Origin of the sequence: Luteimonas soli, assembly GCF_042648865.1 — a bacterium.
Classification (GTDB): Bacteria; Pseudomonadota; Gammaproteobacteria; order Xanthomonadales; family Xanthomonadaceae; genus Luteimonas; species Luteimonas soli.
The window spans coordinates 513820-556101 of sequence record NZ_JBHRYA010000001.1 but is presented as its reverse complement, the minus strand read 5'-3'; the positions used below and the strand labels follow the sequence as shown (position 1 = coordinate 556101).

Sequence of the window (42282 nt, the reverse complement as noted above, 5' to 3'; positions counted from 1 at the left end):
ATCCCGCCGGCTCCGCGGACCCGACGCGAAGCGTCGGGCGCGAAGGCGGGGTGTGCTTTCTTTGCGCCAGGTTTCTTTGCACAAGCAAAGAAAGGTGGCTCGCGCCGTCACGGCGCGAAAGCTCTTGACGTTGATGTCGGCGGACAGAGCGCGTCGGGGACGTAGCCCCGACCTACGGCGGATTCTGCGACGCGGGGTGAAGAGCGCGTCGGGGGCGTAGCCCCGACCTACGGCCAACCCTGCAAGCATGACGCAATATCGTCTGCCCTTGCCCGGCAACAGCAACCCACGCCCGCCCCTGCCGCGGTAGGATCGTCGGATGAACGATGCCAACGGGGAAACGCCCGAACTCCTCTACCAGGGCGAATGGCTGCGCATGGTCAAGCGCGGCCAGTGGGAATCCTGCGAACGCACCCACGGCAAGGATGGCCTGGCGGTGCTCGTCATCGCGGTGACCCCCGACGACCACGTGCTGTTCGTCGAACAGTACCGCGTACCGCTGGGCGCGAAGACGATCGAGATGCCGGCCGGGCTGGTCGGCGACGACGACGCCAACGACACCCTGGGAAGCGCCGCCCGCCGCGAACTGATCGAGGAAACCGGCTGGGACGCCGCCCGCATCGACGTGCTGCTGGTCGGCCCCACCACCGCCGGCATGAGCAACGAACGCATCGCCTTCGCCCGCGCCCGCGACCTGACCCGGGTCGGCGACGGCGGCGGCGTCGCCGACGAGCGCATCACCGTCCACAGCATCCCGCGCGCGCAGGCGCCAGCCTGGCTGATGCAGAAATACGCCGAGGGTTTCGAGCTCGACCTCAAGCTCTGGGCCGGGCTGTGGATGATCGAACACAACCCCGACGGTTCGCCGGCGGGTTGAAGGGACCTACGGGAACAACCTGTGGGAGCGGCTTCAGCCGCGAGTTTTTGAAGCCCTGGCCAGAAGCAAGAGCAAATCCCCCATACCCCCTCAACAAGGGGGGCAAAAGCGAAAAGCTTTTCCCCGGCCCCGGAAAGCCCGCGGCTGAAGCAGCCCCGCAGGGATCGGGGACCGAGTGCGCGCCTCAGGCGAAGGCGTCTGTCGCGCGCACCAGCGCGTCGGTGTTCTCCGGCTCGAACGCGGAGTGGCCGGACGCCGGCGAGATCGCCAGTTCCGCCTTCGGCCAGGCCTTGTGCAGGTCCCAGGCGTTCTGGATCGGGCAGACCACGTCGTAGCGGCCGTGGACGATGATGCCGGGGATGTCGGCGATCTTGCCCGCGTCGCGCAGCAGCTGGTCGTCGACTTCGAAGAAGCCGCCGTTGACGAAGTAGTGGTTCTCGATCCGCGCGAAGGCCAGCGCGAAGCGTGCGTCGGCGTGGCTGTCGGCGAAATCCGGGTCGATGTGGAGGAAGCTGGTCGCGCCTTCCCACACGCTCCACGCGCGCGCCGCGGCGAGCCGCGTGGCTTCGTCGTCGCTGGTCAGGCGGCGGTGGAAGGCGGAGATCAGGTCGTGGCGTTCGACCGGCGGGATCGCCTTGATGTAGTGCTCCCAGGCGTCGGGGAACAGGCGCGAGGCGCCTTCCTGGTAGAACCACTCCAGCTCCCAGCGCCGCAGCATGAAGATGCCGCGCAGCACCAGCTCGGTGACGCGCTTCGGGTGCGTTTCCGCGTAGGCCAGCGCCAGGGTCGAACCCCAGGAACCGCCGAACACCTGCCACTTCTCGATCCCGAGCTTGACCCGCAGCCTCTCGATGTCCTCCACCAGGTCCCAGGTGGTGTTGTCGACGAGGTCGGCGTGCGGCGTGGAGCGGCCGGCGCCGCGCTGGTCGAACAGCACGATGCGGTACTTCGCCGGGTCGTGGAAGCGCCGCATCTTGGCGCTGCAGCCGCCGCCCGGGCCGCCGTGCAGCAGTACCACCGGCTTCCCCTCGGGATTGCCGCACTGCTCGTAGTGGAGCGTGTGGCGGTTGTCGACTTCGAGCTTGCCGGTGTCGAAGGGTTCGATCTCGGGATAAAGCGTGCGCATGTGGTGGCTCGTGGAAATCGGCGGATATCGCAAAGAGTCTAGCGTAGGTCGGGGCTACGCCCCCGACGCCCGGAAGATCAAGAGGCGTCGGGGACGTAGCCGCGACCTACGGTTTTCGGCCGAGCGTGACGCGGTCGCGCTGCTCGAGGTCACGCTCGGTGGTTACGTCGACGAAGCCCGCGGACTCGAACAGCGCACGCACCGCCGCACCCTGCTCCCAGCCGTGTTCGACCAGCAGCCAGCCGCCGTTGCGCAGGTGCGCGGGCGCGTCGGCGGTGATGCGGCGGATCGCATCCAGGCCGTCGATGCCCGATGCCAGCGCGCCGCGCGGCTCGAAGCGCAGGTCGCCCCGGGCCAGGTGCGCGTCGCCGTCGGCGATGTAGGGCGGGTTGCTGGCGATCAGGTCGAAGCGCTCGCCGGCCAGCGGCGCGAGCCAGTCGCCGTGGCGGAATTCGACGTTGCCGATGCCCAGCGCCGCGGCGTTGCCGCGCGCCACCGCCAGCGCCGGTTCGCTGGCGTCGGTGGCGACCACGCACGCGTCGGGGCGCTCGCTCGCGATCGCCAGTGCGATCGCGCCGCTGCCGGTGCCCAGGTCGGCCGCGCGCGCCGGCGACGGTTGCGGGATCCGCTGCAACGCCAGTTCGACCAGCATCTCGGTCTCCGGCCGCGGGATCAGCGTGTCTGCGGTGACGGCGAGGTCGAAGCGCCAGAAGCCGCGGGTGCCGAGCAGGTAGGCCACCGGCTCTCCGGCGGCGCGCCGCTGCACCAGTGCGGCAAAGGCCTGCGCGGAGGCGTCATCGGCGTCATCGCCGGCGTGCGCGTACAGCCATGACCGCGTCCGGTCCAGCACGTGGGCGAGCAGCAGTTCGGCATCGACAGCTTCGCCACCGGCGTCGTTCAGATGCGCGCGGGCATCGCGCAACAGGGCTTCGATACGGGCCATCGGGACTCCGGCAAGGATCGGCATCGTAAGCGCTGCAGTCCGTTGATGTTGCACGCACTCCGATAGCTGAAATCTATCAATAGAATTGATATAATCGATTTTACATATTGATAGGCAATGCCTAATCTATGCGTCGACGCCGGCGAACGCCGGTCTTTCCTGCCATCAACCCGAGGAACCCCATGTCCGTCATCAATACCGAAATCAAGCCGTTCCGCGCCACCGCCTACCAGAACGGCGAATTCATCGAAGTCACCGACGCCGACCTGAAGGGCAAGTGGTCCGTGGTGGTGTTCTATCCGGCCGACTTCACCTTCGTCTGCCCGACCGAGCTTGAGGACCTGGCCGTGAACTACGACGAGTTCAAGAAGCTCGGAGTCGAGATCTACTCCGTGTCCACCGACACCCATTTCTCGCACAAGGCCTGGCACGACACCTCGGACGCGATCGGCAAGATCAAGTACCCGATGATCGGCGACCCGACCCATGAGATCTCCAGCAACTTCGAGATCCTGCGCCCGACCGGCCTGGCCGACCGCGGCACCTTCATCGTCGACCCGCAGGGCGTGATCCAGGCCATCGAAATCACCGCCGAGGGCATCGGCCGCGACGCGCTGGAACTGCTGCGCAAGGTCAAGGCCGCCCAGTACGTGGCCGCGCATCCGGGCGAGGTCTGCCCGGCCAAGTGGAAGGAAGGCGAGAAGACCCTGAAGCCGTCGCTGGACCTGGTCGGCAAGATCTAAGCCCCACCCCGTTCCCATCCCCGCACGAGCGGGGGTGGGGATGGACCGGAGCCCGTGTCGCTGCGGCGCGGTTTGCGGTCCATCCCCACGCCGGCGGCGACCTGCCCCGCGCAGGACGCCCGCCCCGCGTTTGCCTTGCATCCGGAGAATCGAAGCCATGCTCGACGACGATCTGAAGACCCAACTTGCCGCCTACCTCGAGCGCCTGCAGCGCCCGATCGCGCTGGTCGCTTCGGTCGACGACGGCGACAAGTCGCGCGAACTGCTGGAACTGCTCGAAGACATCCGCGCGCTGTCCGGCAAGGTCAGCGTCGAGGTGCGCCGCGACGACGACCAGCGCAAACCCTCGTTCGCGGTCACCGCCCCCGGCCACGACATCGACCTGCGCTTCGCCGGCCTGCCGATGGGCCACGAGTTCACCTCGCTGGTGCTGGCCCTGCTGCAGGTCGGTGGGCATCCGTCCAAGGCCGCGCCGGAGCTGCTGGAACAGGTCCGCGCGCTCGAAGGCGAATACCGCTTCGAAACCTATTTCTCGCTGTCGTGCCAGAACTGCCCGGACGTGGTCCAGGCGCTGAACCTGGCCGCCGTGCTTAACCCGAACATCCACCACGTCGCCATCGACGGCGCCCTGTTCCAGGACGAGGTCGAGGCGCGCGAGGTCATGTCGGTGCCGTCGGTGTTCCTCAACGGCGAACCGTTCGACCAGGGCCGGATGAGCCTGGAGCAGATCGTGGCGAAGCTCGACACCGGCGCTGCCGCACGCGAGGCCGAGGCCATCGGCGCGAAGGACGCGTTCGACGTGCTGGTGGTCGGCGGCGGCCCGGCCGGCGCCGCGGCCGCGATCTACGCGGCGCGCAAGGGCATCCGCACCGGCGTGGTCGCCGAGCGCTTCGGTGGGCAGGTGCTGGACACGATGTCGATCGAGAACTTCGTCTCGGTGCAGGACACCGACGGCCCGAGGCTGGCCGCGCAGATGGAGCAGCACGTGCGCCAGTACGAGGTCGACATCATGAACCTGCAGCGCGCGCAGCGGCTTGAGCAGGACGCCGACGGCATCACCACGGTGAGGCTGGAAAGCGGCGCGTCGCTGCGTGCGCGCTCGGTGGTGCTGTCCACCGGCGCACGCTGGCGGCAGATGGGCGTGCCCGGCGAGGACCAGTACCGCAACAAGGGCGTGGCCTACTGCCCGCACTGCGACGGCCCGCTGTTCAAGGGCAAGCGCGTGGCGGTGATCGGCGGCGGCAACTCGGGCGTCGAGGCCGCGATCGACCTGGCCGGCCTGGTCGCCCACGTCACCCTGATCGAATTCGACGACCGCCTGCGCGCCGACGAAGTGCTGCAGCGCAAGCTGCGCAGCCTCGACAATGTCGACATCATCACCTCCGGACAGACCATCGAGGTGCACGGCGACGGCAGCCGGGTCAACGCGCTGTCGTACCGCGACCGCGTCGGCGGCGATGTCCACCGCGTCGAACTGGAGGGCGTGTTCGTGCAGATCGGCCTGTTGCCCAACACCGAGTGGCTCAAGGGCACGCTGGAGCTTTCGCCGCGCGGCGAGATCGAGGTCGACCACGCCGGCCGCACCTCGCTGCCGGGCGTGTTCGCGGCCGGCGACGCGACCACCACGCCGTACAAGCAGATCGTGGCCGCGATGGGCGATGGCGCCAAGGCCTCGCTGAGCGCGTTCGACCACCTGATCCGGACCAGCAGCCCGGCGAAGCAGCCAGAGCCCGAGGTCGAAGCCGCCTGACGCCGGCACGGGCGCGAAGCGGAGGAACCCCATGAACCTGCGTGACCTCAAGTACTTCGTCGCCCTAGCCGAGCACCTGCACTTCGGCCGCGCGGCGGCCGCGTGCTTCGTCAGCCAGCCCACGCTGTCCACCCAGGTCCGCAAGCTGGAGGAGGAACTGGGCGTGGCCCTGGTCGAACGCGCGCCGCGCAAGGTGATGCTGACCGCCGCCGGGCGCGACGTTGCCGCGCGCGCGCGACGCGTCGTCGCCGACGTCGAGCAGATGCGCGAAGCCGCGCGCCGCAGCCAGGACCCGGAGGCGGGCACGGTCAGGCTCGGCATCTTCCCCACGCTCGGCCCCTACCTGCTGCCGCACGTGGTGCCCGGCATCCGCGCGCGCTTCCCGCAGCTGGAACTGCTGCTGGTGGAGGAAAAGAGCGACGTGCTGCTCGAACGCCTGCACGAAGGCCGCCTCGACGCCGCGCTGCTGGCACTGCCGGTCAACGACGACCAGCTGCACGTGGAGTTCCTGTTCGAGGAACCGTTCGTTCTCGCGGTGCCGGAAATGCACGCGCTGGCGCAGCGCGAGTCGCTGTCGCTGCGCGACCTGGCCGACGAACGCCTGCTGCTGCTCGCCGACGGCCACTGCATGCGCGAACAGGCCCTCGACGTGTGCCACCTGTCCGGCGCCAGCGAGAAGGCCGAGTTCCAGGCCACGAGCCTGGAAACGCTGCGGCAGATGGTGGCGGCCGACGTCGGCGTGACCCTGCTGCCGACGCTGGCGGTGAAGCCGCCGGTGGCGCGTTCGGACAACATCCGCCTGGTCCGCTTCCGCGACCCGCCGCCGAGCCGCCGGATCGCGATGGTGTGGCGCAGGAGTTCGGCGATGACGGGCTTCCTGGAACAGCTGTCGGACGTGCTCCGCCAGCTGCCGCACGACCTGCTGGTACCGGCCGCGGATGCCGGCAATTCCGGCAGCCTGCACGCGTACGTCCCCGGAGCCTCGGGCGTGTGAACCTGCGACTGGCCGCCGTGCTGCTGGCGCTGTGTGCGATCGGCTGGTGGTACTCGCCGGTGTCGCCGCGCGTGCCGAAGCCGCCGGCGCCTGCCGCCGGCGCCACGGCCGGCTGTCCGATGCCCTCGCGCGCGGAGGCCGGGGGCGCGCCCCTGCAAAGCAAGCCGCCGCGCTCGCTGCCCGCGTTCGCGCTGGAAGCGGCGACGCTGCAGCCGCTGGCCGGCTTCAGCATCGACGCGCGGGTGCTGTCGCGCGAAGACTATTCGACGGGCCGGGAAGCCGACCTGTCCCCCACCGACCTGGCGCTGGGCTGGCAGGAAATGGCCGACGATGCGGTGCTGTCGCGACTGGACATCTCGCAGTCCGGACGCTGGTACCGGTATCGCTGGCAGGGCGAACCACCGCTGGCGCCCGCGGGCATCACCCGCAGCAGCGCCAACATGCACATGATCCCCTCCGACGCCGAGGTGGCACGCGCGCTGCGCAACGTGCGCGCCGGCGACCGCGTGCGCATCGAAGGCTGGCTGGTCGAAGCCACCGCGCCGGACGGCTGGCGCTGGCGCAGTTCGCTCACCCGCGAGGACACCGGCAACGGCGCCTGCGAGTTGGTCTACGTGTGCGCGATCGAGGTCGGCGTGGGGTTATGAGCTCGCCGTAGGTCGGGGCTACGCCCCCGACGGCTTTCCGCGGCGGCAGATCGCGCGCGCCGGAGTCGGCTCGCGAGCCGAAGATCAAGAGCCGTCGGGGACGCGGTCCCGACCCGCGGCATCAGACCGGTTGTTCCGGCAGCCGCGAGCGGCCTTTCAGGCTGGCCAGGAAAATCCCGGCCAGGCTCAGCGCCAGCCCGATCCATTCGCGCGGCTCGGTGGGGCGGCCGAACAACCACACGTCCAGCACGAACGCCACCACCGGCTGCAGCAACAGCAGCAGGCCGACCAGGGCCACGCGCAGCTGCGCCATCGCGCGCGAGATCAGCACCCAGCTCAGGCAGTGGCCGAAGCCGGCAAGCGCGAGCAATACCACCAGCGACTTGAGCGACGGGATCGCGAACGACGAACCCTCCGCCAGCCCCGCGCCGCCGAGGAACACAGCGGTGACCAGCGCCGCGATCCCGAGCACCTGCGCCACCGGCGCCGGAGCCGTGCGGTCGACGTGCGCCTCGTGCTGCGAGCGGCGCAGGGCGAGGTTGTAGGCGGCGTAGCACACGCCGGTGCCGAGCCCGAGCCACACGCCCCATCGGTACTGTGGCGGCAGCTGCGCCCAGTTCGAACCGAGCATCAGCCACAGCCCGGCGAAGGCCAGCAGCAGCCCGGCCAGGAAGCGCGGGCCGACGCGCTCGCGGAACAGCAGCACCCCGGCCAACGCCATGAAGAACACCTGCGCGTTGCCCAGCAGCGTGGCCAGGCCCGGGCCGACCAGCAGGATGCTGCGATGCCACAGCCACAGGTCGGCGGCGAAGAACGCGCCGGTGGCGATGATCCAGCCCCAGGTGCGCGGCGCCAGCGCGCGCCAGCCGCCCGAGGCCAGTACCCAGCCCAGCAGCATCACGCCGGCGAAGGCCATGCGCCAGAACGCCGAAACCGTCGGCGGCGTGCCGGCCAGTTCGACCATGATGCCGTTGGTACCGATGATCGCCGCGCCCGCCAGCATCCAGGCCAGGGCCTTCGGTTCGCTCCGCGAATGGGTCATCGATACGCCTGCATGGCCTCGCCGGTACGGCGACGGCACATGGTAATGATTCCGGTGGGAGCAGTTGCCGTGCAGCGGCCCTGGGAGGTTGCCCGCGCGCGGCCCGGCCGCGCTCAGCTGAATACGGCCGGCGCCACGTGCACGCGGTTGCGGCCGCCGCGCTTGGCCGCGTACAGCGCCTTGTCGGCGCGGTCGATGGTGTCGCGCGGGTCCTCGTCGCGCAGCCGGGTGGCCACGCCGACGCTTACCGTCAGCCCCAGCACCTGGTCCTCCCACTCCAGGGCGAGCCGTTCGATGTCCCCGCGCAGCTGTTCGCCGACCATCCGCGCCGCCGCGCCGCCGCGCGCGGGCAGCACGGCGATGAACTCCTCGCCGCCATAGCGCCCCAGCAGGTCGTCGTCGCCAAGCGCCGCGCGCAGCCCCTGGGCCACGACCCGCAGGCAGTGGTCGCCGCAGGCGTGACCATATTTGTCGTTGATTGCCTTGAAATGGTCCATGTCGACGAACAGCACCGAAATCGGCCGCCCGTCGCGCTCGGCCTCGCCGAAGCTGCGCACCAGCCACTGGTCGATGGTGCGGCGGTTGAACGTGCCGGTGAGGGCATCGAGCTCGGCCGACCGCCGCAGCTGGATCGCGGTCAGCGCCTGGTCGACGTGGACCAGTGCCAGGCGGACGAACTCGCCGGCCAGCGCCAGCTCGTCGGTGGTGAAGCCTTCGCCACCGGCGCGTTCAAGCAGCAGCACGCCCCAGGCCGGCGCGCGGATCGGCAGCGGGACCAGCGCCTCCATCGCCACCCCGCCGCCATCGCCCACGGTGACCGGCTGCTGCAGCGGGATCCCGTTCGCGGCGTGGCGCTTGAGCGACAGCTCGCGCTTGCCCACCAGCGCCTCGGCACCGGCCCTGCCCACGGCCGGCACCGCCACCTGCACGTCCTGGCCGTGGTAGCCGCGCGCCAGCACCACTGCCTTTTCGGCGCGCACCAGCGGCACCAGGAATTCGAGCAGCTGGTGGAAGGCGGTCCACTCGATGTCGCCTTCGCTGCAGCTGCGCAGCTTCGACTGCAGCGTGGCGTTGAGGTCGGAGCGCGCGGCTTCGCGCTGCATCCGGCGCTCCGAATCCAGCCGCGCCAGCTGGTCGCGGTCGCGCTGGTCGCGGTAGTCGCTGATGCGGTTGATCACGCCTACCGCGAGGATCGCCATCGCCCCGGCCAGCGCGAGCTGGTCGCCCGAGCGCAGCCATGGGAAGTTGTCCAGGTAGCCATGCAGCATCAACCGCCGGGCCACGCTGGCAGCGATGGTCAGCACCGCGAGGGTCGCCAGCGGCCACCCCATCGGGATGCGGCGGCGGGCAGCGTCGAACACCAGCCACAGGCAGGCCAGCGCGGCGACGCCCCGCGCCACCATCGCCAGCGACTGCAGCCAGCGCGCCAGCGGCTGCAGGTCGAGCAGGCACACCGCGGCCAGTGCGGCCATCACGATGCAGGCGATGTCGATGGCGCGCGCCGTTGCCGGATGCGCCCGCCGCGTGCCCGCGTAGCGCAGCAGCAGCTGCGGCAGCGAGGCACAGAGCAGGAACTGCAGCGCCAGCAGGCCCTGCACGCCCCAGCCGGCGAGCCAGCGCAGCCCCTGCACCTGGTACAGATGGCCGTTGACGGCCGAGAACGTCAGCAAGGTGAGCGTGGCGCAGCCGAACAGGGTCATGAACAACCGGTCGCGCGCGGCCGAGAACAGGGCCAGCGCCAGCAGCGCCAGGGTGAACAGGCTGGCGTAGATCGTCGCGCTGATCGCCACGCCCTGGCGCTCCACGCGCCAGGCCTCGGCATTGCCGATCACGCGCGGCCGCAGCACCACCGGCATCCCGCCGGCGGCGCGGATTTCGAGGTCGACCTCGCCCTGCCAGTCGTAGGGCAGCGCGAACACGTATCCGGTCGGCAGCGGCCCGTCGTCCGGATCGGGACGGAAGAATCCGTGCTCGACGCTGTGCCATTCCTCGCGGGCGAGCTGTAGCCGTTCGACCGGCTTTCGTTCGACCCAGACCACCCACGGATCGCTGCGCTGCGTGCGTGCCGGCAGCGTGAAGTGCATTCGCGCCACCGTGTCGCCCGGGCCGCCGTCGACCAGCAGCGCCTGCCCGTCGGCACTGATCGACGGCGCCGTCCCGCGCTGGTCGAGCGTCGCCTGCAGTTGCGCCGGGATCAGTTCGGCATTCGGCATGCCGCCGGCGATGGCGCTGGCGACCAGGGCCAGCAGGATCAGCAGGCAGCCGGCGACCAGCCACTCGTGACGCGAGGAATGGCGCAGCGCGCGCATGCTCACCGGCGGGCTCCGGCCTGCGCAGGGCCATGCGCACGCCGCGCCGTCGCCGCCAGCGGCAACTGCGGTCGCGTCGTTTCCAACCCCCGCCCCCCGTATTCCATACCCTGGCGCACGCAACTTGCGTGCCAGCTCGGCCAGCGCTCCGGGGCGGGGGCGATCGATGGACGCCCATTCAGCCCGGCCCGCAACACGTTCACCGGCCGATGGGCTCGGCTAAACTGTTGTTTTTCCCGGCACCCCCGCACATGAGCCACAGCACTGCCCCCGCCGCGGGCCCGAATGCGGACACCCCCGCGCCGCCCGCCGAAAAGCAGGATTTCATCCGCCAGATCGTCCGCCAGGACCTGGCCAGCGGGAAGCATTCCGCCATCCGCACCCGTTTCCCGCCCGAGCCGAACGGCTACCTGCACATCGGCCACGCCAAGGCCATCTGCCTGGACTTCGGCATCGCCGCCGAGTTCGCCGGCCTGTGCAACCTGCGCTTCGACGACACCAACCCGGCCAAGGAAGACCCCGAGTTCGTGCAGGCGATCCAGGACGACGTGCGCTGGCTGGGCTTCGACTGGGCGACGCTGCGCCACGCGTCTGACTACTTCGAAGTGTTCTACCTCGGCGCGGAAAAGCTGATCCGCCAAGGCGACGCGTACGTGTGCGACTTGAGCCCGGAGCAGATCCGCGAGTACCGCGGCACCCTGACCGAGCCGGGCCGCGACTCGCCCTGGCGCAACCGCAGCGTGGAGGAAAACCTCGACCTGTTCCGGCGCATGCGTGCCGGCGAGTTCCCCGACGCCTCGCATACGCTGCGCGCGAAGATCGACATGGCCAGCGGCAACATGAACCTGCGCGACCCGGCGCTGTACCGGATCAAGAAGGTCGCCCACCAGAACACCGGCGATGCCTGGCCGATCTACCCGATGTACGACTACGCGCACTCGCTGGGCGACGCGATCGAAGGCATCACCCACTCGCTGTGCACGCTGGAGTTCGAAGACCACCGGCCGCTGTACGACTGGTGCGTGGACCGCGTCGACCTGGCGCACACGCCGGAGCTGCTTGCGCCGCTGCTCGACAAGGGCCTGCCGAACGAGGCCGCCAAGCCGCGCCAGATCGAGTTCTCGCGCCTGAACATCAACTACACGGTGATGAGCAAGCGCAAGCTCACCCAGTTGGTGGGCGAAGGCCTGGTCGACGGCTGGGACGACCCGCGCATGTACACCCTGCAGGGCCTGCGCCGACGCGGCTACACGCCGGCGTCGCTGCGGCTGCTGGTCGACCGCGTCGGCATCAGCAAGCAGAACTCGGTGATCGACTTCTCGGTGCTCGAGGGCTGCCTGCGCGACGACCTCGACGCGCACGCGCCGCGGCGCATGGCGGTGGTCGAGCCGCTGAAGATGGTGCTCACCAACCTGCCCGAAGGCCACGCCGAGACGCTGTCCTTCCCCAACCATCCGAAGGACGAATCGCTCGGCACGCGCGAAGTGCCGTTCTCTCGCGAGCTGTGGATCGAGCGCGGTGACTTCGCCGAAGTCCCGCCCAAGGGCTGGAAGCGGCTGGTTCCGGGAGGCGAGGTGCGCCTGCGCGGCGCCGGCATCGTGCGCTGCGACGAAGTGGTCAAGGACGCCGATGGCAACCTCCTCGAACTGCGCGGCACGCTCGACCCCCACTCGCGACCGGGCATGGAAGGCGCCAACCGCAAGATCAAGGGCACGATCCACTGGGTCGACGCGACCCGCGCGGTGCCGGCGGAGATCCGCCTCTACGACCGCCTGTTCTCGGTCGCCAACCCCGACGACGAGAGCGAAGGCAAGACCTACCGCGACCACATCAACCCGGATTCACGCACGGTGGTGCAGGGTTACGTCGAGCCCGCGGCTGCGCAGGCAACGCCGGAGATGCGATTCCAGTTCGAGCGCACCGGATATTTTGTCGCCGACCGCCGCGACCATCGCACGGACGCGCCCGTGTTCAACCGCGCCGTGACCCTGCGCGACACCTGGATGCAGAAGGGAGACTGACCATGCCCAAGCTCCTCCAAGCCATCGCCCTTTGCCTGTGCGCCGCGCTCGCCGCGTGCGCGGCGCCGGCCACCAACGGCGGTGCGGCTCCGCAGGACCCGGCCGCCAAGGCGCCACCGTCGATGTCGCGCCCGCTGCCGCCAAACCGCGTGCGCGAGGCGCCGGTGATCGACTACAGCTGCAAGGCCGACAGCGATTGCGCGGTCAAGAACGTCGGCAACTGCTGCGGCGCGATGCCCGCCTGCGTCAACAAGGACAGCCCGGCCGACCCGGCCGCGGTGCAGTCGCAGTGCGCGAAGGACGGCCGCGCGGGCGTGTGTGGATTCCGCGAGATCGAAAGCTGCTCGTGCAATGCCGGGCGCTGCGAGCCAGCGGAAGCCTTCATGCCGCAGCAGTCGCGACCGCAGTCGAAGGTTGAACTCTGATGCTTTACGCACAGGTCCATCTCACCCTGCCGGCATGGGTGCACGACGCCGTCGATGCCACGCGCACCTGCGCCACCGACGAGGAAAAGGTGGCGCTGGCAATCGAACTGTCGCGCCGCAACCTCGAGGCCGGCACCGGCGGCCCCTTCGGCGCGGTTGTGTTCAACGCCGACGACCGCATCGTCGCGGCCGGCGTCAACGTGGTGCTGCCGCAGAACACCTCGCTCGGGCACGCCGAGACCATGGCCTACATGCTGGCCCAGCAGCGCCTGCAGCGCGCGCGCCTCAACCGCGACGATGCCGGCGAACCCGACGGCCACTACACCCTGGCCACGTCCGCGCAGCCGTGCTGCCAGTGCTACGGGGCCACGATCTGGGCCGGCATCGATCGCCTGCTGATCGGCGCCCGCGCGCAGGACGTGATGGAGCTGACCGAATTCGACGAAGGCCCGCTGCCGGCGGACTGGGTCGGCGAACTGGACAAGCGCGGCATCGAAGTCGTGCGCGACGTCCATCGCGAGGATGCGCGAGCGGTGCTGCGCGCCTATGGCGAACAGGGCGGCCGGCGCTATTGACCGCCACCGCCCGCCGTTGCCCACGTAGGAGCGGCGGAAGCCGCGGGCCTTTGATCTTTGGGGTGCGTCGAAAAGCTCGCGGCTTCCGCCGCTCCTGCGTGAGAGCCATCCAATGACCGGACTGCTCTGTTACTGCCGCGCCGGCTTCGAGCCGGAACTTGCTGCGGAACTGACCGCGCGCGCCGCCGAGGCCGGTTTTGCCGGCTATGCGCGCACCGAGCGAAGCAGCGGCTTCGTCGTGTTCGCCTGCGACGAGGCCAACGCGCTGTCGCGTGCGCTGTCGTGGCGCGGGCTGGTGTTCGCGCGGCAGAAGCTGCGCGTGATCGCGGAACTGCGCGGGCTGGATCCGAAGGACAGGATCGGGCCGATGCTGGCTGCGCTGGGAGTGGTCAACGACGCGGGAGTGGCGGGTCGAGACCCGCCCTGCGGGGCATACGGATCGCTGTTCGTCGAACATCCCGACAGCGATGCCGGAAAGCCGTTGGCGGGGCTGGCACGCGCCTTCGGCAATGCGCTGCGTCCGGCATTGCGCAAGACCGGGCTGCTCACGAAGCATGACGACCCCTCGCTGCCACGCCTGCACGTGTGCTTCGTCGACGGCGACCACGCCTTCGTCGCCATCGCCGATCCCGCCGACAGCGCGCCATGGCCACTGGGCATCCCGCGCCTGCGCCTGCATCCCGACGCGCCCTCGCGTTCGGCGCTGAAACTCGACGAAGCCTTGCTCACCCTGCTCGACGACGGCGAACGTGCGCGCCTGCTGCGCAACGGCATGCACGCCGCCGACCTCGGCGCAGCCCCCGGTGGCTGGACCTGGGTACTCACCCGCCACGGCCTGCGCGTGAGCGCGATCGACAACGGCCCGCTGCGCCAGCACGTGCTCGATACCGGCCTGGTCGAACACCTGCGCGCCGACGGCTTTCACTGGCAGCCACCGCGGGCGCTGGACTGGATGGTCTGCGACATGGTCGAGCAGCCGCGCCGCGTGGCCGAGCGCATGGCCACCTGGCTGCGCGAAGGCTGGTGCCGGCAAGCGATCTTCAACCTCAAGCTGCCGATGAAGAAGCGCTGGGACGAGACCCGCCTGTGCCTGGACCTGGTCGCCGAACAGGCCGGGCGTCCGCTCGCGATCCGCGCCCGGCAGCTGTACCACGACCGCGAAGAGATCACGGTCTTCGCCGCCGCGGCCGCCTGAGCGACCGTTCAGCGGCTGTTTCGCGCGGTTGACGCCGGATTCATTGCCCTGGTCCTAGCGTGGCCGGGTCATCCAAGCCGGAGCTCGACATGAAGCGCTTTCCCACTCCTTCCCTGCTGGCCGTCGCACTGATCGGCGCGTTCGCCGCGGGTGGCGCCTGGGCGCAGACAGCCGTAGAGCTGGGCCCTGCCAAGGCCGCCACCAAGGACGCCTCCCGCACCGCGGCGGCCGAAGCCGACGTGGCACGCGCCCAGGCGCAGGCGGCCCGCAGCGCGGCCGAACAGGCGGCTGCGAGCAAGCGCGGCGGTGCGCTGACCAGCGACGGCGCGGCGAACGCCGAATACCAGGCCTACGTGGCCGACCAGTCCTCGAAGCAGGCAGAGCAAGCCGCGCTCGACGCAACCCGTGCCGCCAACCAGGCCGGGGCTGCACGCTCGGCAGCGACGGGCGGGACCCGCCAGGCCGGACATGCGACGTTCCAGGCCCGCCAGGCGGCCAACGCGGCCGGCGACGCCAGCGCGCAGGCCACGCGGGCCGCCACCGAAGCCGCGCTCGCCGCGCGTGCGGCGCAGGACGCCGTCACCGCGCCGCCGGCGCCGCCACCGCCGGCGCGCGTCGCGCCAACCGGCCCGACCGAACCGCTGGTCACCTTCACCTCCAGCCCGTCCAACTCGATCGTCGGCGACTACAAGGTCGACTTCGCCGCGATGGACGGCAATGGCAACGGCAGCATCAGCCGCAGCGAAGCGAGGTCGAACGCCACGCTGAGCGCCGAGTTCGACGCCGTCGACAACAACCACGACGGCAAGCTCGACCGGCAGGAACTGGAAGGCTGGATGTAGTCCACCACCGACCGACGAAAGCAGAAGCCCCGCGAAAGCGGGGCTTTTTTTCCACGGGCCCCAGGAAACCCTGCAGGAGCGGCGGAAGCCGCGTGCCCTTGTTCGTTGGGCAAGACTACCGAGGCCGGCTTCCCCTAAAGCCCGGCCGCCCGCCTCCACAACACTTCGGCCAGCGGCGGCATCCGCCCGGCAAGTCCCAGCAGTGGCCCGCGCAGCAGGGTCCGGTGCATGCCATCGCTGGAGAACAAGCGGTTGATGCCATCGTAGGCGTGCGCGGCAAGCGCGTTCTCGCTGCGGCGCACGCGCGCCCAGCGCGCCAGCCGCGGCGGCGAGGCCCAGTCGGCGCGACGACGCAGTGCATCGGCGACCGCATCGCGCAGCGCGGCCACGTCGCGCAGCCCGAGATTCACGCCTTGCCCGGCCAGCGGATGCACCACGTGCGCGGCGTCGCCGACCACCAACACGCGTCCGTGTACGTGCGATTGCGCCAGTTGCAGGCGCAGCGGGAACGCAGCCCGCTTCGACACCGCGCGCATCGGCCCGAGGCGCCCGTCGAAGGCACGCGTGAGCTCGCGCGCGAACGCCTCGTCGTCCAGCGCCAGCACTTGTGCCGCACGCGCGTCGGGCAGCGTCCAGACGATGGAACTGCGTCCGTCCGCGAATGGCAGCACCGCCAGCGGCCCGCTCGGCAGGAAACGCTGCCACGCGGTGTCCTCGTGCGGCTGCCCGGTTTCGATGTACGCCACCACGCCACGCTGGCCGTAGTCGTGGCGGCTGACCTCCCCGCCGGCGAGCCGGCGCAGGGTGGATTCGGCGCCGTCGGCAGCGACCGCCACACGCGCATCGACGCGGCTGCCATCGTCCAGGCGCAGGCGCACGCCGTCGTCGTCCTGCTCCAGCGCTTCGACCCGCGCAGGCGCGCGCACGTCCACGCCGGCGCGCGACAGCGCCGACCACAGGCGGTCGACCAGCAGCCCGTTCTCGACGATCCAGCCCAGCTCGCCGCGGCCGAACGCATCGGCGTCGAACGCCAGTTCGCCGCCGCCAGCCGCATCCCACACGCGCATGCGCCGGTACGGTTGCGCGCGTGCGTCGAGCACCTCTCGCCAGACGCCGAAGCCGTCCAGCAACGCGGCGTTGTCCGGCGCGAAGGCAAACACGCGCAGGTCCGGATGCGACGGCGACCAGTGCGCCGGCTCGGCCGCCTCGACCAGGCTCACGTCGAGATCGAGCCCGGCCAGCGCCAGCGCGCAGGCCGCGCCGACCACGCCGCCGCCAACCACCACCACGTCGCTGCGCGCGCCGCGGCTCACGAGGCCTTCCTGCACAGCGCCGGCACCTCGCCGCGATAGCCCATCGCGCCGCCGACCAGCAGCGATTGCGCCGAGGGCACGCGGTCCAGCGCGAACAGTCCTAGGCTGCGCAGCGGGCGCAGCAGCGGCGCGTCGTTGGCGGTCAGCCGCGCCAGGCCGTCGCTCATCGCCAGCGTCCTGCCGCGGTCCTCTTCGCGGCGCCGTGCATGGTCGGCAAGCAGGCCGGGGGTGCCGGGATCGCCGCCGCCCGTTTCGATCAATTCGGCCAGCGTCAACGCGTCGCGCAGGCCGAGGTTGAAGCCCTGCGCGCCGATCGGATGCAGGGTCTGCGCGGCGTTGCCGACCAGCACCGCGCGCGGCGCGATGGTCTGCCTGGCCACCGTGCCGATGGCCGGATAGACGCTGCGCGCACCGACCGAAAGGAAACGGCCAACGCGCCAGCCGAATGCGTGCTGCACGCGCTCGAGAAACGCTGCGTCGTCGAGCCCCTGCACGGCGTCCGCCTCGTCGCGGGCAACGCCATGTACGAGGCCGAAGTGGCGGTCGCCGCGCGGCAGCAGCGCGGTCGGGCCGTGGTCGCCCAGGCGCTCGTAGGCGGTGCCGTCGGGTGCGCGCGCCGCGCGCAGGCGGGCGACGAACAGGGTCTGCAGGTAGTCGTGGCTGTCGGCCTCGATGCCCAGCGCCGCGCGCACGCCGCTGCGGGTGCCGTCGGCGGCGACCAGCAGCCGCGTGCGCAAGTCGCGTTCGCCATCATCGTCGGAGATGCGGACGATGCGGGCTTCGGCATCGCCCTCGCCCAGGCCGACGAAGCGCGCGGGGCGGTATCGGGTCAGGTGCGACAACTCGCCCAGCCGCGCTTCGAGCGCCTGCCCGAAGTCACGCGCCACCACCACCCGGCCGAACGCCTCGCGCCCGTAGTCCGCCGCGACCAGGCTGGCGCGGCCGAAATCGCCGCGGCGGCTGACGTGGATGCGGGTGATGGCGCCGATCGGCGCATGCAGCTTCGACATCACGCCCAGCGCGTCCAGTGCGTTGACCGTGGCGTCGGCGAAGCTCAGGTTGCGCTCGTCGAACACCGCCGGCAGCGACCCCGGCGGCGTCGCCTCGACCAGCCCGACGTCGAGGCCGAGCCGGTCCAGCGCAATCGCCAGGCTGGCCCCGACCAGGCCACCGCCGACGATCACCACGTCATGTCCTGCCTTCATGGCGCCATGATAGAGCGTGTCATCGGCCTTGAAGTGCTCACGGGCGCCAGTGCGGCCGCGAGGCAAGGCGCGGGCCGCCGCCAGGGCCGACCGCCCTGGCAGGGACTGCAACGCGGCATGGTGCCGCACTGGCGCATGGGGAAGTGCTTCAAGGCCGATGACACGCTCAAACCCTGCCGCGGCCAGTTCGCTAGAATGGCCGCTGTCCGCATGCCATGCCCGGAGCCGCCCGCCCCATGAACACCAACCTGCAACGCGTCATCGTCCTGTCCCTGCTCGTACTGCTGATGGCGGCGACGCGCACGCATGTCTTCACCCACTTCACACCGGTGCCGGATGCGTCGTGGGCGGTGTTCTTCATCGGTGGCTTCTACCTGCGCAACTGGTCGCGCTGGGCGTTCGGGCTGCTGATGGTGCTGGCGGTGGGGATCGACTGGGCCGTGATCACCGGCCAGGGCATGAGTTTCTGGAGCCACTATTGCGTGTCACCGGGCTACTGGTTCCTGGTCCCGGCGCACCTGGCGATGTGGATGGGCGGCCTGTGGCTGCGCCGCAATTACACCGGCGCCAGCATCCCGGCGCTCGGCCGGCTGGCCGCTGCCATGGTCGTGGCCACCGCGCTGTGCCACCTGTTCGCGCAGGGCGGCTTCTACTGGCTCAGCGATAGCGTCGCCGAACCGACCGTCGCCGGCTGGGCGAAGAACTATGGCGACTGGTTCATGCCCTACCTGCGCGCCACCGCGATGTTCGTCGCGATCGCCGCCATTGCACAGGTGGTCAGCGAACAGGTGGCTGCGCATGCCCATCCGGCCGCGCGCGACCAGAAGAAGCACTGACCGCCTGCCGTGGGTAACCGCCTGTCGAAGATCTACACCCGCACCGGCGATGACGGCAGCACCGGGCTGGGCGACGGCAGCCGGGTGGCGAAGGATTCGGCGCGCGTAACCGCCTATGGCACCGTCGACGAAGCCAACTCCACCATCGGCCTGCTGCTGGCCGCGGACGTGCCGGACGACATCCGCGGGCTGCTGACCACCGTCCAGCACCAGCTGTTCGACCTGGGCGGCGAGCTGTGCATCCCCGGGCACGCGGCGATCGAGGATGCGGACATCGACCGCCTCGAGCAGCACCTGGACCACTACAACGAAGCGCTGCCGCCGCTGAAGGAATTCATCCTGCCCGGCGGCGGCGACGCCGCGGCGCGCTGCCACATCGCGCGCACCGTGGTGCGGCGCGCCGAACGCGAAACCGTCGCCCTGTCGCGCCAGGAGACGGTACGGCCGCAGCCGATCCGCTACCTCAACCGCCTGTCCGACCTGCTGTTCGTGCTCGCGCGCGTGCTCGCCCGCTCCAGTGGCCACGGGGAAGTGATCTGGCAGCACGAGCGCCGCAAGTCCTGAGCACGGGTGGCCGGACCTGGACATGAGCCCGCCGGTCTTCACCCATTCCGCCTGCCTCGGGCACGACACCGGTGCCGGCCATTTCGAGCGACCGCAGCGGCTGGGCGCGGTGATCGATGCACTGCGCGCAGGCATCGACGGCATCGACTGGCGCGAAGCCCCGCGCGCGACGCGCGGACAGCTTCTGCGCGTGCACGATGCCTCACTGCTTGAGGCGGTGCTCGAACAGCGCTCGGAACAACCAGTCGACCTGGATCCGGACACCGTGCTGTCGCCGCAGTCGGCCGAAGCGGCACTGCGCGCGGCCGGCGCGGGCGTGGCGGCCGTCGATGCGGTGATGGCCGGCGAGGCCCGCGCCGCGTTCTGCGCAGTCCGCCCACCCGGGCACCACGCCACCACGCACGCTGCCATGGGCTTCTGCCTGTTCAACAACGTCGCCGTCGCCGCGGCCCATGCGCTTGAGCGCCACGGGCTGTCGCGGGTGGCGATCGCCGATTTCGACGTGCACCACGGCAACGGCACCCAGGCGATCTTCGACGACGAACCGCGCGTGCAGTACCTGAGTTCGCACCAGATGCCGCTGTACCCGGACACAGGCCACCGGCACGAACGCGGCGCCGGCAACATCTTCAATGCCCCGCTTCCACCAGGCACCGGCAGCCGCGGCTTCCGGGCCGCCTGGGAAGACCGCCTGCTGCCGGCGATCGACGCGTTCCGGCCGCAGCTGCTGCTGGTCTCCGCCGGCTTCGATGCGCACTGGCGCGATCCGCTGGCGCAGCTGCAGCTCGCTGCCGACGATTACACCTGGCTCACCGGCGAACTGCGCCGGCTGGCAAGCGCACATGCGCAGGGACGCCTTGTGTCGACGCTCGAAGGCGGTTACGACCTGGACGCGCTGCGCGAATGCAGCCTTGCCCACGTGCAGGCGCTGGCCGGCCCGGCCGGCTGAGGCACGATGCTCAGCGCGCCCGTGAAGCGGCCGCCTCGAAAATCCTTTGCCCGTTCCGGAACACGTAGCGCACCTGCGTCCACGCTTCAGGGTCGCGCGCCGGGTCGCCTTCGAGCACCACCAGGTCGGCAACCATGCCGCTCTCGACCCGGCCGCGCCCGTCGCCGCCGGGCAACCGGCTCGCTGGCGCCGTGGTCAGCGCGGCGAGGATCTGGTCGAACGACAGGCCCGCGCGCCGCAGCAGTGCGAACTCGAGCGCGGGATCGTAGTCCTCGATGTAACCCACGTCGGTGCCGAACCAGATCTCGCCGCCCAGCCGCTGGTAGTCGCCGACCTCGCGCACGATGGCGGCAAGCTTCGGCTCCGGGTTGACGCTGAACAGCTTCAGCGTGGGCACCATGACCATGCCACGCTCACGCATCCGCTGCAGGTGCGAGGGCTTGAAGCCGTCCAGTTCCTCGACCGAGTGCGCCAGCACGTCGACGCCGGATTCCAGCGCCACTTCCAGCCCGCGCACGTCGGACGGATGGGTGAACACCAGCGCGCCGTGGCGATGTGCTTCCTCGACCGCCGCGGTCGCGATTTCGACCGGCATCGGCTTGGCGGCGCCGCCCCGCTCCACCCACGAACCGGTGAACAGCTTCACCACGTCGCCGTCGCCGGCAAGGTTCGCGCGCACGATCGCGGCCGCCTCGGCAGGCGTGGACGGCCGCGACAGCAGCGGCAGGAGTTCAGGCGGCAGCGCGTCGCGGACGTAGTAAGGCACGCCATCGGGCGGATACAGCGGCGACATGGCCATGAGGATGCGCGGCCCGGCGATTTCCCCGGATTCGATCCGCGCACGCAGCGGACCGGTGTCGCGGGGATCGGAGCCGGTATCGACGACGCTGGTGAACCCGTAGCGGACCAGCATCTCCTGCAGTTGCGACTGCAGGCGCGGGGCCGGCAGGCCGGCGGCGCCCGCCCACTTGGGCTCGGTGAAATGCACGTGGCTGTTCCAGAAACCGGCCAGCACCACGCCACCGCCGGCATCGATCACCGTGGCGTCTTCACCTGCGACGACTTCCGCCGCAGGTCCCACCGCGACGATCCGGTCGTCGCGAACCAGCACCGCCGCATTGTCGATCGGTGCCACGCCGGGCGCCGGGTAGACCTTGGCGCCGGTGATCAGCAACTCGGCCGCGGCGGCCGTCGACGCCATGCACAGCCAGAGCAGAACCGCGCAGAGTCCAGACGCATGATGCATGGGACGTTTCCCCGGCCAGGAAGTGGCATCGAATGCTACGGAGCGGGTCGCCGCGGGGCAAACGGGCGACGGACGACGGACGGCCGCCGCGCTCTTCCGGAGAAGCCGGGACGATGCGGCCGCATCACCGCACACTCGCCTGCCTGCACGCCGTTCTGGCGACGCGTTCAGCTTGGGTTCCATGATCCAGCGCTTTTGCCGCGCGTCCCGCGAGCCGGACGGGCAGCACGACGCCGGCTGAAGGCGCACCGGCGGCTGCATTGCCGCTACACATGCGATGCGGCAAGCTAGCGGCCGCTTTTCGCCAAACGGATGCCCGCGTGCGCCCTGTTTTCCGCCTGCTGCCGTTGCCGCTGTGCATCGCCCTCTCGCTGACCGCCCACGCCGACGACGACCGTCCGCTGGACTGGTCACTGTGCCCGGTCCAGGACGCGGTGCCGGTGTTCGCAGACGCGCCGGTCTCGACCGGCAATCCGGAAGAACGCGACCTGCAGAACACCGACCTCGCTTGCGACAGCACCGAGGGCGTGATGGGTGGCACGGTGATGTGCAGGGGCAACGTGACCCTGCAGCGCGGCGACCAGTTCCTGCATGCCGACAGCCTGAGCTTCGACGCCGAGAACAACACCTATACCGCCGACGGCAACGTTCGTTACCAGGACTCGGGCATGCGCATGGTCGCCGAGAGCGCGCACGGCAACCAGAATGCCGATACCCACCAGATCAACGATGTCCGCTACCAGCTCATCGAGCGGCGCGGCAACGGCGGCGCCGACAGCATCCGCATGGAAGGCACCCAGGGCGCGCTGATGGGGTCGACCTATTCGACCTGCCCGCCCAACGACCGCCACTGGGAGCTTCGCGCAGACCAGATCGACATCGACACCGATTCGGGCTTCGGCACCGCGCGCAACGCGACTATCCGCGTGGGCAAGGTGCCGGTGCTGTACGTGCCGTGGTTCAAGTTCCCGATCGACGACCGCCGCGTGACCGGCCTGCTCTACCCCAACATCAGCCAGTCCAACCGCAACGGCTTCGACTGGCGCCAGCCGATCTACATCAACCTTGCGCCGAACTATGACATGACCCTGGAGCCCAGGCTCATGACCAAGCGCGGGCTGATGCTCAATACGGAGTTCCGCTACCTCACGCCCACTGGCCGCGGCGAGTTCGATTTCGGCTACCTGCCCTCGGACGACCTGACCAGCCGCGACCGCGACGAGGAGCTGGCCGAGTTCATCGAGGAGGGCTACCCGCTCGAGAACCGCCGCAAGGACAATCGCGGCCGTTTCAGTTTTCTCGGCCGCCAGAACATCAACCGCACCTGGCAGGCGCGGGCGAACCTCAACTGGATCAGCGACCCGCGCTACCTCGAGGACTTCAACAACAACGTGGATTCGCTGTCGAACTACCGGGTCAACAGCGACCTGGGCGTCTATGGCCGCGGCCGCCACTGGGACGCCGGCCTGATGGCCGACTATTACCAGCTGGCCGACTACACGCTGTCCGAGCTGCGCCTGCCCTATTACCGGCTGCCGCGAGCCTACTTCAACTGGGAGCAGTCCCTGGGGCAGTGGTTCACCGCGGGCGTGCATACCGAAGCCGCGCGCTTCCAGCACATCGACGGCGAAGCTCGCCCCGGCGGCACCCGGCTCGACCTCAAGCCCTACGTCAGCATGCCGCTGGGCGGCGCGAGCTGGTTCGTCACCCCGACCCTGGCCTGGCGCTACACCGGCTACCGCCTCGACGACGAACTGGCCGAAAACCTCAACCCCGGCGATCCCGAAACCTCGCCCAGCCGCAGCACGCCGATCAGCTCGCTCGACGCCGGGCTGTACTTCGACCGCAACATCCGGTTCCGCGGAGAGGACTACGTCAACACCCTGGAGCCGCGGCTGTTCTACCTCAACGTGCCCTACCGCAACCAGGACAACCTGCCGATCTTCGACACCGGCCCGATGACCTTCAGCTGGGGCCAGCTGTTCCGCGACAACCGCTTCTCCGGAGCCGACCGCCAGGCCGATGCCAACCAGCTGACCCTGGCGGTGACCAGCCGCCTGATCCGCGAATCCGATGGCCGCGAGAAGCTGGCGGTGAGCCTGGGGCAGATCCAGTACTTCGACGACTCGCGGGTCGGGCTGAGCTCCAGCACGCCCGTACTCGAAAGCGGCCGCTCGGCCTGGGTCGCCGACACCACCTACGCGGTCAACGACCGCTGGAGCATCGGCGCCTCGTACCAGTGGGATCCCAAGTTCGGCCGCGAAGACCTGGCCAGCCTGCGCACCCGCTACCTGATCGGCGACGACGGCATCGTCAACTTCAGCTACCGCTACCGCCGCGACGCCAGGAACGGTGAAGACCTGCTCGAACAGGCCGACCTGTCGTTCCTCTACCCGGTCAGCCCGTCCTGGAGCCTGGTGGGCCGCTATTACTACTCGATCCAGGACAAGCAGATGCTCGAAGGCATCGCCGGCGTGCAGTGGGACAGCTGCTGCCTGGCCGCGCGACTGGTCGCCCGCCGCTACGTTCGCAACCGCACCGGCGAGATGAACGACGCCATCCAGCTGGAGATCGAACTCAAGGGCCTGGGCTCGGCCGGACCGGACACGGAGAGCCGTTTGCGCCGTGCTATTCTCGGCTATTACCGCGAGGACCTCTACCTCGTACCGCCGCCGGAAGTCCGCAGCGGCGACGACGACGACTCTCCCTACGACTCCCCATGAAGACACTCATCGCCCCCTTCCTTGCCGCTGCCCTGCTGTTGGGCACGGCGGCGCACGCGCAGCAGGTGCAGCCGCTCGACCGCATCGTCGCCGTCGTCGACGAGGACGTGATCCTGCAGAGCGAACTCGACCTGGCGCTCAACAACGTGCTGGCCCAGTACGCCGGCCGCGAGGACCAGCTGCCGCCGCGCGAGATCCTGCAGCGGCAGGTGCTCGAACGCCTGGTCCTGGTGCACCTGCAGACCGCCCGCGCCGGTGAAATGGGCGTCCGGGTCGGCGACGAGGAGATCGACAACGCCATCTCCAACATCGCCGCGCAGAACAGGCTCACCCCGGACCAGCTGCGCCAGCAGCTGGCCAGCGACGGCATGTCCTACGATGATTTCCGCCGCTCGCTGCGCGACGAACTCCTGAGCCAGCGGCTGCGGCAGCGGTTCGCGCAGACCCGGATCAGCGTCAGCGAGGCGGAAGTGGATGCCGCCCTGGCCTCGCAGACCGGCGAGCAGTACCACCTGGCCCACATCCTGGTCGCGCTGCCCGACGGCGCCACGCCCGAGCAGATCGCAACCGGCCAGCAGAAGATCGACGGCATCAAGGGCCTGCTCGACAAGGGCGAGATGACCTTCGCCGCTGCGGCCGTGCGCTATTCGGACAGCCCGAACGCGCTGGAAGGCGGCGACCTGGGCTGGCGCAGCCTCGACGAGATCCCGGCGGCGTTCGCCAACACCATCCGCACCCTGCAGAAGGGACAGTTGGTCGGCCCCATCCGCGGCCCCAGCGGCTTCCAGCTGCTGCAGCTGGTCGACACGCGCAGCACCGACCAGGCGGCCGCGCAGAGCGTCACCCAGTACCGCGCGCGCCACATCCTGGTGCGCAGCGAGGGCGACGACGACGCGGCCAAGGCCAGGATCGACACCCTGCGCGCGCGCATCGCCGGCGGCGCGGACTTCGCCGAAGTGGCCAAGGAAAACTCGGACGACACCTTCAGCAAGGACAAGGGCGGCGAGCTGGGCTGGTTCACGCAGGACCAGTTCGGGCCGGAGTTCGGCGCACAGGTCGCAGGCCTGCAGGACGGCGGGGTTTCGGCGCCGTTCAAGACCCAGGCCGGCTGGCACATCGTCCAGCGCGAGGAAACCCGCCAGACGGACGTCACCGACGACAACCGCCGGGCACAGATGCGCGAGCGCATCGGCCAGCGCAAGCTCGAGGACGAATGGAACCGCTTCCTGCGCGAGATGCGCGGCGAGGCCTACGTCGACATCCGCACCGGCAACCAGGCGGCCGCGGGCGGCAACGGCGGCTGATCGATGCGTCCCCGGCTCGCGCTGGTCCCGGGCGAACCGGCCGGCGTCGGGCCGGAACTGTGCATCCGCGCGATGCACCGCCTCCATGATGCCGACATCGTCGTGTTCGGCGACCGCGACGCGCTGTCGCAGGCCGCCGATCGCATCGGCCTGCCGGTTTCCTTCGCCGATGCCGGCGCAGTCGTTGCCGCGCCCGGCACGATCCGCATCATCGACATCCCGAACGCCGCCCCGGCGACGCCCGGCACGCCCGATCCCCGCAACGCCGCGGCGGTGATCTCGGCGCTCGAGGGCGCGGCCGCGGCCTGCATCGCGGGCACCTTCGACGGCCTGGTCACCGGCCCCGTGCACAAGGCCAGCATCAACGCAGGCGGCATCGCCTACACCGGAACCACCGGGCTGCTGGCGCGGCATGCCGGCCGCGAGGTGGTGATGATGCTGGCCAACGACATCGTGCGCGTTGCGCTGGCCACCATCCACCTGCCGCTGCGCGAAGTCGCCGACGCGATCACGCCCGCGGGGCTGGAACGCACGCTGCGCATCACGCATGCGGCGCTGCGCGAAGACTTCGGCATCGCCGCGCCGGTGATCGCCGTGCTCGGCCTCAACCCGCACGCCGGAGAAGCCGGGCACCTGGGGCGCGAGGAGATCGAAGTCATCGAGCCCGTCCTCGAGCGCCTGCGCGGCGAAGGCATGGCACTGAACGGCCCGCTGCCGGCAGACACCGCCTTCCTGCCGGCAAAACTGGAAGGCTTCGACGCGGTGCTGGCGATGTACCACGACCAGGGCCTGCCGGTACTCAAGTACAGCGGCTTCGAGCGCGCCGTGAACCTCACCCTCGGCCTGCCCTACCCGCGCGTCGCGGTTGACCACGGCACCGCGCTGGACCTGGCCGGCAAGGGCACCGCCGATCCGTCGAGCCTGCTGGCCGCCATCGACACCTGCACGCAACTGGCGCGGCAACGCCAGGGCGCACACCGTGGAATCACCCCATGAAGCCGGTACCCGACATGCAGCAAATCCACTGGGACGACTTCACCAAGGTCGAACTGCGCGTCGGCCGCGTGCTGTCCGCCGAACCGTTTCCCGAAGCGCGCAAGCCGGCCTACATCCTGCGGGTCGACTTCGGCCCCGGCATCGGCATGCGCAAGTCCAGCGCGCAGGTCACCGCGCACTACCGGCCGGAGGAGCTGGTCGGCCGGCTGGTCGTGGCCGTGGTCAATTTCCCGGACAAGCAGATCGGGCCGCTGATGTCCGAATGCCTGGTCACCGGCTTCCACGACGTCGACGGCAACGTCGCCCTGTGCGTGCCGGACCGCGACGTGCCGCTCGGCACGAAGCTGCTGTGAGCACCCGCGCATGAGCCGGCACGCAGGCGACAGCTTCCACGCGCCACCGAAGAAATCCCTCGGCCAGCACTTCCTGCACGAGCGTGGCGTGGTCGACCGGATCATCCATGCCGTCGACCCGAAGCCGGGCGACCGGCTGGTCGAGATCGGCCCCGGCCAGGGCGCGATGACCTTCCCGTTGCTCGACCACCACGGCGCGCTCACGGCAATCGAATTCGACCGCGACCTGCTGCAGCCGCTCGCCGCCGCCGCGCGCGCGCACGGCGAACTCACCCTGGTCCATGCCAACGTGCTCGACGTCGACTTCACCGCGCTCGCCGCCGGCACGCCGATCCGCCTGGTCGGCAACCTGCCCTACAACCTGTCGTCGCCGATCCTGTTCCATGCCCTCGATCATGCGGCCGCGGTGCACGACATGCATTTCATGCTGCAGAAGGAGGTCGTCGAGCGCGCGGCCGCCGGCCCCGGCAGCAAGGTCTATGGCCGCCTGAGCGTGATGCTGCAGGCCTTCTGCGAGGTCACCTCGCTGTTCACCGTCGGCCCGGGCGCGTTCCGGCCGCCGCCGAAGGTGGATTCGGCGGTGATGCGGCTGGTCCCGCGCGACACCGCGCGGATCGGCATCGACGACCGCCGGCGCTTCGCCGACATCGTCCGCGCCGCCTTCGGCCAGCGCCGCAAGACCCTGCGCAATGCGCTGCGGGCGGTTTGCGACGAAGGCGCCATGCGCGCCGCCGGCGTCGACCCGCAGGCCCGCGCCGAACAGCTGGAAGTGGGCGATTTCGTGCGCCTGGCAAACGTGGTGGCGCCGGAAGCCGAAAGCTGACGCGCACCCACGCCCGCCGTAGTCCATGTATTCACCGCGACCCCTTACACTGTCGCCATGGACGAAACAGCGGACTACACCCTCGAAATCCAGATCGCGACCCGGTTCCTCGACGAGGAATCCGAGCCCGACGACGACCGCTACGTGTTCGCCTACACGATCCGCATCCGCAACCTCGGCCGCCTGCCGGCGCAACTGCTCGCCCGGCACTGGGTGATCACCGATGCCAACGGCAGGGTCGAGGAGGTCCGCGGCGAGGGCGTGGTCGGCGAGCAGCCGCGGATCGAGCCCGGCGAACAGTTCACCTATACCTCCGGCGCGGTGCTGGCCACCGCGGTGGGCACCATGGAAGGCAGCTACGACATGGTCGGCGACGACGGCACGCAGTTCGATGCACCGATCCCGCCGTTCACCCTTTCGATGCCGCGGACGCTGCATTGAGGCACGGCACGGTGGCGGCGGCATGAGCATCTGGGCCATCGGCGACCTGCAGGGTTGCCTCGAACCGACGCAGCGCCTGCTCGACAAGATCGCCTTCGACCCGGCGCGTGACCGGCTGTGGTTCTGCGGCGACCTGGTCAACCGCGGCGGCGAGTCGCTGGAAACGCTGCGCCTGGTGCACTCGCTGCGTGACAACGCAGTCAGCGTGCTGGGCAACCACGACCTGTCGCTGCTGGCGATCGCCGAGCGTCGCGAGGAGGACCAGCGCAAGGTCAACCCCGACCTGCGCCGCGTGCTGTTCGCGCCCGATCGCGACGTGCTGCTCGACTGGCTGCGCATGCAGCCGCTGGCGCACGTCGACCGCGACCTGGGCTGGATGATGATCCATGCCGGCCTGGCGCCGAAGTGGACGACGCAGCTGGCCGAGAAGCACGCGCGCGAGGTCGAGTCGCGGCTGCGCAACGGCAGCTACCGCAAGCTGTTCAAGCAGATGTACGGCGACCGGCCGGCGTGGTCGCCCGGCCTCAATGGCCTGGACCGCGAGCGCGCGATCATCAACATCTTCACCCGCATGCGCTACTGCACGCCGCGCGGGCGGATCGCGTTCGAGGAGAAGAACACCCCCGGCACGCAGCAACCCGGCCTGTATCCCTGGTACGAAGTGCCCGGCCGCGCCGAGCGCGACCTGAAGATCGTCTGCGGCCACTGGAGCGCACTGGGCCTGTTCATCGGCCACGGCGTGCACGCCATCGACACCGGCGCGGTCTGGGGCGGCAAGCTCACCGCGCTGCAGCTGGACACCGACGAACTGCGCGTGGTGCAGGTCCCCGGCCGGTCGTAGGTCGGGGCTACGCCCCCGACGGCCCGCGAACCATCGCACGGCCGTTGAAGGTTGTCCGATAACCGGGGTAAGAGCCGTCGGGGACGTAGCCCCGACCTACGGCTGCGCCGCCTTGGCCTGCCGGTGGTAATCGACGAACTCGAAGCCGAAGGCATGCCGGCCGTCCGCCGCGTGCCGCTCGCGCGATACCTCGCACCACGCATCCCGGTCGAACACGGGAAAGAACGCGTCCGCGCCTTCGACCGCCGTGTCGACAAGCGTCAGGTGCAGCACCGTCGCCAGCGGCAGCGCCAGCGCATACACCTGCGCACCGCCGATCACGCACAGCTCGCCCGCGCCATCCTCTTCGGCCGCGCGCAACGCCGCCTCCATCGACGCCACCGCCTCCATGCCCGCGAACGGCACGCGTCCGCCGCGCGTCAGCACCAGGTTGCGGCGCCCCGGCAGCGCTCGGCCCAGCGACTCGGCGGTCTTGCGCCCCATCAGGATCGGCTTGCCCAGCGTCAGCGCCTTGAAATGGCGGAAGTCGTCCGGCAGGTGCCACGGCATCGCGTTGCCACGGCCGATCGCCAGGTTCCGGTCCACCGCCGCGACCAGCGCGATCCGCGGCGCGTGCGGGGCTTCCGATTCCCGATTCCCGATTCCCGATTCCCGGCCGTTCACACCGCCACCGGCGCCTTGATCGCCGGCAGCGGGTCGTAGCCTTCGATCGCGATGTCGTCGTAGCTGAACCCGAAGATGTCGCGTACTTCAGGGTTGAGCTTCAACGTCGGCAGCGCGCGCGGTGTCCGCGACAGCTGCTCGCGCGCCTGTTCGTAGTGGTTGGAGTACAGGTGCGCGTCGCCGAGCGTGTGCACGAAGTCGCCCACGCTCAGCCCCGTGACCTGCGCCACCATGTGCGTGAGCAGCGCATAGCTGGCGATGTTGAACGGCACGCCGAGGAAGATGTCGCCGCTGCGCTGGTAGAGCTGGCAGCTGAGCTTGCCGTCGACGACGTAGAACTGGAACATCGTGTGGCAGGGCATCAGCGCCATGCGCGGCAGGTCGGCCACGTTCCAGGCCGACACGATCAGCCGCCGTGAATCCGGATTGCGCCGGATCTCGTCGACCAGCCACTGGATCTGGTCGACCTCGTCGCCGTCGCCGGTCGCCCAGCGCCGCCACTGCTTGCCGTACACCGGGCCGAGTTCGCCGTCCGCGTCGGCCCACTCGTCCCAGATCGAGACCTTGTTGTCCTTGAGGTAGGCGATGTTGGTCTCGCCCTTCAGGAACCACAGCAGCTCATGCACGATCGAGCGCAGGTGCAGCTTCTTGGTCGTGACCAGCGGGAAGCCTTCGCCCAGGTCGAAGCGCATCTGCCAGCCGAACACGCTGCGCGTGCCGGTGCCGGTGCGGTCGGCTTTCTCGGCACCGTGTTCGAGCACGTGGCGCAGCAGGTCGAGGTATTGCCTCATGTCGCATCCGCCTGCGTCTGTGGGGCCGGCTGCGGCTGCAGCGTCGGCGCGCGCCGCGACATCCACAGCCATGCCAAGCCGATCAGGATCAGCGGCAGGCTCAACACCTGCCCCATCGTCAGCCAGCCGAAGGCGAGATAGCCGATCTGCGCATCGGGCAGGCGCACGAACTCCACCGCGAACCGGAACACGCCGTACAGCAGCGCGAACATCCCCGCCACCGCGTAGCGCGGACGCGGCTTGCGCGAGTACCACCACAGGATGCAGAACATCGCCAGGCCTTCCAGCCCGGCCTGGTAAAGCTGCGATGGATGGCGCGCAAACGCGTCCAGCGCGCCGGACTCGAACTGCGCGCGCAGCGCCGCCGGATCCAGGCCCAGCCGCCACACTTCAGGCGCCTGCGGGAACACCACGCCCCAGCCGCCTTCGGTGAACTTGCCCCACAGCTCGCCGTTGATGTAGTTGCCCAGCCGGCCGAAGCCCAGCCCCGGCGGCACCAGCGGCGCGATGAAATCGGCGACGTCGAAAAAGTGCAGCCCGTGCTTGCGCGACCACCACCACGCTGCGGCCACCACCCCCAGCAGGCCGCCGTGGAAGCTCATCCCGCCTTCCCAGATCTTGAACACCTGCAGAGGATCGGCGATGTACGTCGACAGGTCGTAGAACAGGATGTAGCCGATGCGCCCGCCCAGCATCACGCCGAGCAGCCCGTAGAACATCAGGTCGCCGAAGGCGTTGGCATCCACGCCCGGCAGGCGCCCGGCACGCACGCGGCGCTGGCCCAGGTACCACGCCACCGCGAATCCGAGCAGGTACATGAGCCCGTACCAGTGCACGGCCAGCGGCCCGAGCTGGAGGGCGATCGGATCGATCTGGTTCAGTTGCAGCATCGGGTGCCTGGCTCCGGATTCGTTGCGCCTATTGTGCCGCGGCGCGCAGGCCGGTGCTTGTCCTGTCCGCGTCGCCGGCCGCCGTCAAAGCAGGTGCGGCGGGTCAGGCAGTTCGTTCTCGTCGGTGTCGCCGGGCGCGCGCGGGAAATGCAGCGCGAGCAGGTCCGAGATCGACGCGATGCCGCGCACGACCGCCTCGACCGGCTCGCCCGCGCGCAGGCGCTCCTCCATCAATATGCAGGCGCCGCGCCATTGTTCCTCGCTCACCAGCCCGGCAAGGCCGCGATCGGCCACGATCTCGATGCGGTGGTCGGCCAGCAGCAGATAGACCAGCACGCCGTTGTTGGCCTGCGTATCCCACACCCGCAGCTGGCCGTAAACGTCATGCGCGCGTTCCCTCGCCTGCACGCCACGCAACACCTGCCACACCGGCAGGGCCGGCTCGACCGCAAAGCAGATCTCGCCGCGATGCCGCGCTTCGCCCTCGGCCACCGCCTCCGCGATGCGCTGCAGCCCGGCTTCGGGATACATCCCGGCCGCCGGGCCGGCGAACAGATGACGCAGCAGCCGAGTGAAACGGTTGGCCATCACCAGCTCCCCGAGGCGCCACCGCCCCCGCTCATGCCGCCGCCGCCCGACCACCCGCCTCCGCCGCCGAAGCCGCCACCCGATCCGCCGCCCCACCCACCACCACCGAAACCACCGCCGCCCCAGCCCCCGCCCCCGCCGAAGCCGCCCCAGCCGCCGTGGCGCGCGTAGCGCCCGGACGGCAGCCTGAGCAGGCCGTAGAAAAATCCGAGCAGCGCCGCCATCGCGCCCAGCGCGAGCAGCGACGACATCAGCCACGCCACGCCGCCGGCGGCACCGCCGGTGAGCACTCCACGCACCCCGGCCGGCGTGCGCCCGGCCACGCCGCGCATGAAGCTGGCGGCGATGAAGGCGGCGAACAGCGCGAACAGCCAGCCGCCGCCATCGCCCTCGCCGCTGCCGCGGTTGTCGGCGATCGGCTCGGGCAGCGGCTCCCCGTCGACAAGTTGCACCAGCACCGCGGTCGCGTCGACGATGCCGCCGCCGTAGTCGCCGGCGCGGAACTTCGGCGCCATGTATTCCTGGATGATGCGGCCGGCGGTGATGTCGGGGATCGCGCCCTCCAGGCCGTAGCCGGGCTGGATGCGCACGCGGCGGTCATCCTTGGCCACCACCAGCAACACCGCGTCGTCGACGCCCTGGCGGCCGAGCTTCCACTGGTCGAACACTCGCTGCGTGTATTGCTCGATCGACTCGGGCTGCGTGCTCGGCACCATCAGCACCTGCAGCTGGCTGCCCTTGCGTTGCTGCAGCGCAAGCGCCTGCTGTTCGAGCTGCTGCTTCTGCGCAGGCTCCAGCGTGCCGGTGGTATCGACCACCGGCGAGTCCAGCGGCGGGATCGCCGCAAGCTGCTGCGCGCGCGCCTGCGGCCATGGCATGGCCACCAGCGCCAATGCCAGCAGCAGCCCGCTGGCCGGACCCGGCCGTGGCAGCATCATCCCGGCCCGTGCCGGTTCAATTGGCCGGCTGCGGCGGCGGCTGTTGCTGCGGTGCTGCCGGCGCCTGTCCGAAGTCGACCGTGGGCGCCTGCTGGATCGCGCGCTCGTCCTCGACCGTGAAGTTCGGCTTGGGCTTGTAGCCGAACACCATCGCGACCAGGTTCTGAGGGAACGAGCGGATATAGGTGTTGTAGTCCTGCACCACCTGGATGTAGCGGCCACGCGCCACGGTGATCCGGTTCTCGGTGCCCTCGAGCTGGGTCTGCAGGTCGAGGAACGCCTGGTCGGCCTTGAGGTTGGGGTAGTTCTCCACCACCACCATCAGCCGCTGCAGCGCGCTCGACAGCTCGCCCTGCGCCTGCTGGAACGAGGCCAGCGAGGCCGGGTCGTCGGCGTTGACGTTGACCTGGCCGACCCTGGCGCGCGCTTCGGTCACCTGGGTCAGCACCTGCTGCTCGTGCGACGAGTAGCCCTTGACCGTGTTGACCAGGTTGGGGATCAGGTCGGCGCGGCGCTTGTACTGGTTGAGCACCTCGGACCAGCCGGCCTTGACCGCCTCGTCCTTCTGCTGGATCTGGTTGTAGCCGCAGCCGCTGAGCAGCGCGGCAAGCACCATCAACAGGATCAATCGCATGGCCCGGCTCCGTGGAAGGACGCCGGCATTGCAGCACTCCGGGGCGGGCAGCGCAATGCCTGCTCAGGCCTGCTCGCCGCGCAGCCGCGCGCGGCGCTTGGCCCACAGGTTCAGCGATTCCACCGCGGCCGAGAAGCCCATCGCGCCGTAGATGTAGCCCTTGGGCATGTGCAGGCCGAGGCCGTCGACGAGCAGGTAGGCGCCGATCAGCACGATGAAGGCCAGCGCCAGCATCTTGATCGTCGGGTTGTTGTCGATGAAGTGGCCCAGCGGGCGCGCGGCCAGCAGCATCACCGCCACCGCCAGCAGGATCGCGGCGACCATCACCGGCACGTACTGGTCGGCCATGCCGACCGCGGCGATCACCGAGTCGAGCGAGAACACGATGTCGATGACCGCGATCTGCGCGATCACCGCGCCGAAGGTCGCCACCGGCTTGGTGTGGATGTCCTCCGACTCGTCTTCGCCGGCGACCAGGTCGCGGATCTCCATCGTGCCCTTCACCAGCAGGAACACGCCACCGAGGATCAGCACCAGGTCGCGCACCGAAACGCCGTGGCCGAAGACGGTGAACAGGTCCTGCTTCATGTGCGCCAGGTAGGCCAGCGTGAGCAGCAGCGCGATGCGGGTCAGGCAGGCCACCGCGATGCCGAACTTGCGCGCCCGTTCGCGCTGCTGCGGCGGCAGCCGGCTGACCGCGATCGAAATGAACACCAGGTTGTCGATGCCCAGCACGATCTCGATCGAACTCAACGTCAACAGCAGGATCCACACCTGCGGATCGGCCAGCAATTCCCAACTCATCAATCGAATTCCTTCAACGGTGGTACGAATATTTCCTGCAAGGCGCGCGGGTCCGGTGGCGTCACGTCCAGCGCGGCGCCAGGATCAGCCCCCAGCACAGCAGCACGTTCATCATCATCACGAACACCGCGGCCGAGCCCATGTCCTTGGCGCGCCCGGCCAGTTCGTGGTGCTCGGGGCCGTAGCGCTCGATCACCGCCTCGACCGCGGAGTTCAGCAGTTCCACGCCCAGCACCAGCAGCATCGAGCCGATCATCAGTGCGCGTTCGACGCCGCTGTCGCCGAGCCACAGGGCCAACGGCGCGAGCAGCACGAACAGGTAGACCTCGAGCCGGAACGACGACTCGTGCAGCCAGGCCGCGCGCAGGCCCTGCATGGACCAGACCGTGGCCTTGAGGATCCGCGCCGGACCGCGCGGAAGATGGCCGACTTCGTCCGCCACCTCAGCACCCGCCAACGATGCGCGGCCACCGGCACGTTGCGACGGGACGTCGGCCGGCTGGGGCGGGTACGGGGATCAACTGCATGAATGACGATGGCTGCCGCGGCCGCGCGGGCCGGAATCCCGCAATTTTGCCATACGAACCGTGACAAACGGCCTTGACCGCCCCGATGGCGCGATTTGCAATCGGGCCGGGGCATTGCTCCACTGAACTGCCCCGTCCCGAGGAAAACCCATGCGATCCGCCCGCCTGGCCCTTCTCCTGCTCTCAGCCCTGCTGACGGGCTGCACGAGCCCGGGCCCCACCGGCCAGGCCGCCGCGGCGCCTGCAGACGTGACCGCGGCGCTGGACCCGGTTTCGTCGCCGCAATGGGCCACCGACATGGCCCGTTTCGCCGCACAGGACGCCGACCAGCCGCCGCCGGCGCACCCGGTCGTGTTCACCGGCAGCTCCTCGGTGCGGATGTGGGCGACCCTGGCGGCCGATTTCCCGCGGCAGCCGGTGCTGAACCGCGGTTTCGGCGGCTCGCAGCTGCGCGACGCGATCTGGTACGCCGATCAGGTCGCGGTGCGCTACCAGCCGCGCCGCATCGTGCTGTACGCGGGCGACAACGACATCGACGCCGGGCGTACGCCCGAACAGGTGCGCGACGATTTCCGCGCCTTCGTTGCACGCATCCGCCGCGACCTGCCCGAAGTGCCGATCGCGTACCTGTCGATCAAGCCCAGCCCCGCGCGCATCGACCAGCTGCCGGCGCAGCAGCGGGCCAACTCGCTGGTCAAGGTCGAGGCGGCGCAGATGGAGGACGTCGACTTCATCGACGTCGCCACGCCCATGCTCGATGCCGAAGGCCGGCCGCGCGCCGAACTGTTCGGCGACGACAACCTGCACATGAATGCCCGCGGCTACGAGCTGTGGCGCGGGATCGTGGCGCCGTATCTGCGCTGACTTCGCATCGGGGGTGCGCGCGCCACGTGGCCGTAGATCGAGGCTACGCCCCCGACGCCCGCGGTGGCCTACGGTCGGGTTCGCGGGGTGTCGGGGGCGTAGCCCCGACCTACTCGCGGAAGATCGCGGTGCCGCGGGTGCCGTCGGGGCGGATCCAGCCGCGGTACATCCCCGAGGTGTTGAACGACATCACGACGTTGCCGGCGCGGTCGAGCGCGATCGCGCCGCCGTCGCCGCCCAGCGTCGGCACTGCGCGAAGGATCACGTCATCGATCGCATCCTGCAGCGTGTCGCCGCGGTATTCCACGCGCGCGGCGATGTCGTGGGCCACGGCGCAGCGGATGAAGAACTCGCCCCAGCCGGTGCCGGACACGCCGCAGCGCTCGTCCGCCCAGGTGCCGGCGCCGACCAGCGGCGTGTCGCCGACGCGACCCCAGCGCTTGTTGGTCATGCCGCCGGTGGAGGTAGCCGTGGCGATTCGGCCTTGCGCATCCAACGCCACCGCGCCGATGGTGCCGAAGTACTTGCCCTTGAGATCGCCCGCGTTGCCGGCGTCGGCGCGTTCGCGCGCCTGCGCCTGCTCGAGTTCGCGGCGGCGATGCGGGGTGTCGAAATACGCGTTCGGCACGCGCTCGATATCTGCGCGCGTGTCGGCGAAGGCTTCCGCGCCTGCGCCGATCAGCATCACGTGCGGCGAGTGCTCCATCACCGCGCGCGCCAGCGAGACGGGATTCCGGATCGTGGTCACGCCGGCCACGGCGCCGGCGCGGCGGGTGTGGCCTTCCATCACCGAGGCGTCGAGCTCGTGCCGGCCTTCGGCATCGAAGACCGCGCCGTGCCCGGCGTTGAAGCGCGGCGAGTCCTCCAGCGCCCGTGCCGCGGCCTCGACCGCATCCAGCGCGCTGCCGCCGCTGGCGAGCACGGCATGGCCTGCGTCGAGCGCGGCGTCGAGTCCGGCGCGGATGTCGCGCTCGTCGTCGGCACCGAGCTGGTCGCGTTCGATCACGCCGGCGCCGCCGTGGATGACCAGCGCAGTGGGACGGGAATGCGTCTTTCTTTCCATCACTGAAGAATAAGCGATCCGTAGGTCGGGGCTACGCCCCCGACACCGCGCCACGAGACATCGCCACGCGGTAAAGCCATCGCGGCTTCCGTCGCTCCTTCAGAATGCGCAAGCGTCGGGGGCGTAGCCCGGCCCTACTGCTGGCGCAGCGCTTCGATCGGGTCGAGCTGCGAGGCCTTGCGCGCCGGGTAGTAGCCGAAGAACAGGCCGGTGCTGATCGAGAACACCGCCGCCAGCGCGACCACCTGTCCGTTCAGCGCCACCGGCAGTTCGCTGAACTTCCCGACCAGGAGCGCGCCGACCACGCCAATGCCGATGCCGATCACGCCGCCGATCAGCGAGATCAGCATCGCCTCGGCAAGGAACTGCCGGCGCACGTCGGACGGCCCGGCGCCCACCGCCATGCGCAGACCGATCTCGCGGATCCGCTCGGTCACCGAGACCAGCATGATGTTCATGATGCCGATGCCGCCGATGATCAGGCAGATCGTCGCCACGGCGCCCAGCAGCTTGGACATCAGGTTGGTGGTGGCGGTACGGGTGGCCACGATCTCGCTGATGTTGCGCACGCGGAAATCGTCGTCGTCGCCCGGCCTGATCTTGTGGCGCTGGCGCAACAGCGCCTCGACCTCGCCCTGCACGTAATCCAGGTCGTCGGCGTTGGCCACGGTCAGCGCGATCTGCATCACCGCATCAGGTGGCATGCCCATCATCCCGAGCAGGCGGCGGCGCCCGGTTTCCAGCGGCACCATCACGATGTCGTCCTGGTCCTGGCCGAAGCCGCCCTGCCCCTTCGGCGCCAGCGTGCCGACCACCGTGAACGGCACCCGCCCCAGGCGGATGGTCTGGCCGACCCCGCTGTCCTCGCCGAACAGCAGCCGGCGCACGGTCTCGCCGATGATCACGTGCTTGGCGGCGCTGCTGTAGTCCTGTGCATCGAAGCCGGCGCCCTCGCCGATCTCCCAGTCGTTGATCGCGAACCAGTCCGGCTGCACGCCCTGCCAGTTGGTCGCCGCGTTGTTCTCGGCGAACACCACCTGGGTGCCGCCGCGCAGCGCGCCGGCGACGTACTGCACTTCCGGGATCTCGCCGCGGATCGCGTCGACGTCGCCTTCGCCCAGGGTGAAGAAGCTGCTCGCACTCTGGCGCGCCCCGCCGGGGCCGCGGCGCGAACCCGGCGAGATGTCCAGGCGCTGCGACCCCAGGCCCGAGACCAGGCTGTCGATCTCGCGCTGCGTGCCCTGCCCGACCGAGACCATCACGATCACCGCGGCGATGCCGATGATCACGCCCAGCGATGTCAGCGCGCTGCGCATCCAGTTGCCACGCAGGGCGTGGATGGCGGTACGCAGGATGTCGAGGAAGGTCATGGTCCCTCCTGCTCGTGCAATTCGCCGTCATGCATCACGTACGTGCGGTCGGCGTGCGCGGCGACTTCGGCGTCGTGGGTGATCAGGACGACCGTGTGGTCGGCGTCGCGCAGGCGCTTGAACAAGCCGAGGATCTCCTCGCCTGTCTTGCTGTCGAGCGCACCGGTGGGCTCGTCGGCCAGCAGGATCGGCGGCTGGTTGATCAGCGCGCGGGCGATTGCCACACGCTGCTGCTGGCCGCCGGACAGCTCGCTGGGCAGGTGCCCGGCGCGTTCGGTCAGGCCAACGGCGGCCAGCGCCTGGCGTGCGCGCTCGTGGCGCTCGGCGACCGGTACGCGCGCGTAGCCCAGCGGCATCGCCACGTTGTCGAGTGCGGTCATCCGCGGCAACAGGTTGAAGCCCTGGAACACGAAGCCGATCTTGTCGCGGCGCAGGGCGGCCAACTCTTCGGCGTCGAGCGTGGACACGTCGACGCCGTCGCACTCGTAGCTGCCGCTGCTGGCGGTGTCCAGGCAGCCGATCAGGTTCATCAGCGTCGACTTGCCCGAGCCCGACGGCCCCATGATGGCGACGAAATCGCCACGCCCGATGCGCAGGTCCGCGCCCTTGAGCGCAACCACCTCGGCCTGCGTGCCGGGCGAATAGACCTTGCCCAGGCCACGCGTCTCGATCACCGCCGCCTGGCCGGTGCCTGCGTTCATTGCCGCGCGCGCTCGCCGGTGACCACCAGGTCGCCGGCCTCGATGTCGCCGGAGACTTCGGTGCTCGTTCCGTCACCGGCACCGATGCGCACCATCACCGCCTGCGGCTGGCCGTCGACCAGCTTGTACAGCGGCGCCCGGCGCGCGCCGACCAGCGCCGACACCGCGGCATCCCACTGCTGGCGCTGGCCGTCGTCGAGCGCGGCACGAAGCGCGGCGAAATCCTGCTGGTAGCGCTCCAGCACGCGTTGGCGAATCTGCGCCTGCAGCGCGCCGCTTGCGCCCCCGGTCGACCGCGGACCGCGGCCACGGCCGCCGAACAGGCTGTTGCCATCGGGCTGCGGCGCGACCTGCCGCGCGGCCTGGCGCTGCCTGATCGCCTCGACCGCGGCGTCGAACGCGGCCTGCTGGGTCGCGTCCAGCTTCAGCGACGCGGCAGTGCGGGCGAGATCGTCGATCATCGCGCCACCGCCGCGCGTGCGCGGCGCCGGGCCGCCGGCGTCATCGCTGGAGGGCTTGTAGCGCAGCGCCGCGTTGGCCACCTTGAGCACGTCGTCGCGCTTGCTGACCTCGATCTCGGCATTGACCGTCAGGCCGGGCAGCAGGGTGCCGTCGGCGTTGTCGACGGTTACCACGACCGGATAGGTGACGACGTTGCTGGTGGTCGTCGCCGACAGCCGCACCTGGTCGACCACGCCGCCGAACTGGCGGTCGGGGAAGGCGTCGGCAGTGAACGACACCGACTGCCCGGCCCGTACCTGGCCGATGTCGGATTCGTCGACGGCCAGCTCGATCTTCATCTTCGACAGGTCCTCGGCGATGGTGAACAGCTCCGGCGCCTGCAGGCTGGCGGCGACGGTCTGGCCGGGTTCGATGGTGCGGGTGAGGACGACGCCGTCCACCGGCGAGCGGATCACGGTGCGGCCGAGGTTGATGCGGGTCGTTTCCGTCGAAGCGCTCTGCTGGCGGATCTGCGCCTGCGCCGCGTTGACCTGCGCGCGGGCCTGGTCGCGCGCGGCGCGGGCGAGGTCGATGTCGCTTCTTGCCACCAGCTGCTGCGCGCCGAGTTCCGCCTTGCGACGGTAGTCGGCTTCGGCATTGGCCAGCGTCGCCTGCGCCTGTTCCAGCGACGCCCGGGCGCTGGCGACCTGGGCGTTGCCCTGGTTGATCTGGGCCTCGTACGTGCTCGGGTCGATGCGCGCGATGACCTGGTCCTTGACGACCTTGTCGTTGAAGTCCACCAGCACATCGGTGACCTGGCCCGACACCTGGCTGCCGATGGTGACGGTGGAGATCGCGCTGAGCGTGCCGGTCGCCGAAATGGCGACGCGGATGTCGCCGCGTTCGACCGTCGTGGTGCGCCAGGCGCTTTCGTCGGACGTGGCCGTGTGCGACTTCCAGTACCACGCTGCAAGCACCGCCAGTGCGACCACGACGCCGCCGGCCAGCAGGCGGCGCGTCGTGCGGGAGGAGGTGCGCTTGTTTCGTGGGCTGCTCATGCGTTCGGGTCGAGGCGGTGGGTGTCGACGCGAATCAACGCGCCCGGGGGTGATGCGTTGACAGCCACCGGCGTCGCCTGCGCGCAGGTTCCGCCGGGGCTCAGGAATCCGCGGCGATGACGTCGCGCGCGAACTCGATCGACGCCACCGTGCCGGCTCCCGACCTGCTGTCCAGCGTCACCGGCCAGCGGAACCGTTCGCCCAGCCGGCGCACGATCGACAGCCCCATGCCCTTGCCGGTCGGGCTGACCCTGTCGGCACGGTAGAACGGAGCCCAGGCCTTGCGCAGCACCTCGGGCGCCATGCCGATGCCGGTGTCGGCCACGACGATCCGGGTGGCCTCCAGCCGCACCTCGACGCGCCCGCGCTCGGTGAACACGCAGGCGTTGTCCAGCAGTTGGCCGAGCATCACCGACAGCACCCGCGGCGAGGCGTGCAGGTGCGGCCTGGCCACGATGTCCAGCTCCAGCTCCACCGGCTTGCCGGCGAGCAGCGGCCGCACCTTCTCGACCTCCTCCTCGACCAGGGACGCGACGTCGAAATCCTCGGTCAGCGGTGCATGCTCGTTCTCGCGGGCAAGGATCAGGAACGCGTCGATGATCGCCTCCATGTCGCGGCCGGCGTGCTGCATCCGCACCAGGGTGCGATGCGTCCGCTGCGGGATCTCCGGATCGGCCAGCATCATGTCGGTAGCCACCCGGATCACCGTCAGCGGCGTGCGCAGTTCGTGGCTGGCGTCACGGGTGAAGTCGCGCTCGCGCGCGACCAGGTCGTGGGTGCGCCGGGTCAGGTTGCGCAGCGCGCCGGTCAGCTGGCGGACCTCGCCGCCACTTTCACCCGGCATGCGCTCGGGCGCGATGGACTGCACGTCCGGGTTGCTCGGATCCCACCGCGCGACCTGCTCGGCCAGCCAGCTGACCGGCGTCACCAGGCGCTTCGACGCCCGGTAGGTCAACCAGGTGGTCAGGTAGATCGCGACCAGCGCCAGCAGGAGCGACACCAGCTCCGCGCGCCGGATGACGGTATCGAGCAGTTCGAACGACATCACCAGGTACAGCCGTCCCTGCGGGCGCTCTTCGATGATCAGCTTGCGGTTGCCACCGGGCAGCTCCGAGATGCCGATCCCGAACCGGCGCAGTTCGTCGGGCACCCCGGCTGACGGTTGCTGGTCGCTGGCGAAATAGCCGCGCATGGTCGACGAGCGCGGCAGCGGATAGTCCGCATCGCGCGCGCGCCCGCTCCAGAACTCCCCGGCTTCGCTGCGCAGCTGCTGGTCGGTGAGCACGTCCTTGACGATGCTGCCGGCCACCAGCGCGCCGACGATCACCGACGCGCCGGCCAGCACCATCTGCAGGATGAAAGCGTATCGAAGCTTGCGCGGCAGGCCCTGCGACATGGCGACGAGCGCGCAGACGTCAGGTCGGCGGCTGTTCGATGTCGGCGATACGGTAGCCGGCGCTCTGCACGGTGTGCAGCAGGGGCTTGTCGTACGGCTTGTCGATGGTCTTGCGCAGGTTGTACAGATGGCTGCGCAGGGTGTCCGAGTCGGGCAGGCTGTTGCCCCAGATCTCGCGCTCGATCTCCTGCCGGTTGACCACGCGCGGCGATTCGCGCATCAGGATGGTCAGCAGCTTCAGGCCGATCGGCGAGAGCTGCAGCTCGGTGCCGCCGCGGGTGGCGCGCAGCGAGGCGGGATCGAGCACCAGGTCGGCGACCTTGAGCACCTCCGAGCCGACCTGGCGGCGTTCGCGGCGGATCAGCGCGCGCAGGCGCGCTTCGAGCTCCTGGATCGCGAACGGCTTGGTCAGGTAGTCGTCGGCGCCGGCGCCCAGGCCGGTGAGCTTTTCGTCGAGCGTGTCGCGCGCGG

At 70.0% G+C, this 42282-nt stretch carries 41 protein-coding genes and 1 pseudogene (1 of these 42 only partly in view); 21 read left to right on the top strand and 21 right to left on the bottom strand.

The genetic code is table 11. The annotated features are described in order from the left end of the window. Positions 1-319: 319 nt before the first annotated feature. Complete coding sequence (locus tag ACFONC_RS02520) at positions 320-877, top strand: NUDIX hydrolase (protein ID WP_386742040.1); 558 nt, start codon at positions 320-322, stop codon at positions 875-877. 184 nt (positions 878-1061) lie between these two features. Here ACFONC_RS02520 and pip read toward each other — a convergent pair whose 3' ends face one another. After that, a complete protein-coding gene (pip, locus tag ACFONC_RS02515) occupies positions 1062-2003 on the bottom strand; it encodes a prolyl aminopeptidase (protein ID WP_386742039.1) in 942 nt (313 codons plus the stop codon). 106 nt (positions 2004-2109) lie between these two features. Then, entirely contained in the window at positions 2110-2946 is an 837-nt protein-coding gene (gene prmC, locus ACFONC_RS02510) for a peptide chain release factor N(5)-glutamine methyltransferase (protein WP_386742038.1), read from the bottom strand. A 182-nt stretch (positions 2947-3128) separates the two neighbouring features. Here prmC and ahpC point away from each other — a divergent pair, with 182 nt between their 5' ends. The 4 genes from ahpC to ACFONC_RS02490 all read left to right on the top strand — a co-directional run bounded on the left by ahpC (position 3129) and on the right by ACFONC_RS02490 (position 7080). Continuing rightward, entirely contained in the window at positions 3129-3689 is a 561-nt protein-coding gene (ahpC, locus tag ACFONC_RS02505; RefSeq protein WP_386742037.1) for an alkyl hydroperoxide reductase subunit C, read from the top strand. A 157-nt stretch (positions 3690-3846) separates the two neighbouring features. Beyond that, the gene (gene ahpF / locus ACFONC_RS02500; RefSeq protein WP_386742035.1) at positions 3847-5439 is read left to right on the top strand and encodes an alkyl hydroperoxide reductase subunit F; all 1593 of its coding nucleotides are present in this window, start codon (positions 3847-3849) and stop codon (positions 5437-5439) included. A 31-nt stretch (positions 5440-5470) separates the two neighbouring features. Next, positions 5471-6433, top strand: a complete 963-nt coding sequence (locus tag ACFONC_RS02495; protein ID WP_386742034.1) for a LysR substrate-binding domain-containing protein — start codon at positions 5471-5473, stop codon at positions 6431-6433. Continuing rightward, complete coding sequence (locus ACFONC_RS02490; RefSeq protein WP_386742033.1) at positions 6430-7080, top strand: hypothetical protein; 651 nt, start codon at positions 6430-6432, stop codon at positions 7078-7080. Before ACFONC_RS02495 ends, ACFONC_RS02490 begins: the two co-directional genes overlap by 4 nt. 121 nt (positions 7081-7201) lie before the next feature. Here ACFONC_RS02490 and ACFONC_RS02485 read toward each other — a convergent pair whose 3' ends face one another. Together ACFONC_RS02485 and ACFONC_RS02480 are read right to left on the bottom strand one after the other, a co-directional pair. After that, complete coding sequence (locus ACFONC_RS02485) at positions 7202-8122, bottom strand: DMT family transporter (protein ID WP_386742032.1); 921 nt, start codon at positions 8120-8122, stop codon at positions 7202-7204. Positions 8123-8235: 113 nt separating this feature from the next. Further along, positions 8236-10431, bottom strand: a complete 2196-nt coding sequence (locus ACFONC_RS02480) for a diguanylate cyclase (RefSeq protein ID WP_386742219.1) — start codon at positions 10429-10431, stop codon at positions 8236-8238. Positions 10432-10682: 251 nt separating this feature from the next. Between ACFONC_RS02480 and ACFONC_RS02475 the strand changes: the two genes are divergently transcribed. The 5 genes from ACFONC_RS02475 (at position 10683) to ACFONC_RS02455 (ending at position 15489) form a co-directional block, all read left to right on the top strand. Beyond that, on the top strand, positions 10683-12452 hold the full coding sequence (locus ACFONC_RS02475) for a glutamine--tRNA ligase/YqeY domain fusion protein (RefSeq protein ID WP_386742031.1): 1770 nt from the start codon (positions 10683-10685) through the stop codon (positions 12450-12452). A gap of 2 nt (positions 12453-12454) precedes the next feature. Further along, positions 12455-12877 (top strand): hypothetical protein, encoded by a 423-nt coding sequence (locus tag ACFONC_RS02470; RefSeq protein ID WP_386742030.1) that lies wholly within the window; start codon positions 12455-12457, stop codon positions 12875-12877. After that, positions 12877-13452, top strand: coding sequence for a nucleoside deaminase (locus ACFONC_RS02465; protein WP_386742029.1), 576 nt, complete (start codon positions 12877-12879; stop codon positions 13450-13452). Before ACFONC_RS02470 ends, ACFONC_RS02465 begins: the two co-directional genes overlap by 1 nt. A gap of 112 nt (positions 13453-13564) precedes the next feature. Then, on the top strand, positions 13565-14647 hold the full coding sequence (gene rlmM, locus ACFONC_RS02460) for a 23S rRNA (cytidine(2498)-2'-O)-methyltransferase RlmM (protein WP_386742028.1): 1083 nt from the start codon (positions 13565-13567) through the stop codon (positions 14645-14647). 89 nt (positions 14648-14736) lie between these two features. Then, positions 14737-15489, top strand: coding sequence for a hypothetical protein (locus ACFONC_RS02455; protein WP_386742027.1), 753 nt, complete (start codon positions 14737-14739; stop codon positions 15487-15489). A 134-nt stretch (positions 15490-15623) separates the two neighbouring features. Here the strand turns inward: ACFONC_RS02455 and ACFONC_RS02450 are convergent, their stop codons facing one another. Further along, the gene (locus ACFONC_RS02450; protein WP_386742026.1) at positions 15624-16802 is read right to left on the bottom strand and encodes a UbiH/UbiF family hydroxylase; all 1179 of its coding nucleotides are present in this window, start codon (positions 16800-16802) and stop codon (positions 15624-15626) included. Further along, positions 16799-18007 carry a 2-octaprenyl-6-methoxyphenyl hydroxylase gene (gene ubiH / locus ACFONC_RS02445; RefSeq protein ID WP_386742025.1) on the bottom strand — a complete coding sequence of 403 codons (1209 nt, stop codon included), beginning with the start codon at positions 18005-18007 and terminating at the stop codon, positions 16799-16801. Before ubiH ends, ACFONC_RS02450 begins: the two co-directional genes overlap by 4 nt. A 236-nt stretch (positions 18008-18243) precedes the next feature. Here ubiH and ACFONC_RS02440 point away from each other — a divergent pair, with 236 nt between their 5' ends. From ACFONC_RS02440 to ACFONC_RS02430, 3 genes are read left to right on the top strand one after another with little or no spacing between them, the layout of a single operon-like run. Beyond that, positions 18244-18843, top strand: coding sequence for a hypothetical protein (locus ACFONC_RS02440; RefSeq protein ID WP_386742024.1), 600 nt, complete (start codon positions 18244-18246; stop codon positions 18841-18843). A gap of 9 nt (positions 18844-18852) precedes the next feature. Next, complete coding sequence (locus ACFONC_RS02435; RefSeq protein ID WP_386742023.1) at positions 18853-19407, top strand: cob(I)yrinic acid a,c-diamide adenosyltransferase; 555 nt, start codon at positions 18853-18855, stop codon at positions 19405-19407. Between the two features lie 22 nt (positions 19408-19429). Then, positions 19430-20356: a histone deacetylase family protein gene (locus ACFONC_RS02430; protein ID WP_386742021.1), complete on the top strand. Its 927-nt coding sequence runs from the start codon at positions 19430-19432 to the stop codon at positions 20354-20356. A gap of 10 nt (positions 20357-20366) precedes the next feature. Here the strand turns inward: ACFONC_RS02430 and ACFONC_RS02425 are convergent, their stop codons facing one another. After that, positions 20367-21557, bottom strand: a complete 1191-nt coding sequence (locus ACFONC_RS02425) for an amidohydrolase family protein (protein ID WP_386742019.1) — start codon at positions 21555-21557, stop codon at positions 20367-20369. Between the two features lie 365 nt (positions 21558-21922). Here ACFONC_RS02425 and lptD point away from each other — a divergent pair, with 365 nt between their 5' ends. From lptD to ACFONC_RS02390, 7 genes and pseudogenes are all read left to right on the top strand, one after another. Then, positions 21923-24325, top strand: coding sequence for an LPS assembly protein LptD (gene lptD, locus ACFONC_RS02420; RefSeq protein ID WP_386742018.1), 2403 nt, complete (start codon positions 21923-21925; stop codon positions 24323-24325). Further along, the gene (locus tag ACFONC_RS02415) at positions 24322-25629 is read left to right on the top strand and encodes a peptidylprolyl isomerase (protein WP_386742017.1); all 1308 of its coding nucleotides are present in this window, start codon (positions 24322-24324) and stop codon (positions 25627-25629) included. The genes lptD and ACFONC_RS02415 overlap by 4 nt, the downstream gene beginning before the upstream one ends. 3 nt (positions 25630-25632) lie before the next feature. Continuing rightward, positions 25633-26625 (top strand): 4-hydroxythreonine-4-phosphate dehydrogenase PdxA, encoded by a 993-nt coding sequence (pdxA, locus tag ACFONC_RS02410; RefSeq protein WP_386742015.1) that lies wholly within the window; start codon positions 25633-25635, stop codon positions 26623-26625. Beyond that, positions 26622-26978 carry a tRNA-binding protein gene (locus ACFONC_RS02405; protein WP_449284274.1) on the top strand — a complete coding sequence of 119 codons (357 nt, stop codon included), beginning with the start codon at positions 26622-26624 and terminating at the stop codon, positions 26976-26978. The genes pdxA and ACFONC_RS02405 overlap by 4 nt, the downstream gene beginning before the upstream one ends. Positions 26979-26988: 10 nt before the next feature. After that, on the top strand, positions 26989-27801 hold the full coding sequence (rsmA, locus tag ACFONC_RS02400; protein ID WP_386742014.1) for a 16S rRNA (adenine(1518)-N(6)/adenine(1519)-N(6))-dimethyltransferase RsmA: 813 nt from the start codon (positions 26989-26991) through the stop codon (positions 27799-27801). Between the two features lie 57 nt (positions 27802-27858). Further along, on the top strand, positions 27859-28242 hold the full coding sequence (gene apaG / locus ACFONC_RS02395; protein ID WP_386742013.1) for a Co2+/Mg2+ efflux protein ApaG: 384 nt from the start codon (positions 27859-27861) through the stop codon (positions 28240-28242). 22 nt (positions 28243-28264) lie between these two features. Further along, positions 28265-29077: pseudogene (locus ACFONC_RS02390) on the top strand (symmetrical bis(5'-nucleosyl)-tetraphosphatase); the annotation flags it as partial. A 102-nt stretch (positions 29078-29179) separates the two neighbouring features. Here the strand turns inward: ACFONC_RS02390 and ACFONC_RS02385 are convergent. From ACFONC_RS02385 to ACFONC_RS02350, 8 genes are all read right to left on the bottom strand, one after another. Beyond that, positions 29180-29686, bottom strand: a complete 507-nt coding sequence (locus tag ACFONC_RS02385) for a dihydrofolate reductase (RefSeq protein ID WP_386742216.1) — start codon at positions 29684-29686, stop codon at positions 29180-29182. A 56-nt stretch (positions 29687-29742) separates the two neighbouring features. Then, entirely contained in the window at positions 29743-30537 is a 795-nt protein-coding gene (locus ACFONC_RS02380) for a thymidylate synthase (protein WP_386742012.1), read from the bottom strand. Next, the gene (lgt, locus tag ACFONC_RS02375) at positions 30534-31427 is read right to left on the bottom strand and encodes a prolipoprotein diacylglyceryl transferase (RefSeq protein ID WP_386742011.1); all 894 of its coding nucleotides are present in this window, start codon (positions 31425-31427) and stop codon (positions 30534-30536) included. Before lgt ends, ACFONC_RS02380 begins: the two co-directional genes overlap by 4 nt. Before the next feature lie 84 nt (positions 31428-31511). Then, positions 31512-32015, bottom strand: coding sequence for a TPM domain-containing protein (locus ACFONC_RS02370; RefSeq protein ID WP_386742009.1), 504 nt, complete (start codon positions 32013-32015; stop codon positions 31512-31514). Continuing rightward, positions 32015-32950, bottom strand: coding sequence for a TPM domain-containing protein (locus ACFONC_RS02365; RefSeq protein ID WP_386742215.1), 936 nt, complete (start codon positions 32948-32950; stop codon positions 32015-32017). The genes ACFONC_RS02370 and ACFONC_RS02365 overlap by 1 nt, the downstream gene beginning before the upstream one ends. Positions 32951-32969: 19 nt before the next feature. Next, positions 32970-33587 (bottom strand): LemA family protein, encoded by a 618-nt coding sequence (locus tag ACFONC_RS02360; RefSeq protein WP_386742007.1) that lies wholly within the window; start codon positions 33585-33587, stop codon positions 32970-32972. 63 nt (positions 33588-33650) lie between these two features. After that, positions 33651-34391 carry a TerC family protein gene (locus tag ACFONC_RS02355; RefSeq protein WP_386742006.1) on the bottom strand — a complete coding sequence of 247 codons (741 nt, stop codon included), beginning with the start codon at positions 34389-34391 and terminating at the stop codon, positions 33651-33653. Positions 34392-34452: 61 nt separating this feature from the next. Next, the gene (locus ACFONC_RS02350; protein WP_386742004.1) at positions 34453-34833 is read right to left on the bottom strand and encodes a diacylglycerol kinase; all 381 of its coding nucleotides are present in this window, start codon (positions 34831-34833) and stop codon (positions 34453-34455) included. A 235-nt stretch (positions 34834-35068) separates the two neighbouring features. Between ACFONC_RS02350 and ACFONC_RS02345 the strand changes: the two genes are divergently transcribed. After that, positions 35069-35782, top strand: coding sequence for an SGNH/GDSL hydrolase family protein (locus ACFONC_RS02345; protein WP_386742003.1), 714 nt, complete (start codon positions 35069-35071; stop codon positions 35780-35782). Positions 35783-35891: 109 nt separating this feature from the next. Here ACFONC_RS02345 and ACFONC_RS02340 read toward each other — a convergent pair whose 3' ends face one another. The 6 genes from ACFONC_RS02340 to ACFONC_RS02315 all read right to left on the bottom strand — a co-directional run. Continuing rightward, positions 35892-36845: an isoaspartyl peptidase/L-asparaginase family protein gene (locus tag ACFONC_RS02340; protein ID WP_386742002.1), complete on the bottom strand. Its 954-nt coding sequence runs from the start codon at positions 36843-36845 to the stop codon at positions 35892-35894. 134 nt (positions 36846-36979) lie between these two features. Beyond that, entirely contained in the window at positions 36980-38215 is a 1236-nt protein-coding gene (locus ACFONC_RS02335) for an ABC transporter permease (protein WP_386742001.1), read from the bottom strand. After that, positions 38212-38916, bottom strand: a complete 705-nt coding sequence (locus tag ACFONC_RS02330) for an ABC transporter ATP-binding protein (RefSeq protein WP_386742000.1) — start codon at positions 38914-38916, stop codon at positions 38212-38214. Before ACFONC_RS02330 ends, ACFONC_RS02335 begins: the two co-directional genes overlap by 4 nt. After that, positions 38913-40415, bottom strand: coding sequence for an efflux RND transporter periplasmic adaptor subunit (locus tag ACFONC_RS02325; protein ID WP_386741998.1), 1503 nt, complete (start codon positions 40413-40415; stop codon positions 38913-38915). The genes ACFONC_RS02330 and ACFONC_RS02325 overlap by 4 nt, the downstream gene beginning before the upstream one ends. 100 nt (positions 40416-40515) lie before the next feature. Continuing rightward, the gene (locus ACFONC_RS02320) at positions 40516-41811 is read right to left on the bottom strand and encodes a sensor histidine kinase (protein WP_386741997.1); all 1296 of its coding nucleotides are present in this window, start codon (positions 41809-41811) and stop codon (positions 40516-40518) included. Positions 41812-41830: 19 nt separating this feature from the next. Then, positions 41831-42282 carry the 3' portion of a response regulator transcription factor gene (locus ACFONC_RS02315; RefSeq protein ID WP_386741996.1) on the bottom strand. The gene runs 262 nt beyond the window's last position, so only the last 452 of its 714 coding nucleotides appear in the window; its start codon lies off the right edge, out of view; the stop codon is at positions 41831-41833.

Coding starts and splice junctions, on each gene's coding strand:
- prmC (WP_386742038.1), bottom strand. CDS start 2,946: ATGGCCCGTATCGAAGCCCTGTTGCGCGATGCCCGCGCGCATCTGAAC.
- ACFONC_RS02365 (WP_386742215.1), bottom strand. CDS start 32,950: ATGCTGCCACGGCCGGGTCCGGCCAGCGGGCTGCTGCTGGCATTGGCG.
- ACFONC_RS02405 (WP_449284274.1), top strand. CDS start 26,622: ATGAAGCCGGTACCCGACATGCAGCAAATCCACTGGGACGACTTCACC.
- ACFONC_RS02360 (WP_386742007.1), bottom strand. CDS start 33,587: ATGCGATTGATCCTGTTGATGGTGCTTGCCGCGCTGCTCAGCGGCTGC.
- ACFONC_RS02465 (WP_386742029.1), top strand. CDS start 12,877: ATGCTTTACGCACAGGTCCATCTCACCCTGCCGGCATGGGTGCACGAC.
- ACFONC_RS02320 (WP_386741997.1), bottom strand. CDS start 41,811: ATGTCGCAGGGCCTGCCGCGCAAGCTTCGATACGCTTTCATCCTGCAG.
- ACFONC_RS02455 (WP_386742027.1), top strand. CDS start 14,737: ATGAAGCGCTTTCCCACTCCTTCCCTGCTGGCCGTCGCACTGATCGGC.
- ACFONC_RS02370 (WP_386742009.1), bottom strand. CDS start 32,015: ATGGCCAACCGTTTCACTCGGCTGCTGCGTCATCTGTTCGCCGGCCCG.
- ACFONC_RS02485 (WP_386742032.1), bottom strand. CDS start 8,122: ATGACCCATTCGCGGAGCGAACCGAAGGCCCTGGCCTGGATGCTGGCG.
- ACFONC_RS02335 (WP_386742001.1), bottom strand. CDS start 38,215: ATGACCTTCCTCGACATCCTGCGTACCGCCATCCACGCCCTGCGTGGC.
- rlmM (WP_386742028.1), top strand. CDS start 13,565: ATGACCGGACTGCTCTGTTACTGCCGCGCCGGCTTCGAGCCGGAACTT.
- ACFONC_RS02440 (WP_386742024.1), top strand. CDS start 18,244: ATGAACACCAACCTGCAACGCGTCATCGTCCTGTCCCTGCTCGTACTG.
- pip (WP_386742039.1), bottom strand. CDS start 2,003: ATGCGCACGCTTTATCCCGAGATCGAACCCTTCGACACCGGCAAGCTC.
- ahpC (WP_386742037.1), top strand. CDS start 3,129: ATGTCCGTCATCAATACCGAAATCAAGCCGTTCCGCGCCACCGCCTAC.
- ACFONC_RS02475 (WP_386742031.1), top strand. CDS start 10,683: ATGAGCCACAGCACTGCCCCCGCCGCGGGCCCGAATGCGGACACCCCC.
- ACFONC_RS02380 (WP_386742012.1), bottom strand. CDS start 30,537: ATGAGGCAATACCTCGACCTGCTGCGCCACGTGCTCGAACACGGTGCC.
- ACFONC_RS02430 (WP_386742021.1), top strand. CDS start 19,430: ATGAGCCCGCCGGTCTTCACCCATTCCGCCTGCCTCGGGCACGACACC.
- ACFONC_RS02495 (WP_386742034.1), top strand. CDS start 5,471: ATGAACCTGCGTGACCTCAAGTACTTCGTCGCCCTAGCCGAGCACCTG.
- ACFONC_RS02340 (WP_386742002.1), bottom strand. CDS start 36,845: ATGGAAAGAAAGACGCATTCCCGTCCCACTGCGCTGGTCATCCACGGC.
- ACFONC_RS02415 (WP_386742017.1), top strand. CDS start 24,322: ATGAAGACACTCATCGCCCCCTTCCTTGCCGCTGCCCTGCTGTTGGGC.
- ACFONC_RS02355 (WP_386742006.1), bottom strand. CDS start 34,391: ATGAGTTGGGAATTGCTGGCCGATCCGCAGGTGTGGATCCTGCTGTTG.
- ACFONC_RS02470 (WP_386742030.1), top strand. CDS start 12,455: ATGCCCAAGCTCCTCCAAGCCATCGCCCTTTGCCTGTGCGCCGCGCTC.
- ACFONC_RS02480 (WP_386742219.1), bottom strand. CDS start 10,431: ATGCGCGCGCTGCGCCATTCCTCGCGTCACGAGTGGCTGGTCGCCGGC.
- ahpF (WP_386742035.1), top strand. CDS start 3,847: ATGCTCGACGACGATCTGAAGACCCAACTTGCCGCCTACCTCGAGCGC.
- pdxA (WP_386742015.1), top strand. CDS start 25,633: ATGCGTCCCCGGCTCGCGCTGGTCCCGGGCGAACCGGCCGGCGTCGGG.
- ACFONC_RS02345 (WP_386742003.1), top strand. CDS start 35,069: ATGCGATCCGCCCGCCTGGCCCTTCTCCTGCTCTCAGCCCTGCTGACG.
- ACFONC_RS02330 (WP_386742000.1), bottom strand. CDS start 38,916: ATGAACGCAGGCACCGGCCAGGCGGCGGTGATCGAGACGCGTGGCCTG.
- apaG (WP_386742013.1), top strand. CDS start 27,859: ATGGACGAAACAGCGGACTACACCCTCGAAATCCAGATCGCGACCCGG.
- ACFONC_RS02425 (WP_386742019.1), bottom strand. CDS start 21,557: ATGGCGTCGACGGCCGCCGCGGCCGAGTTGCTGATCACCGGCGCCAAG.
- ACFONC_RS02325 (WP_386741998.1), bottom strand. CDS start 40,415: ATGAGCAGCCCACGAAACAAGCGCACCTCCTCCCGCACGACGCGCCGC.
- ubiH (WP_386742025.1), bottom strand. CDS start 18,007: ATGAAGGCAGGACATGACGTGGTGATCGTCGGCGGTGGCCTGGTCGGG.
- ACFONC_RS02520 (WP_386742040.1), top strand. CDS start 320: ATGAACGATGCCAACGGGGAAACGCCCGAACTCCTCTACCAGGGCGAA.
- rsmA (WP_386742014.1), top strand. CDS start 26,989: ATGAGCCGGCACGCAGGCGACAGCTTCCACGCGCCACCGAAGAAATCC.
- lgt (WP_386742011.1), bottom strand. CDS start 31,427: ATGCTGCAACTGAACCAGATCGATCCGATCGCCCTCCAGCTCGGGCCG.